The sequence below is a fragment of the Pseudoxanthomonas sp. CCNWLY206-1 genome (assembly GCF_039710385.1).
Taxonomy (GTDB): Bacteria; Pseudomonadota; Gammaproteobacteria; order Xanthomonadales; family Xanthomonadaceae; genus Pseudoxanthomonas_A.
In genome coordinates this window covers 57,672-115,342 of record NZ_JBDKXI010000004.1, presented here as the reverse complement: position 1 = coordinate 115,342, position 57,671 = coordinate 57,672, and the positions used below count along the sequence as shown (strand labels likewise).

The following is a 57,671-nucleotide window of genomic DNA, read 5'->3' as shown; positions in this document are numbered from 1 at the left end:
TTCGATCTCAGGCAACGCCACGGGCTTGACGAGATAATCGTCGAGGCCGGATTCGAAACCGTCCAGCTTGTCCACCAGCTGGTCGCGCGCGGTCAGCATGATGATCGGCACCTTCTTCCTGGCCTCTTGCCGCAACCTGCGCAGCACGGTCAGGCCGTTGAGCCGGGGGAGATTCCAGTCCAGGAGAATCGCGTCGTAATCCTTGGACGATGCAAGATGCAGCCCCGAGAGGCCGTCGGGCGCGGCATCAAGACTGTGGCCGCAGCCGGCCAGGTAGTCATACAGATTCGCGGCCAACTGGGCATTGTCTTCGATGATCAGAATAGACAGGGGCTCTTTGTTCATGATGGTGCTGCCTCTGATGGCAAGCCTCTATTGGAAAACATCGCTCACCGTGGATATTGACCGCAGCCGGTAACGAGCGCCATCGCGAAGCGTGCTCATGCCAATTCCCCGGCCACACCGGTCGTCGCCGGTTCAGTGCGTCCCTTCAAGTGGAATTTGACGACGTCGATGGCGTCGTCCATGCAGCTGTAGACGACGGGTATCACCAACAGGCACAGGATGGTCGAGGTGATGAGTCCACCGATCACCACAATGGCCATGGGCGATCGGAAACTGGGATCGGCACCCAGGCCGGCCGCGATGGGCAGCATTCCGGCACCCATGGCGATGGTGGTCATGACGATGGGGCGGGCCCGCTTGCGACATGCGTCGACGATGGCGTCCCGCCGGTTCAATCCATGATCCCGACGGGCGATGATGATGTAGTCCACCAACAGGATGGAGTTCTTGGTGGTTATGCCCATCAGCATGATCAGACCGATCATGGACGGCATGGACAATGCGGATCCCGTGGTGAGTAGAGCGAGGAAGGCCCCAGGCACGGAGAGCACCAGCGCGACCAGCACGGTCAGCGGCTGCGCGAAATCCTTCAGCAGAAGCACCAGCACCATGTAGATGCAGAGCACGCCCGCAAGCATCGCCACGGCAAAACCGGCCGCCAGCTCACCCATGGCTTCGGCGTCCCCGGTGGGAGCCACCGTTACGCCCTTCGGCAGGTTCCGCAGGCTGGGAAGCGCAGCCGCCGCGCGCTCGACTTCACCCAATGGCTGACCGTTGAGCTCGACTTTCAGATTGATGTTGCGCGCCCGATCGTATCGAGTGATCTCGGACGGACCACTCATGATCTGAAGGTCTGCAACGCTCCCCAACGGAACCGGTCCGCGCGCGCCCGGAACCGGAAGCCGGCGAAGAGTTTCCAGGTCATTCCGGCCGCTGTCGGCAAGTCTTACCACGATCGGCACCTGCCGCTCGCTCAAGTTCAGCTTTGCCAGGTCCTGGCGGTAGTCGCCCAACGTCGCGACCCGCAGTGTTTCCGCGATGGCCGCGGAGGTCACGCCCAGATCCGCCGCCCGCGCGAAGTCGGGACGCACGACCAGTTCCGGTCGCACCAGGCTGGCCGAGGACGTCACCGCGCCGATCCCGGGAATACCTCGCAGTGCTCGCTCAACGACGCTGGCATGCTGCGCGAGCAACGACCCATCTTCCGACGCCAGCACCAGTTCATAGCCCTCGCTGTCGCCACCGCTTCCGACACTGATTCGAGCCCCGGGCAAGGTCGCGAGCTGCTTCCTGATCTGTTGCTCGATGCTCTGGCGGGTTAAGCCATCGCGTTCGCCGCGTGGCACCAGGTTCGCCGTGAGCGTGGCGGTTGCAATGCCGGAAGGCGCCGCTCCCTCGTCAGGCTCGGCCACCGTCGTACCGCTGCCGATGGCGGTATATACGGACACCACATGGGGATTCCTGCTTATCAGTTGCCGCGCGCGCTCAGCCAATGCCCGGGTATCCGGCAATCTGCTGCCGGGCGGCAGCGAGATCGTCACCTGTGTCTGGTCGCCGTCGTCGGCAGGAATGAATTCGCCCGGAAGGCCGAGGGCAATCGCAAAGCCGCCCACGATGAGCAGAGCGGTAGCGCTCAGCGTGACGACCCGGTGCTGCATGCACAAGCGCACGCAACGAAGATACAACTCAATCCACCTGGGTTTGCTCGGCGGCTTCCTGGGCGCCTTCAACAGATACGCGGCCATCGTTGGCGTCAGCATGCGGGCAACGACAAGGGAGAAGAACACCGCAACGGCCGCGGTCCAGCCGAACTGCACAAAGTACTTGCCTACCATGCCACCCATGAGGGAGGTGGGAAGGAACACTGCGATCAGCGTGAAAGTGGTAGCCACCACGGCGAGTCCAATTTCGTTGGCGGCTTCGATCGCGGCATGAAACGGCGGCTTGCCCATCAGCAGATGCCGTTCGATGTTCTCGATCTCCACGATCGCATCGTCGACCAATACGCCGATCACCAGCGACAAGGACAGGAGCGAGATCGTGTTGAGGGTGAACCCCATCAGATGCATCACGGCAAACGTCGGAATGGCCGACAAGGGAAGCGCGACCGCGGCGATGACCGTAGCCCGCCAATCGCGCAGGAAGAAGAAGACAACCAGCACTGCCAATGCGGCTCCTTCCAATAGCAGCGTCATCGATCCGTGGTAGTTCTCGACGATAGGATCAACCGAATTCACCGCTTCGTTGAACTCGACTTCGGGGTGCAACCCTTCCAGCTCTTTCATCACGGCACGGGCAGCCTCCGCGACCTCGATCTCGCCCGCGCCTCGCGCACGAAGGACGTCGAATCCCACCGCGGCCTTGCCATCGAACATCGCAAGCGACCTCGGCTCCGCCGACGTATCCGAAACCGTGGCAACCTGGTCCAGGCGAATCCTGCGACCATCGCTCAGCGATATGTCGAGCACTGCGATGTCCTGGGCGGACGCGACGGTCGCGATGGCGCGAACCGATTGCTCCGCGCCACCCACCTCCACCCGTCCACCGGACGCCTCCTGCTGGAGTTGGCGAATCTGCCGGGAGATATCGGCCGCCGTCGCGTTCCGTGCCAGGAGCTGATCGGGATCCAATTCGACGCGCACCTCCCTGTCCACGCCTCCCACGCGCGATACGGCACCTATTCCGGGCACCGCCAACAGGCGCTTACGGACCAGGTTGTCCACGAACCAGGACAGCGCTTCATCATCGAGCCTGGAAGAGGAAACCGTGTAGGTCATCACCGGCGTGCTCGCCAATTCCATTTTCGTGATGACGGGGTCTCGCAGGTCCGGCGGTAGATCGGCGCGCGTGCTGGATACCGCGTCGCGGACATCGTCCATGGCTTCCTGGACCGGCTTGTCGAGATGAAACTCAGCGGTAACGGTGGCTACCCCGTCGGTAAGAGAGCTATTGATGTGCTTGATTCGCGGAACGTTCGCCAGCGCATCTTCTATCTTCCGCGCGACGTCGCTTTCAAGCTGCGGGGGCGATGCCCCAGGTAGCTCCGCGGTCACGGTGATGATCGGGAAATCGATGTCCGGGAAGTTCTGCACCTTCATCGCCAGGAAGCCGCCGACGCCGGCTATCGTCAGCAGGATGAAAAGCAGAGTCGTCGCGACCGGATTGTGGATCGACCAAGTCGACACATTGAGGTTCATGGGGAAGCCCCGGGCGGCGCCTCGGATTTCGACTTGGTGGTGTGTGCTGTCGCGATCCTCCCCAGCTCGCCGACCGCTGGTTCGCTCACGACCCGGACCGTGTCGCCCTCACTCAGGAAACTGAGCCCGGAAGCGATGATGGTGTCGGACTGGGAGAGTCCTGCGGTTATCTCGATACGGTCGCCGACGCGTCTTCCTACCGAAACCTTTGTCATCATGACGCTCGATTTCGGGCCCAGACGCATGACATAGTGGAAGCCATCTCTCAGCAGGACTGCTGCCTGAGGCACGGTCAGCGCCTGGCCCTGTCCGACTTCGACAAAGCCACGCGCGAACGCGCCTGCATGCATCGCGCTACCGGACGGCAGATCCACATAGACCAGCCCTTCGTGCGTCTGCGTATCGATGGCGGGCGCCACCATTCGAAGCCTGCCCTGGATCGGCGGCTGGCCATGAACGGTGATCTCCACTCTCTGGCCCGGCGTCAATTTGTCCATGTCAGACACGGCGACCGCGGCGCGCCACTCCAGGCGGCCCTCCTTGATCAAGCGGAATAGTTCCTGCCCGGCGGGCATCACGGCTCCGACGGTCGCGGTGCGCGAGGTGATGATTCCATCGCTCGGCGCAAGCACCTGCGTCTGCGCCAACCGCAACCGGTGCCTGGCCTCGACTGCGCGCGCGGCATCCAGCCTGGCCCGGGCCGTCCTTGCCGCGACGACATACTGATTGACCTGCTGGGCGGACATCACGCCCGAGGCATCCAGGCTTCTGGCACGTTCGGCATTGGCATCGGCTTCCATCGCTTCCGCTTCGGCTTGCGCGACCGACGCCCGGGCTTCGGCCAGTTCGGCAGCCAGCATGTCCGGCTTGAACCGCGCCAGGACCTGGCCGCGGCGAACGGTATCGCCAACGTTGACCTTCACCTCAGTGAGCCGAAGACCCTCGACTTCTGTTCCGACGCTGGCTTCCTGCCATGCGGTGATGTTGCCCGTGGCCGGGACGCGAATCGGGAGCATTGATAATTGAGCGCGAGTCATGGCAACGGACAAGACCGCGGCCGGCACCGCATCAGCCTTCCGTGTCTCTCCTCCATCCGTGACGACTCGGGTAATCACGATTGCAACAACAACGATCACCGCACCTGTTAGAGCGATTCGGCCCAGCTTCATTCAGTATTTTCCCTTGGCGTGTGTCACCGCGCGCTCGGTCCGCGTTACACGGCATCCGGTTTTCGCCGATGATCTGCCTCGCATGTCGTGAAAATGTCGCGCGCGACGAAGACAGGCGATCCAGGAGCCGCAGGGCCATGCAAACGCAGGCGGAACGATATCGACAAACCCTGGCAGCCACCGGCTCACTCAGGTCGCTTGCAAGCCCAGGCGCGGCGTCATGCCAACTTGTCGCCAGCTTGTTAGCGGGAATCCGGCCGCCTATGATCGAGCGGAATCACGGGGATTCTTGTCCCAGGGCCATTGCGGACACGTCGCATGGCGGGACCTGGGTCCTTCCTGTTGGCAGAGCCAGCCTGGGATTCGATCAATGAGCAACGATTTCTATTGTGACGAAGCGCTGAGTGGCCGAACGCCGGTCGATGTCGTGCGCGATACGAAGAACGTGCTGGCGTTTCACCATACGCGGCCTCACTGGCAGATTCATATCGTCGTGGTACCAAAGCTCCACGTCCCGTCACTGACCGATCTCGGCGGCCACGATGTGGCGCTGGTATATGAGCTGCTGGACGTCGTCCGGGAGGTCGCCGCGGAAGTCGAAGCTCAGTATGGCGCCTGTCGCGTGGTTACCAACCTGGGCAAATACCAGGACTCAAAACATCTGCACTTTCACGTCGGTTTCGGTGAACAAAGAAAATAGAACCGTTTTCGAGAGCATGACGTCTGCGCCCGCGCTAACCGGCCGTGCACTTTGCTCGCGTTTGGCCTAACGCCGTGTGCCGGTGGCAAGCGGGTCGGCCGGCAACATGATCGTGGCGCTCAGTCCGCCGCCGTCGCGATTACTCAATCGCAGCATGCCGCCCAGCGATTGCGTCAGCTGCTGTGCGATCGCCAGGCCCAGCCCGGTGCCACCGCTGCTGCGGCCGCGCGAAGACTCCAGCCGATGGAACGGTTGCAGCACCGCGTCCAACTGATCCTCGGGGATGCCCGGACCCCGATCCAGCACGTCAATGCACACGCGGCCATCGGGATCGACGCGCAGCGTGATTTCCGCATTGCCACCGTAAGCCAATGCATTGTCGATCAAGTTCTGCACGACGCGGCGCAGGACCTGGGGATGCGTTTGCAGCGAGGCATGGTCGCCTTCGGTGCGCTGCACGTTCTTGCCGGTGTCCTGGTAGTCGCCGATCACGCTGTCGAGGAAGGACGGCAAATCCAACCGCACCGACGGGCCCAGCGCAACGTTGGCACTACGGGCATAGTTGACGCCTTCGCGTACCAGATGGCTGATCTGGTCGACGTCGTCCAGCAAGCGTGCCTGCGCCGGGCTTTCATCGATGGATTCCAGCCGCAGGCGCATGCGCGTGATCGGTGTCTGCAGATCGTGCGAAATCGCCGCCAGTATCTGCATGCGTTCGGAGACGTGCGCGGACACCCGCGACTGCAAGGCGTTGAGCGCGCGTGCGGCCTTCGCCACCTCGGCTGGGCCTTCCTGCGACAGCGGTGGTCCCGCTTTCGCGGGATCCAGTCGCTCGGCGGCATCCGCCAACCGCGCCAGTGGCCGCGTAACCAGCCGCACCGCCAGCCACGCGCACGCCAGCAGCAGGGCCACTTGCGCGGCCAGCATCCATGGCAACCAGCGTGCGATGGGCATTGGCGATGGCGTGACCTCGATGGTCAGCGGGTGCCCGTCGGCCAGCGTCAGTTCCACTTCGTAGCGCTCCGGCGATGCGGAAACAGCGCGCGGGCGCAGCGGGTAACGATGCCGAAGCGAGTCGTCGATCAGTGCTGTCACCTGGCGCGCGCGATCACTGGCCAACGCCGTGCCCGGTTGCGCCGGACGCAACAGGTAGCGATAGGTGCGGCGTTCCAGTTGTGGAAGCCATCGCGTTCTTTCCGCGGGCGGCAGGTGTTCGAGCAAGGCGACGCTGACCGGAATGTCCTCTTCCAGATTGGTGAGCATCATCGAGCGCGTGGCCATCGCGCGTTCGTAGAACAACAAGGCGAACGACAGCGCGTGCGCCAACAGCAAGCCGGTCGCCAGGATCAGAAGCACCCGCGCGGCCAGCGTGCGCGGCAGCAGGCCTGAACCCGCCGCGGGTTGCTGATGGCTCATGCTTCGTCCCCGATCAACGTGACCGGCTGGGAGAAAACATAACCTTCGCTGCGCACCGTCTTGATATAGGTCTGCTCGCGCGGGCCATCGCCCAGGCGCTGCCGCAATCGGCTGACCAACAGATCGATGGAGCGATCGAACACTTCAGCATCGCGGCCCTGCGTCAGGTTGAGCAGCTGGTCGCGGTTGAGCACGCGTTGCGGATGATCGATGAATACCCGCAGCAGCCGGAACTCAGCGCCGCTGAGCGGATAGGCCGTGCCGTCTTGGTCCAGCAGATGGCGCGCGGTGGTGTCCAGTTTCCATTGACCGAAACCGATCAGACGCGATGCCTCGCTCACCTGCAGGTTCGGCGGCAGCATGCGTGCGCGGCGAATGACCGCGCTGATGCGGGCCAGCAGTTCGCGCGAGGAAAAAGGCTTGACCACATAATCGTCCGCGCCCATTTCCAAACCGATGATGCGGTCGGTCTCGTCGTCACGGGCGGTCAGCATCACCACCGGAACCGCACGGTGCTTGCCCGCGCGCAGGTTGCGGCACAGCGACAGGCCGTCTTCGCCGGGCATCATCACGTCCAGCACGATCAGGTCGATGTCGCTGGTGTCCAGCGCCGCGCGCATCTCGCGACCGTCCGCCGCCAGCGTGACGCGCAAGCCGTTGCGCTGCAGGTAATCGCCGACCATCTGCCGGATGTCGCGGTCGTCGTCGACGACCAGGATGTGGTCGGTATGGGACATCATCGTTCTCCAGTTGCTCGGATCATGCGGATCGTCATGGGCCGGGTGGGATATTAGGGCCTGTTAGTACTTATGGAGCACGCTCGATAGCTCAACCACCGCCAGATTCGGGCGCCAGGTCCGCCTGCTTCAGGCCGGCAGCTTCCAGAATGGCGTCGCTTACCTCGCGCGGAGCCGACAACGGCGAGACGTGTCCCGCATCGACTGATCGCAATTGCGCACCGATGCGCATCGCGGTGGCCACCTGCAGCTCAGGCGACAGCATGCGGTCCTTGCGCGAGACGACGTACCAGCTGGGCAGCGATCGCCAGGCGGCGAAGTCAACGGGGTCGGACAGTGCCGATGCCTTTAGCGGGATCTGGTGCGCGAAGATCTCCCGCACCACGCCTGGCTTCAGATCCTGAGCGAAATCGCTGGCGACCGTCTCAGCCGAAAACGATAGGACACCGGCAGTATTGACCAGTTTCTGCAGACCGGGCGCGACCGGAAAGCCCTCGCCCTGCTGTGCGGAGTTCTGGCCCACGTCCGGCGCAAACGCGGCCACATACACAAGCGCCCCGACCTTGGGATCGCGGCCGGCTTGGGTGATCACGGTGCCGCCCCAGGAATGGCCGACCAATACGACCTTGCCCGGTGCGGCCGCGATGGCGCGCTGAGTGGCAGCCACGTCATCGGCAAGCGAGGTCAGCGGATTGTCCACCGTCGTTACGGGCACGCCGTTTTTTTGCAGACGCGCGACCACCTTGTCCCAGCTGGAGGCGTCGGCAAAGGCGCCATGCACCAGGACGACGGTCGGAGCATCCGGGTTGATGGGGGGTGTTCGCGCCTGGACAGCGGCGGGAAGCACGGCAGCGGCCATCAGAAGGGCTAGCGAAGGGAAACCTTGTCGGCGAGCGGGTTGCATGGAGAAGCTCCGGTTTGGGTGGGTGTATGCCATTGCAGCACCCTGCTGTATCGGCGCCTTGTCGGTGATCGACCGGCTTCGTATCCCAACGCGTAGGCACTGGCGGGAGATACGTTTCGATACAAATCCCCGGCATTTGTAAGCGTCTGTATCTAGCGGCGCATCCACACGGTTCGCTGACAAATCTCCCCGGTTGAAGACACGTCGGCGACAAGTCCGCGGCGTGCAATGGCCCCATCGCCAACGGCACCTCCGCTGGCAGCTAGCCACTGCACGCCGTTGCGCGTGCTCGTCCCGCATCAAGAGGAGTAATCCATGTCCACTTTCGATCCCAACGAGATCATCAACTTCAAACGCCGGCGCTTGATGGGTTCGACCGCGCTGGCCGCGGCGTCCATTGGCGCGCTCAACCTGCTGCCATCCATCGCCGCGCAAGCAAAAGAGACGCATGGCGGCAGCGATATACGGCCCTTCCAGGTACACGTGGCCGAACGCGATCTGCAGGAACTGCGCCGGCGAGTGCAGGCCACGCGCTGGCCGGATCGCGAACTCGTTGCCAATGAATCGCAAGGCCTGCCATTGGCCAAGCTGCAGGCGCTGGCCAACTACTGGGGCGGCGACTACGACTGGCGTCGATTGGAAGCCAGGCTCAACCGCCTCCCGCAGTTCATCACCACCATTGACGGCGTGGACATCCATTTCATCCACGTGCGCTCGCGGCATCGCAATGCGCTGCCAGTAATCCTCACGCACGGTTGGCCCGGTTCCATCCTGGAGTTCGTCAACACCATCGAACCGTTGACTGATCCAACCGCGTTCGGCGGCCGCGCCGAGGATGCGTTCGACGTGGTGATTCCTTCGATTCCCGGTTACGGCTTCTCGGGCCGTCCGACCGAACTGGGCTGGGGACCGGATCGCGTCGGGCGTGCGTGGCACGTGCTGATGCAACGGCTTGGCTACGATCACTACGTCTCGCAGGGCGGCGACCACGGTTCGGTAATCTCCGACGTGATGGGCCGGCAAGCGCCGTCGGGCCTGAAGGGCATCCATCTGACCATGCCGGCGACGGTTCCCTCTGAGTTGGTCGGCGCGATCAATAGCGGCGCACCTGCGCCAGCGGGACTGACGCAGGTCGAGCAGACCGCCTTCGAGACCTTGAGCCGCTTTTTCGGCCGCAATGCCGCCTACGGCGCAATGATGGTCACGCGGCCGCAAACGATCGGCTATGCCTTGAACGATTCACCGGTGGGCATGGCGGCATGGATGTACGACAAGATCGTGCAATGGACCGACAGCGATGGCGTGCCGGAGAACGTGCTCGGGCGCGATGCCATCCTGGACGACATCAGTCTGTACTGGCTCACCGACACGTCGACGTCGGCGGGGCGCTTCTACTGGGAAAACAACAACAATAATTTCAGCGCTGCCGCGCAGAAGACCCACGAGATTTCCGTTCCGGTCGCGGTATCGGTGTTTCCTGGCGAGATCTATCGCGCGCCGCGCAGCTGGACCGAGCGCGCTTACCCGACGCTCTACTACTTCAACGAAGCCGAGAAGGGCGGCCACTTCGCCGCCTGGGAACAACCGCAGTTGTTCAGCGCCGAACTGCGCGCGGCGTTCCGGCCGCTACGCAACGCCAAGTGACCACACCAACGCCATTCTTACCAGGAGTACGCTCATGCAAACGATCAAGTTCCGTTCGATCAGCCGTCTACTGCCGTGGTTGCTTGCCGCACAGTTCGCGGTGGCTGCTGTCGCCGGCGCCGCGACGCCGGAAACCAACCACGCCTCCACTCCACCGGCGCTGGTGGCCAACAAGCAGATCGACGCCGGCGACCTGAGCATCGGCTATGCCGAGCTGGGTCCTTCCGATGGCAAGGTCATCATCCTGCTGCACGGATGGCCGTACGACATCAACAGCTATTCCGAAGTGGCGCCGCAGCTGGCCGCGCGAGGCTATCGCGTCATCGTGCCGCACCTGCGCGGTTACGGCAGCACCCGCTTCCGCTCCGCCGACACGCCACGCAACGGCGAGCCAGCCGCGCTGGCGTCCGACGTCATCGCTTTGATGGATGCGCTGAAGATCCAGCACGCCACCATCGCCGGCTTCGACTGGGGCGCGCGGTCGGCCGGCATCGTGGCGGCCCTATGGCCGGAACGCGTCACCGCTCTGGTGTCGGTGAGCGGCTATCTGATCGGCAGCCAGGAGGCTGGCAAGCAGCCGTTGCCGCCGGAAGCCGAGCTGAAGTGGTGGTACCAGTATTACTTCGCCACCGACCGCGGTCGCGCCGGCTATACGAAATACACGCACGACTTCGCCAAGCAGATCTGGCAACTCGCGTCGCCGCAATGGAAGTTCGACGACGCCACCTTCGATCGCAGCGCCGCGGCCCTGGACAATCCCGACCACGTTGCGATCACCGTGCACAACTATCGGTGGCGTTTGGGCCTGGCGGAAGGTGAGCCGAAGTACGCCGCGCTGGAGCAACGATTGGCGCAGGCACCGACGATCAGCGTACCGACGATCACCATCGAAGGCGATGCGAACGGCGCACCGCATCCGAAGCCCGAAGCGTACGCCAGCAAGTTCACCGGAAAGTACGAACACCGCACCTTCACCGGCGGCATCGGTCACAACCCGCCGCAGGAAGCGCCGCGCGAATTCGTGCAAGCGGTGATCGACGCCACTCGCCTGTGACAAGGACCTGCCACGCAACGTGCGTGAAGGACCTCGACTACGTTTTCACCCGCCTGACGCCGTGGGCGTCCGGTTTCCACTCCTGCAAACCCCAAGGAATATTCTCATGACTACTCTCGATAAAGTTCTCTACACCGGCAAGACCCATACCGTCGGTGGCCGCGAAGGCCACGCGCGCAGCGACGACGGCCAGCTCGACGTCGCCCTGTCGCCCCCCGGCAGCAATCGTCCCGGGACCAATCCGGAACAACTGTTCGCTGCCGGCTGGTCCGCCTGCTTCGAAGGCGCGATGGGCCTGGCGGCCCGCAAGTTCAAGATTGCGATTCCGGCGGATGCGGCCATCGATGCCGAAGTCGACCTGGGCCTGATAGGCGACGGTTACCAGTTGCAGGCACGCTTGAATGTGTCGCTGCCGGGTTTGCCGCGCGAACAGGCGCAAATGCTGGTCGACGAAGCGCATCGCACGTGTCCGTACTCCAAGGCCACGCGCGGCAACGTCGATGTGCAGATCGTTTTGGTGTGATCCGTTGCCGTAGCGCGGTGCCACCAGATTTCCACTCGATACTTCCGGTTACAAAATCCCCGCTACCGGCACACACCCCGGCGACATTCGGGCGGTGGAATGGTCATCCATCCACCGCACCGAAGGCCCTATCCCATGATCGAATACGCATTGGCCATCGCCGCCGGCATGGCCACCATTCTCTCCCCCTGCATTCTCCCCGTCCTGCCTATCGTGCTGGCCACCAGTACCGGCCGGCGCCGCGAGGATCCGCTGCTGGTGATCGCGGGCTTCGTGGCGACGTTCGCCACCGGCGGAATACTGATCGGTGTGCTCTCGGCTTCTTCCGGCGAGTTGCAAGGCGTCATTCGCAACCTGTCCATCGCCGTGCTGCTGACAGCGGGCCTGGCCTGTTTCTGGCCGGCGCCTTTCGACTGGCTTATCGACCGGATGCGCCAGTGGCGTGCATCGCGTGCAACGGTCGCGACCCATCGGCTCCCGATGGGCGGCCGAGTTGGCACGCTGTTGATCGGCGCTTCGCTGGGACTGGCGTGGACGCCTTGCGCTGGCCCCGTGCTCGCTTCGGTGTTGTCGCTGGCGGCAAGCGCACAAGAGCCAGCCCGGGCGACCGCTTTGCTGGCGCTCTATGCGCTGGGTGCCGGCATCCCGATGTTGTTCATCGCCTATGGCGGTCATTGGGTGACCTCGCGCCTGGTTTTCTTTCAACGCCACGCAGGCGCACTGCGTCGCATCTTCGGCGCGTTGGCCGTCACCGTCGCCGTTCTCCAGTTGCTGCAGTACGACGTGCTGGTGTCGGCCTGGGCAACACAGTGGCTCCCCTCCGTTTCGCAAGGACCATGACCATGAAACTGATCAAACCCGTCGTTACGCTCCTGGCCGCCTGCCTGTTTGCCGCCGCTTGCTCACCCAGCGTGGCGTCAGATCCAGTCGAACCCACCCACGCCTCGCCCGCGCCGGTCGCACCGGAATTCAAGGGCATCGGTCAATGGCTCAATAGCCCGCCGCTGACATTGAATCAACTGCGCGGGAAAGTCGTGCTGGTGGAGTTCTGGACCTACTCCTGCATCAACTGCATCCGCGTGCTGCCGCATACCAAGGCATGGCATGCGAAGTACAAGGACCAGGGCTTGGTGGTGGTCGGCGTGCACACGCCCGAATACGGCTACGAGAAAAAACTATCGAATCTCCAAGCCGCGGTGAAGCGGTTCGGCATTACGTATCCCGTCGCACAGGACAACGACTATCGCACCTGGAACGCCTACGGCAACCGGTATTGGCCAGCGCTGTACCTGATCGACCAGGATGGCCGCATCGTCTACCAGCATTTTGGTGAAGGCGAATACGCAACAACCGAAGCGAAGATCCAGCAACTGCTCTCGGCGAATCGCATCACTGGCGAATGATGGCACTGGCGCACGGCAAGGAAGGCGGGAGCAACGGCGATCACGACGCCGTTGCTCCCTGCGTCCCGATTACGGTCCCGCGGAAATGACGGCGCCCGCGTATTTGGCCGCTATGAAGGCCCGGACCTCGTCTCCCTTCAGCACTGAGGCCAACGCAAGCAGGCGCTTGTCGTCCTTGTTTTCCGCACGCGAGACCAGGTAATTGACGTACGGGCTGTCGGCCGTCTCCAGCGCCAAGGCATCCTTGGCCGGGCTCAGGCCGGCATCCAGCGCATAGTTGGTGTTGATGACTGCCAGGTCGACTTGATCGAGAACCCGTGGAAGTGTGGCCGCTTCCAGCTCACGGAACACGAAACCGCGCGGATTGCTTCCGATATCCGCCACGGTCTGCAAATGATTCTGTCCCCGCTTGAGACCGATCAGTCCCGCCTGCTGCAACAGCAGCAAGGACCGCCCCGTGTTGGAGGCGTCATTGGGCAAGGCCACGGTGGCGTTGCGCGGCAATTCGGCCAGCGAGGCGTGCCGGCGCGAATAGGCGCCCAGCGGCTCGACATGGATTCCCTGCACTGGCACCAGCGTTGTCTTCCGCGCTTGGTTGAACTCATCCAGGTAGGGCTTGGTCTGGAAGTAATTGGCATCCAACCGGCCTTCAGCCAACTGGACGTTGGGCTGCACGTAGTCGTTGAATACGATCACCTCGAGCTTGATCCCCTGCTTTTCGAGCAGAGGCTTGGCTTGCTCGAGAATCTCCGCATGCGGTACCGCCGTGGCGCCCACGCGCAGCACGTTGTCCTTGTTCTCGGCGTTGTTGCCTCCACAAGCGGCCAACAGCAAAAGCAGGCTGGAAATCAGCAGGGATCGAAACATGGTGATGTCCTTTCAGGATCAATGATGCGAAAGCCGGACGACCCATCGGTCGCCTAGCCATTGGAGAGCTTGGACGATGATCAGAAGTACGACCACCGTGACGACCATGACATCCGTTTGGAATCGCTGATAGCCGAAGCGAATGGCCAGGTCGCCAAGGCCGCCCGCGCCTACCACGCCCGCCATCGCCGTGTACCCGATCAGCGCGACGGCCGTCACCGTGGCGCCCGCCACAAGTCCAGGCAACGCCTCGGGCAACAGCACCCGGACCACGATCTGCCGTATGGAACCGCCCATTGCCTGCGCCGCCTCGATGACGCCGCGGTCGACTTCACGCAACGCCGTCTCCGCCAGACGCGCATAGAACGGCGCCGCGCCGGCCACCAGCGGCGGTATCGCGCCCGCGACACCCAGCGATGTCCCCGCCAGCACCACGGTGAGTGGCAGCATGACGATGAGCAGGATGATGAAAGGCACCGACCTGAGCAGGTTCACGCAGAACGAAACCACGACATTGACGGCCCTGTTCTCCAGGATCTGCCCACGCGATGTGGCATACAGCACCAGGCCCAACGGCAGGCCCAGCAATATGGTCAGCGCCAGCGATGCGCCCAGCATGATCAGGGTGTCGTACGTCGCTTGTGCGACGACTAGCGGATCCACGTTTCCAGTCATCATGCGATCTCCTCCACCACCACGCCCGCCCTTCTGAGTGCGTCCATGCCCGCACGTGCATGCGCTCCGAAGAAGGCGATTTCCATTTCACCGTATGCCTCGCGCCGGAGACGGCCGACGCGACCGGAAAGAATGGCGAAATCCACGCCTGTCTCCCGCGCGATACTGCTCAGAACCGGATGGAAAGCATCGTCGCCGATAAAGACCACGCGGGCGCGGACCGCGTCCGGAATCGCGGCCGCGGGCGGAACAGCTTCGCGCAGCAACGCATGCGCTTCCGGCGAACGGGGATGCAGGAATACCTCCGATACCGGCCCGGCTTCCACCACGCGGCCTTGGCTCATCACCGCCACGCGATCACAGATGCGACGCACGACATCCATCTCATGCGTGATCAACACGATCGTCAGGCCAAGCTCGCGATTCAACCGGTCAAGCAGCGCGAGGATGTCCTCGGTGGTTTCCGGATCCAGCGCGCTTGTGGCTTCATCGCATAGCAGTATCTGAGGCGCGCAGGCCAGCGCACGCGCGATCCCCACCCGTTGCTTCTGCCCGCCGGAAAGCTGTGCGGGATACTTATCGGCATGCGCGGACATCCCGAGCTGATGCAACAGCGCGTCGACGCGCGCGGCCACCTCGCCATGCCGATGGCCTTCCAGCTGCAAGGGAAGCGCGACATTGCCGCGGACGGTGCGGTTATGGAGCAGATTGAAGTGCTGGAAGATCATCCCGATACGGCGCCGTACGACGCGCAACTGCGGCTGCCCGAGCGTCGTGATGTCTTCACCGGCGATGATCACCTGACCGGCATCGGGACGTTCCAGCAGATTGATCGTGCGGACCAGGGTCGACTTGCCAGCCCCCGAGCGCCCCACCACGCCGAATATCTCCCCCCTGCTCACCGAAAGACTCACTGCATCCAGGGCGACACGGCCGCCCGTACCATCCTTGAAGCGCCTTGATACCTCGTTTAGCCGGACGATCTCGCTGGGGCTGTCATGCTCGACTTGCCTCATATTGTCCGCATCGCGATGCAGCCTGGGAGACGCAATTCCGGCGTGCGCAGACGCCTTGCGTACCAACGCTTGGGGAGTGGGGAAGTGATTCGCGGGATCATGGGACGGTCTTGCGGGGAGAAAGAGTGGCCGTCATACCGGGCCGGTCACAGGGCGGCGGCAAACAATACCGCAGCGTAGCGCAACTACAACATGTTAGCCAAGAATCCTGCCCGGCAGGGTTTGTCGGACCCGCGATGCTTAATGCTCGCCTTACTCCAACTCCGCAAAAAGGGATGTTTCGCGATGGAGAAAGTCCGACATATTGGCGTCAGCTAGATAGTTCGGCTGTCAGCCAGAAGCGGACAGGCGATCGCCAGTCATTACGTTTCCGTCGTCATTACCTTCTGGACAATCTTCCAGGTTCCATTGACTTTCAGACAGGACAACATGTCAGTGAAACGGCGCGGCGGAACCTGCAATTTCACCTGTAAAAGCGCCATTTCCCGGGTGACATCTACCGATAGGATCTGATCGTGGCGCGCTGAGCCCTGGTGCTTCGGAGCTCTGACTTGCCGAACCACTGCGAGCCAAGTCTCAAGCGGCGTCACGCTCACGTCGCCATCTTCGCCGATTTTCGTCACGGAGCCCGAAGGATGGAAAACCGACGCGAACTTTTCAGCGTCCATCTCATAGGCAGCATCGAAATAGACCTGCGCCATGGTGAGCAAATCACGAATATCGGTATCCATATAACTCCCAAATAGTTGCCCAGCCAAAGCCGATCCCGTACAGCGTGTTGCCACACTGCGCTCTTCATCGATGCTCGTTTTGACTAATCTAGATTAAGGATGTTTATGAAACTAGACCGTTTACGCAGCAGAGTCTCATGAGTAGTATTCATGATCATGAGAACCGGGCTGGATGAACTCGCTGTCTTTGCCGTCGTTGCCAATGAACGCAGCTTTACGCGGGCGGCGTTGCGGCTGGGCGTGTCCCAGTCCGCCCTGAGCCACACTATCCGCAGACTTGAGCAGCGGCTCGAGTTGCAACTCCTGGCTCGAACAACCAAGAGCGTTGCCCCCACCGCGGCAGGGGCAGCTCTTCTGCAGGAACTATCTCCCGCGCTTGACCAGATTGACCGCGCCCTGGATAAAGCCCGCAGCGTTAGGCACCGTCCCGCGGGACGCATTCGGCTGGCCATGTCACGGTCGGCCGCGGTGATGGTGTTGCTGCCAAAGCTCACCGCGTTTGCCGAGGCATACCCTGACGTGGTTCTTGACGTCGTTACGGTCACCGGTCCCGTCGACCTGGTGGCGGGCGAGTTCGATGCCGGTATCCAACTCGGCGAGTTCATTCAGAAGGACATGGTCGCGGTGCGGGTGACGCAGAAGACGCGATTGGCCGTTGTGGGATCGCCTGGCTATTTCGCATCACGAGGCATTCCCCGGCAACCAAAGGACGTGATTGATCATCGATGCATAAGCCTGCGTGTTGCCGGCGGTCCATATCGATGGGAATTCGAGCAAGGACGAAAGAAGGTCACGATCGTCGTAAACGGCCCACTCATCGTCGACGATACCCACCTGGTGATTCGGGCCGCACTCGCGGGAGCTGGCCTGGGACTGGCATACGAAGAGCAGGTTGCAGAACATGTAGCGAAGCGGCGCCTTATCCGTGTGCTGGAGGATTGGCTGCCGCCATTTCCCGGCTTCTTCATGTATTACCCCAGTCGCCTGCATCAGCCCGCCGCGCTCTCTGCGCTAGTGCAGGCGCTGCGCCTCTCTTAGCTCCCTCTCCTAGGCGAGGCATGACCCATGCCCGGTTCCAAGCTATTCATTCGCGGCGAAGCATCGCGCCATGCGCGGCAGCCGCTCAACGTTCGGTGCTGCCGATGTCAGGCGCCCCACCCTTGATTCTGGGGAATCCTGGGCCGCGCTGGTCATAGGCGCGATCGAGCAGGTTGCTGCCGCGCTGGAGCACCGGGCTGTCGGCCAGCGGCTTGTGCGTGGCCGAATACCCGCCGTTGTCGGCCAGCGGGGCGAGCCGGGGATCGATCGCCAGCGTGTCGGCAGGCACCGGAACCAGCGGGAATTCGATCAGGTTGTTCGCGCCGATCACCGAGCCCGTACGTGCGCTGATGTCATAACCGAATGGGCCGGCGACGCAACTATTGCGCGCGACGATGGTGCTTTCCAGATGGAGTACGTCGGCGCCCAGGGCGCCACGGACTTCGCAGGGTCTGATCGGGTCCTCCTCGCCCGCCCGATTTGTGATCTCGGCGTTGTAGGCGATGGTGCTGTTGTACACGTCGAGGGTGCCGGCCGAGTAGCCGGCGCTGTGGTTGTGCGCACGGTTGTTCGAGATCGTGCTGTCGATGATCGTGTGCTTGCCGCCAGTGTATGTGCCACCGAGGCCGAACCCGCCTCCGCTGCCGTAGTTGGTACCTCGCCAGAGGTCCTCGGCCACGTTGTTGGAGATCGTCGACTTATTGATCAGCAGGTTCGAAGGCAAGTGGTTGGCGCTCACGTGCAGCCCGGCGTCGTACGCGGCGCGATTGCGGTAGATGCGCGAATAGGTGACGCTCGCCCCGCGTTCGGCCATGATGCCGCCACCCAGGTAGCCCGTGTTCTGGTAGACCTGGCTGTAATGCAGCATCACGCGCCCTTTCGCGTAGATGCCGCCACCGGTACCGTCCTCCAGCGCCTCGTTGTCGAAGACGGCGCTCCAGGTCAGATGCACGTCGCCCTCCGCGCTGATGCCGCCGCCATAGGTGCGGGGGGCATCGATGAAGCCCTGCTGCAGGGCGCGGCACGAGTGCACCCACGCCTGGTGGAGCGCGACGTTCCCTTGCGAGTAGATGCACCCTCCGTACTCTGACTCGCCGAGGTCCGGGTTGAGCACTCGGCGCTGGCCGTTGGCGACCGAAACGTGATCTATCCGCAACGTTCCCGTGCCCGTGTGCAGGAGCACGCGGTCGCTGCGGTTGCCGTCGATGGTCATGCCGTAGCGCGTCCGACCCAGAATCGTCAGGCTGGCCTGCGGTACGGCGATGGAGCCGCTGGTGAGCAGGATCCTGCCGCAGGTCAGCGGGCGCAGGTCGATGACGTCGCCACTCGCGGCCGCCGCGACCACGGCGCGCAGACTCCCCACACCGCTGTCGTCGCAGTTGCCGACCACGCGCGTCGCGGCGTTCGCCGGTCCGGCCATGATGCAGGTGCCTGCCAGCAGCACCAACGCGCCGACGATCGACGCGGGCGTGGAATGTGCAATGCGATACATGACGCTTCTCCCTCGGCACACGCCGGCGTGCAAGCCCGGCTGATCGGTACGCATTTACGCCCCGTGGTGTCCGCGCGCCGTGAACTTCATCTGCCAATGCCACGCGGCGGGCGCATTCAGGCGCGCGTGTCATTCAGCCGCCGGCGACCGCGCGACGAACGGTCATCGGGCACTGACTGCCCGCCCTGCGGTTCCGCTGCACCGGCTCATATCACGCCACACTTGTTACTCCCGCTATTCACCTCGCAATCCTAATCTTGCTCACGACCGCCAAGCGGCAGATCACGTCAGAACGTCGTTTTCTGCTGGAAATTAGGAATTTGCGACATGCCAGGTATTCATCACGAAGTGCTGATTGGGGCTACGGCCGAAAAAATCTACGCCGCCATTACCCGCGAGGAAGGACTGTCGGCGTGGTGGACGCCCGGCGCAAAGGCAAAGCCTGAGCGCGGTAGCGTTTCACGTTTTGCATTTGGCCCGGATTACTTCAAAGAAATGAAGGTCACGACGCTAAAGCCATCCGAGCAGGTCGAATGGACCTGTATTACAGGCGTCGACGAATGGGTGGGGACCACCGTTTCTTTCGAACTGCACGCTGGCGATAAAGAAAGCCTGCTGATGTCTCATCCGGAAGCGATCGACCAGATACAACAAGCAAGAGGCACCGATACGGAAACACTCTTGATCCTTCATCACGATGGTTGGAAGGATTACACGCCGATGTTCGCCGAATGCAACTACACGTGGGGACAGTTTCTAAGGAGTCTGAAATTACTCTGCGAAACCGGCCATGGCCGGCCATGGCCGCATCAACATGATTCACGGCCATGAGGCACGGGGCCGCACCACTGCTCCACCATTTCGGTGATGACTATTGCGGGCACGGCCTGGTGAGCAGCACCTTTTTCCGAAGTACGAAGGCAGTCACCAGCGCGCCTGACGACAACCAACTGAGGATAGTGGAATGAGAATAACGGACAGAACCGTGCTGATCACCGGAGCCAATCGCGGCCTCGGACAGGCGCTGGTCGAAGAAGCTTTGAGGCGGGGCGCGAAGCGGGTATATGCCGGTGCGCGCCAACCGTTCGTTCACCCAGACGGCCGTGTCACGCCGTTGATACTGGACATCACCGACGCTGCGCAGATTCACGCAGCGGTCGAGAAGGTCGAGGCACTCGATATCCTCGTCAACAACGCCGGGGTGTGCCATTTCGAAGACTTCAGCGATCGTGCCATGCTCGAACGGCACCTTGCGACCAACCTGTTCGGCGCCTATGACGTCACCCAGGCCGCCTTACCGTTGCTGGCGCTCTCTCGGGGCGCCATCGTCAACGTTCTATCGTTGTCGTCGCTTGCTCCGTCGCCGTTCAACCCGGCCTACTCGGTCTCAAAGGCAGCCGCATTCTCCATGTCGCAAGCGCTACGCGCGCTCCTGGCCAGCCAGGACGTAAGCGTACATATCGCCTTGCCTGGACCCATGGACACCGACATGACGCGGGATCTGGATATACCTAAGGCTTCTCCGGAGTCCGCCGCGCGAGCCATCTTCGACGGAGTGGAAAAGGAGGAGGAGGAAATCTTTCCCGATCCGATGTCGGAAGCGATGGCGGATGGCTGGCGCAACAGCGCAGTCAAAGCACTCGAACGCCAGATGGCGGCGTATGTGGATGCAACACCCGTCATGTCATAAGCAACCACGACAGGCAATGCAGCTCAGAGCCCGAACTCCGTGAGCGATGGGCTGTCGTCCGGCCGTCGACCCAGCGGCCAGAAGAACTTGCGCTCGTCCGCCGATATGGCCAGATCATTGATGCTCGCGTGGCGATGCGTCATCAGGCCGTCGGCATCGAAGCGCCAGTTCTCGTTGCCGTAGGCACGGAACCACTGCAACTTATCGTCGTGGTATTCGTACGCGAAGCGGACCGCGATGCGGTCGCCTTCGTAGGCCCACAGCTCCTTCACCAGGCGGTACTCATGCTCCTGGCTCCACTTGCGCGTCAGCAGCGCAATGATCTGGTCGCGGCCTGTCGCAAACTCAGCCCGGTTCCTCCATTTGCTGTCCACCGAGTAGGCCAGTGAAACCTTGGCCGGGTCGCGACTGTTCCAGCCGTCTTCCGCCAGCCGGACCTTCTCGATCGCGGTCGCCAGGGTGAAAGGTGGAAGGGGTGGTCTGCTCATGTTCGATTCTCCTGGAAAGAATTGGGGAATAGGGATTCATCACGGCGCTTACGCGGGTTCGGCGCGCAAGCGCTGGCTCCTGAGTACGGGTTACTCGATACCTCGGTGCGTTCCAGCGCCGCACGTGGCGCCGTGGTTCACACCTCAAGCACGATCTGGTCGCTGCCTTGCGCGGGAACTGCCTGGCAGATCAGTACGTCGGCGTCAGAGTGCGGCGCACCAGGCTCCGACCCATACGTCACCGCCCCGCCTGCCAGATGCGTCCTGCAGCTTCCGCATGTGCCGCTTCGGCAACTGAACTCAGGCGACAAGCCATGAACTTCGGCGAGCTCAAGCAGTGATTCGCCACCCGGCTGCCACGTCGCTTCCTTCGCACTCTTGGCAAAGATCACCTTCACCGGCGATGTCGACGCGGGCGGCAGCGTGACCACACTGCCTTGCATTTCGCGCTGCAGGCTTGCCGGGCCAAAGGCTTCGGCGAAGATACGATCGTCCTGGACGCGCATCTTCTTAAGTTGGTCATAGAGCTGTTGCATGAACGTGGAAGGTCCACACAGGTAGAAGTCATAGTCGTCGAAAGGAAGAACCTTCCGCAGCGCGTCGATACTCACGCGCCCTTCCACGACGTAATCGTGTCCCTGGCGCGCCGACGGTTCCGGCCGGCTCAGTGCATGTATCACCCGCAAGGCCCCGCCGGACACCCTCACCAGTTCTTCGAGCTCTTGACCGAACGCTCTTTCCTTGAGCGTGCGAGCGCCATGGACGAAGTACACCGTTCGCATGAATCGGGTCCGCAGGCCTTCGTAGACGATGTGCCGGACCATCGCCAGCATCGGCGTGATGCCAATGCCTGCGGAGAGCATGACCACGGGGCGCCGCGAGCTCTCATCCAGATGGAAGCCGCCGTCCGGCAACTTCGCTTCTATCACCGAGCCCACTTCGACCGCGGCGTGCAAGAAGTCCGAGACCGCCCCATCCCGCTTGACGGAGATCCTGTACACGCCGTCCGAAGGTGCGGAAGAAAGCGTGTAGGTGCGGATCAGTGGCTGCGCGCTGCCGGTCGGCTGCACACGGATAGGCAGGTGTTGCCCAGGATGGTACGCGAGCAGTCCGGCTTCATCCTCCGGCATCAGATGGAGGCTGCGGACGTTGGAGCTTTCCTCGACGATCCGCTGCACCTTGAACCGCCGCCACTGATTGCCAAGCGCCTTTGCCTTGAGATTGGCGTCGGCTTCTTCCCATGAACCTGTCAGCAGGCTGTTGGGTGAGAACTCACGCAGACGGTACCGCCTGCCGATCGCACCACGACGAAGCACGGCCTTGACGACGGTGACGGTCCACAGGCGCTCCGCACCCTGGAATGCCGGGATCATGTCCGAATCCAGGTCGACTTTCGCCGTGCCCGTCAGTTGCAGCACCGTGCCGTTCTCCAAGTCCATGAAGAGCAGGCCGGCTTTGCCGGTTTCCAGGATGTTTCCAAGGGTGTTGAAGAACTGGTTGCCCGAGAAGTCCGGAATCGTCAGCGTGTTGTCTTCCACATGCACGAATCCGCCGCGACCTCCACGGTGCGACGCGTCCACTTGCCGCCGACCGGAATCGCCGTCCGGATCCGCATAACTGGCCACGAACAACGTGTCCGCATTGCGGATCAGCGCCAGCGCTTCTTCGTCCAGCTCGGTCATCTCCTTGCGCTCAGCCCGTTGATTCCCGACCGGCACGTCCTGCAACTCCTCGCGTGTCTGGATGTATTGCGGGCAGTTGCCGAATGACTGTTCGACGCCGATTTCGAATCCCGCGGCACTCAGGCCGGAAATTCGCCCGTTCATGCGGTTGCGCCGCCGGGTCGAGAACTGCAGTCCGACGATGCCGATGGGCGCGCCGTCGTGTATCAGCGCACTCACCGGATCATCGGATGACGGCAATGCCTGGATCGCCAACCGCCGGTTGCCGGCCGAACGCATGAACCCGCGCTTGCCTTCCAACAGGCCGGCCCAGGGCCAGCCTTCTTCGTCCACCAGTCCTACGAAGAGCGCGGGCAGTGATTCGAACAGTTCGATGTGCTGGTCGGGCATGTAGTCGCGGATGACCCGGCGACCGACGCTGTCCATGCGCTCGTCCACGCCCAGGCGGCGTTGCATGCGCAGCTCACCCGCGTGCCACGGAGAGGGAATGTGCGTATCGCCGTTGGCCATGACATGTCCTCCAAGTGCGCTGCGATCATGCTCGATCAGGCATGCGCGATCAGGCCGCCAGCCCCGCTGCTGTCCGCTGCATGGGAATGAAGCCAGGCAATTGCTCTATCCGTGCCAGCCACGCGGTGACGTTGGCGAACGGTGAGATGTCGACGTTGCCTTCCGGCGCATGCGCCAGATAGGCGTAGTTCGCCAAGTCGGCAATGGTTGGTGTATCGCCGGCGAGATACTTGCGATCCGCGAGTTGCTTGTCCAAGACCTGCAGCAGCGCCGCGGAACGCTTCTTGAGTTCTTCCGGCTCGTACGGCGCACCGAAGACCGTCACCAGCCGCGCGGCCGCGGGCCCGAATGCGACCGGTCCCGCTGCAACCGACAGCCAGCCCTGGACGCGTGCCGCAGTCGCCGCATCACGTGGCAACCATTGTCCAGAAGCGTCGTACTTATTGGCCAGGTACACCAATATGCCGTTGGAATCGAACACGACCACGTCCCCGTCTTCGATGACAGGCACTTGGCCGAATGGATTGCGCGCGAGGAACTCGGGCTTCTTGTGAGCGCCCGCCTTCAGATCCACGTCCACCAGTTCGTATGGCACTCCCAGGATGGAGAGGAACAGCTCAACGCGGTGGGAATGCCCCGACAGTGCGTGGCGGTAAAGTTTGATCGGCTTGCTTTCGGTCGTCGCCATGGTTGTTCCTTGGTAGTGGAGGGTTGCGGGTCGCAAACTTGCTGACACCGCATAAATCCAAGACTAGCCTCGCCGCAGCGTCATCAATATCCCAAAAGCCGCAATGCGCGATTGCATGAAATGAAACCCGGTGGAGATGGGATGTATTGAGCAAGAACGACGAGCGAATGAATCCGGTCGCTCGGTCGGATTAGACAAAGTGCCGGAGGGCAGCGAGCAGGCGGACGTCCAGGCAACGTGCAAGCCGCGACTCAGGAGCCTGGCGTCCTGAAGACCATCGGGATGTGCCTTGCAGGTTCAGTCGCGGCTGGAAGAAGCCTATCGCCGAGAAGAACCAGCGCCGGTGAGATGACTTTGATTCCTCAGAATATCGATCGCCAGCTCAGTAAAAATCCTCGCCGGGTGCCATGACTCACTTTGGCGCGTGTGCAGCATCAGGGTCCTGGCGGTCTCGCGATAACGCGGCAGGATTTCTTGCAGATCGCTTCGCATGAGTTCGTACGACCAGACTCTCGCCAAACCCATGCCGGCCGCGCACGCATGCAACGTCGCTTGGTCGGAATCGGTCCAGACACGTGGTGCCGCGACGAATCGAGCGGTCTCCATGGCGGACCAATGGGAACCCGCGTTCTTTCCGCGGATATCAATCAACCGGTGAGCCGCCAGGTCCTTCAGCGATTTCGGCGTGCCGTGTTTCTCCAGGTAGCGTTTGGCAGCCGCCGTGGTACGCCACACCTTGCCGATTACCGTCCCCGGGGCGGATGCCGGCTTGTCGCCAGCGATCGCCAAGACCACATCAGCACCCGGATCGGGAGCTTCGCGTGGGGATTCATGAAAACTGCATCGGACGGTTACTCCGGGATGTGCCGCGGCGAAGGCCGTCAGCACCGGTGCCAACGCAATGGCCGCCAGTCCCATGGGCGCAGCCACTTTCACCACGCCGCGAGCCTGGGGGAGCCCGGCCAATGCCGCTGCGTCCGCTTGGTCGAGCGCTTCCGTCACGCGTCGCGCATGAGCAAGGAACGCGACGCCGGCGTCGGTCAAGCGTACCTGTGCGTTGGAGCGATCAAACAGGGGAATCCCCAAACGCTGCTCCAGCGAAGCGATGGCGCGGGTAACCGAGGCTTGCGAAATACCCAGGCGTTGCGCGGCGAGCACGAACGAACCTTCATGTGCCGCGGCCTGCATGACGGACAACTCCTGCAAGCGGTCCATTAGGGCCTGTTAACGCTATTGGGATAGGCCACGTTGCTTCCCCGCCTTGCCAGCGGCTTGCACGCGGGCTCTTGAAAAGGCGACTCCTGGCGAGGCGGGGAAGCAACCCGAAGAGCCCGCCCCGTACTTGATACGGGGGCCGCAACGCAGTGCGCACGGGGCGGCGTCATCACTCGGGCATGTATCGACATATATTTCCTCCTTCTTCCTTGCCCCGCACGCACTGGATTGCGGCGTGGCCCATCCCAATAGCGTTAACAGGCCCTAGCTCGACAGCCTTGTGTCGGCGCGCAGGCTCGCAACACACATATCCACCAGGCTGCGAACCTTGCCGGCGGCGCGAGAGCCGCCTTTGAACATGATGCACACAGGCACCGGTGCGGGCAGGTATTCCTCAAGCACCGGCTCGAGCACTTTGTTCGCCACGTCCGACGCTACCTGGTAGGACAACACTCTGACCAGGCCAACACCAGCCTGCGCCAGCGATATCGCCAGGCCGTTATGGTCCACGCGCAACCGCGGTTCGATCCGCACCGACAGCGTGCGGCCGCGATCCCGGAACCGCCATTCCGTATTCTGGGTGATGTGCGATGACACCACGATCGAATGGCTTGCCAGATTTCGCGGGTGCCTGGGTCGGCCGTTGGAATCAAGATAGGCCGGGCTTGCCACCACCCGACGCCGGACTTTGGCAACGGGAGCGGCGACGAAGCTGGAATCCTTGGACGGCGCGATACGGAAGGCGATGTCCACGCCCTCTTCCGTCAGGTTCAACAGTCGATCGCTCAAGCGCAGGTCCACCCGCACGTCGGGGCGTTCTTCCATGTACTCCCGAAGCAAGGGCAGGACGAACAACCTGCCGAACAACACCGGCGCCGACACCACGATCCGCCCCTTGGCACCGGCGTGCGCAGCCCGCGCCGCCGCGGCCGCTCCTTCAAGCGCACCATCCAGCCCGCGGGTGTATTCCACGTATCTCCTGCCGGCCGCGGTCAGAGAAACGCCGCTTCGCGATCTATCGAGCAACCTCTCGCCGACCCGGGACTCCAGCGCCGCTATCGCGCGGGTGACACGTACCGGGGACACATCCAGCCTGCGCGAAGCCTCGGACAGGCGCCCTGAATCGACCGCGGCATGCAGGATTTCGATCTCATCGAAGACGTCCACTATCCCTCCGCGGCCATGGGTGGAGTTGAGCCGCTCCCTGGCGAGTTTGTTTCATTTCACGCAAGTCGCTGATGCAACTTCTGGCGTATTCACTTTGCTCCCGCGGGAGGATGCTTGCAACACCCCTACGGAGAAACCCTCATGAATCCTTGCGATTTCTTCTTCAGTCACTTGCTGTTCGCGCCGAGCGCAGCGCCTTACGGCCGCTCCCGCGAGGACGCGAACTGGGAGCTGGATGACGCCAACTGGTCCGCGATGCACGTGGGCGACTGGCTTGCCGTCAACGAAGAGACAGTGCGCCTCAATGATCGTTGTCCATACCTCGACTGATCATCAGCCTCATTGATAGACGTCGATAGCCGAATCATCGGATGCGCTCGAAGCATCGGCTGATAGATATCAATCGATTGGTCCAATGCCAGAAGCGGAACTCGATTACGATGATTCTGCTCATGACTAGCCTTTTTTGATTGGCCGAACAGTGTGTGAGGAACGAGCCGAGCGTGGTTCAACGCCCGAATCAAGCCGATCAGCGAAGCGCTTCGGTTCGAGTGAATTGTAGGCCGCAGAACACCGCCGCGCGAAACGAAAACGCCCGCGTTTTAGCGAAATGTGTCCACGCCAGTTCCGCTACGCCAGCGGCGATCACCGATCAGAGAACGAATCAAAATCCGGCAACGCGCCCCGTTCGCGTATCTCAGCGGTGGTGCCGAGACGTTTCACGTTGGCTTTATTGCCATCGAAAGCGGGCCAGGCGACGAGGCCTTCGCCATTCGGATCGCCGGTCTTGGCGAAACTGGTCCAGTAGCCAACGATCTCGCGGGCAAGCTGCCGATCGTCGGAACTCCACACGCGCGGATCCTGGTCGAGCTGATCGAAGACGTAGCGGATTTCGGCACCGTGGCCGGCCTGGCAGCCGTAGTTGCACGGGGTCGCGGGCTCGGCGGGCGAATGGACGAAATAATAGACGTAGGGCTTGCTTGAGCGCGCCTGCGCGTGCAGGTCCGCCCAGCGCCAGATCCGCCATCCCCAATAATCGCTGGTGAAGCGAAAGACAGACTCGCGTGCTTGCGCATCAGTCGTGGCGGGATAGTCCGCCAGTACTTTGGCCGATGGCGTGTGTCCGAGCATCCGGGCGAGCAACGCGCCATGGCCGGCGGCGGTGAAATCCGAGGTACCGAGGATTTCGGGCGCAAGGTCCTTACCCTCATCCGCATTCCATCCCACCAGGATTGGTACATCGTTCTGACAATGGTTGCGGTACGTCGTCTCCATGTCCTCAACCAGCAGGTGATTGTCGACGATCGTCCGCGGCGCCCAGTTCTTGCGGATCAGCGTGTCCGCATCGATCGCGCGCAGATCAGCCAGGTGCTCGGTGCCCAGTTGGTGCGCGAACGCCACGCCTTCCGCCTCTACCTGGGTCCGGTCGAACATCCAGTTCTCACTGCGATCGAGCGGGAGTGCGGCGTTGCCGCTTTCGGCGATGGCGCGTTGGAACAGCCCTTTGGCCAACGGCGATGCGACCAGCACCGCTACCGAGTTCGCACCCGCGGATTCGCCCATGATGGTGACGCGGTCAGGATCTCCACCGAAGGCCGCGATATTGCGCTGGATCCAACGCAACGCGGCGATCTGGTCCAGTATTCCCTGATTGCCGGAAGCCTTGGCTGGCGACTCCGCGCTCAGCTCCGGATGAGCGAAGAAGCCGAATATCCCAAGGCGGTAATTGAGTGTCACGACGATCACGCCTTGCCGCGTCAGCCGGCTTCCGTCGGTGCCCGCTTGCGAACCTGACCCGCCAAAAAAACCGCCGCCGTGAATCCATACCATCACTGGCAATTTCTTCGCTCCCGCCGGTGCCCAGACGTTGAGATAGAGGCAATCCTCGCTTTGCGGCTCCGATATCCATGGGACCGTCTGCCGGCAAACCGGGGAGAAAGCGCGCGCCTCCCGGGTCCCGGTCCACGGCTGAAGCGGTTGCGGCGCCCGCCAGCGGAATTCGCCGACCGGTGGCGCGGCATAAGGCACGCCGAAGAAGCGCGTAATTCCATCTGCTTGCGTGCCGGCGATCAAACCTTCCTCTATCCGGACCACGGGCGCGTTCGGATCGGGCGCGCGCGCCGCACCCTGGGCCGACGAGACGCATAGCATCAGTGTTGCGATGGCGAGCCATGAACGTAGGCGTGGATGCATGCTTGTTCCTCAGGTGTCAGCCACGTTGACCGGGACACGACAATGATCGGTTTACGCGACCGCGCCTGTCAGCGGAAGAGCTTCTGTGCGAAGTGGTAGAGGTTGTTAGCCCAGCTGTCGCCATCATGGCCGTGGTCATCGACGTTCCAAACGTGCGGAACGTCATGCTGCTTCAGGTACTCGTGCACGCCCTGCGAAACGCTGATCAAGCCGTCGCGGTTGCCGCACGACAGGTACAGCAGTGCGACTTGTTTGCGCACCGCTTCAGGATCGGTCAGCAACTCCGCCGGCGGCCGGGTATTGGGTGCTGGAGAGAAGGCGCCTACCCAGCCGAACGTATCGAGATGGCCAAGGCCAAAGTTCAACGCCTGCCCGCCGCCCATGGAGAGTCCGGCGACCGCGCGATGTTCGCGATCGGCTTGGACCGAGTACTTCGCCTCCACTGCGGGGATCAGGAAATCCAGCAGGTCGTGCTCGAACTTGGCGAAGCCGGCTGCGTTCTCCGGAGTGAACACCTTCCCCTCCGGTGGACTGCGGTCGTCCGGCAGTGCGCGGCCGTTGGGCATCACGACGATCATCGGCACCGCCTTACCGTCGGCGATCAGGTTGTCCAGGATCGCGGGTGCGCGCACGTAGCCCCGCCATTCGTCCTGGTTGCCGCCAATGCCGTGCAGCAGATAAAGCACCGGGTACTTGCGGTCGGCCGAATAGCCTGGAGGCAGATAGATCTGCGCGCGCCGAAGCGTGCCGGTAATGCGCGAATCGTAGGCCAACTCCTCCACGCGTCCCTGCGGTACGCCGGCGCGCGCATCCCTGAAGCCGGATGGCGCATCGGCAAATGCACGCACGTCATCCGGACCGAGCACGATGGGCCGGGCGAAGTTGGCGCGCGCACGCTCGGGGGTGACCTGTTCCTGGCCGCGTGCGAATGGAACGCCGGCAATGAAGAGCAGGCAAGCCAAGGCGGCGATCACTTTGCGGGATTTCGTGTTCATGGGTTCGCAGGCTCCAGGATTACCGCAGCGCCACCGGCGATCGACAGTCGCAGCGCAAGCGTGTCGCGCGCGGTCACGATGCGTTCGCTGCGCTTGACTTGCTCGGGTGCGTCGCCGTCTTCCCACACCGTCGCGCGGTAATTACCCTCTGGCAGAAAGGACAACGGGACGCGTGCGGTGCGCGCCTCGTCGGCCGTCATCGCACCCACGTACCAGGCCGCGCCTGAGCGCCGCGCCAGCACGATGTCGCGTCCCGGTTCGCCGGAGAGAAAACGCGTTTCGTCCCAGGCGGTGGGCACGCGCCGGATGAACTCGAAGCCCGCCGCATCCCGATATGCCTCGGGAGCGTCGGACACCATCTGCAAGGGGCTGTCGTAGACCACGTACATCGCCAGCGCCTGCCCGCGCGTGGTCTGCGTCAGCGGCATCTGGTCGCGCACTTCGAACTTGGCCGGCGCGACGTGGCGGAAGCCGCCCGGCGTGTAGTCCATCGGCCCAGCCAGCATGCGTGTGTACGGCAGCATCAGGTTGTGCCGCGGCGTGATGCGCTTGTCCATCTTGTTCCATTCGGCGCCCAGCACGCCTTCCTGGGTGATGTAGTTGGGATAACTGCGTTGCAACCCGGCCGGCACGTAGGCGCCGTGCATATCCAGCAGCAACCGGCGTTGTGCGGTGCCGGCGGCGAGGCGTTGATAGAACGCGACCATCTCCTGGTCGTCGCGATTCATGAAATCCACCTTGACGCCCTTGATGCCCCAGCGCGCGTAGGTATCCAGCACTTCGTCCATGCGCGGCGCCAGGTGCTCCCAGTGCGCCCATACCAGCAGCCCCACGCCTTTGTCCGCGGCGTAACGCACCAGCGCCGGCATGTCGATGCCGTCCGCCGCCCTCGCTATATCGGTCGTGGGCAGCGCCTCGCAGCAAGGGCCGGCGCCCCAGGACCAGCCCGCATCGATCAGGTAATACGGAAAACCCGACTCCGCCGCGAAGTCGATGAAGCGCTTATAGGCGGCCATGCCGGGCTTCATGCCCACCAACGGTCCCGACCACCAATCCCACGCGGCCTTGCCTGGCTTGACCCAGCTGAAATCGCCTTGTGGTGACGGATTGAGATTGCCGATCAGATGCGAGGCGATCATGTCGCCAGGCCGGTCGCCCAGCATCACCACGCGCCACGCGGAACGCAGGCCTTTCTCGGAGACATAGGCCGGCCCTTTCTTATCGGGGACCGCTGACAGCTGCAAGCGCAACGCGTCGCCTTCGCGCTGCAGCGATGCGCCGGCGTAGCCTTCCAGATGCGCCTGCGCGATCGCCAGCGACGCGCGGCCCGAGCGGCTGGTGCAGACCAGCGGCACGTCGTAACGCACGTCTTCGGCAAGCTGCGAGACCTTGAGGCGTTCGAACGGCATTTCGTGCGCCGCTTCGAATTTCGTCGCCAGGCATTCGGGGTCGCCGGACAGGACGAACGCGGTGCGCTCTCCTTTCAAGCGTATCGGTGCCGCATCGTCGATGCGATAGCGGAACGCAACGCCATCGTCATAGGCGCGCACGTCGATGACAACTCTGCGTGCGGCGGTGCCACTTTCGCGAAACGTCAGCGTCGCACCGCGGTAGTGATCGCGCGCCACCGAAGCCTTGGTCGCGACCAGCGGAATGCTGCGGTCGATCTCGGTGTCTTCGCGACGTTCGAGCGTCAACGTGCCGAACGCGGGAGCGCCGTCGAGTTCCAGCCCCAGTGGTGAAGCAGCAACGACGGTTTCACCACGCCAAAGCACCAAGAACTTGCTGGCATCGTCCTCGATGCGGATCTCCGCCTGGCCGGCTGGCGACGGAATCGCCAGCTGTCCCGCGAACGCCGAACCTGCTGCCACCGCGCAGGCCGTAGCCACCATCACCGCGAATACTTTCATTTGCGCTCCGTCTTGTAGGGGTAAGACCGGTCACGCGGCCGCAGCCGCTGCGACGTGCCATCAGGTGCTATCTGCGGACCCACAGCGGTGCGCTCTTTCGACACCTGCGACAGAGACACCTGCGACAGTGATACTTGTGAAAGCCCCGACGCCTGCGGCGCGGTCACGTATCGCGCCAGCAACCGGATGTAGGAGGTCTGGTAGCCGTTGGAATTCTCGGTGACCGACCACGAATTCAGCGGCCAGCTGTCGTTGAAATCCTTGTACGCCTTCTGCCCGGGTTGGCCATACGGCGGCGAGGGTCGGGCGGTGCCGCAATTCGGCGATATCCCGGGGCAGCGTTCGTCCCAGTCGTACTGCGTGCTGTTGGCGCCGCCCACCAGGAAGCCAGGCGCGGGCCCGTACTGCGAGTCCCGCACGCTGTCCCACGCGGAGCCATCGGCGAACCACGAATGGAAGAACTGATCCACCGAGTTTTCAGCGCCGTAGGCACCCATGTTCGATAGATACGCCTTGCCCAGCGGATTGACGCCGTGCAGGTAGTGCAAATAGGCAGCGCCGGCGTCGGCGATTTCGGCGGAACTGTGCTGACTCAAGCCGTACAGCGCCTGGTCGGCGAACATGCCGCCCGTGAGCGCCTTTATCCCGTTGCTGCCCCAATGGTAGGAGTCGAGGTGGGCGCGATACGGATCTCGCTGACCCGCGATGGCGCCCCAGCCGGCATAGTCCGGGCGCTCCCACAGTTCCGTGTAACGGGTGCGGATATTTTGCGCCACGCTGGCCGTCGCACCGGGTAGCGACGCGTAGTACAACAGCGGTCGATTCACGCCGGCATCGTAAGGCGCCAGCCACCACGAACTCATCATCGGCGTTTCGGTGTAATGACTGTCGACGTAGCTGCGATACGTCGTGTTGCCCGTCAATGCGTACAGATAGATCGCCGCGGTCAGACGCAAATTGGCACGGCCGGTGTCGTCGGTTTCCTGCTGCCCGGCACCCAGGCCCTGCGTGCCGCGGGAAGCGTCGTTGTTGTAGAACAGCACGTTGGGATTGGCATTGGCCCAACCCCACGCGCGCTCCGCACGCAGCTTCAGATCAGCGGCGTAAGCATCGTAAGCCGGTGTGTTCAATGAGGCATACACCTGCGCGCCATAGGCGTAGGCCGCCGCGGACGCCAACGTCGCCGAGGTGTTCGCATCGCCGTAGCGGCTTTGCCCGGTAGCGGCGGAAGGCCGGCCGCCGCCGTCGGCCGATGCCAGCCCAACAATGGACAGCACCGAACCGTCGCTGTTCTGCATCCGCACCAGCCAGTCCAGGCCCCACTTCACCTCATCCAGGATGTCGGGTACGCCGTTGCCGGACTCCGGCAGGTTGAAGTCGTCTGTCCACACCGATTCGTTCTCGGTATAGGCGTGCAGCAAATCGACGACGTAAGCGGCCCCCCAACTGGTGTACTTGTTGAAGTCGCCAGCGTCGTACCAGCCGCCACGCAGGTCGCGCTGGGTCGATGCATCGCCGGTCGCGTTGTAGCGACGCGCCTGACTGTCCTGCAGCGCGCCGAGGTGGCTCGCGGTATCGGCCCAGTTGGCGCCCGCGTATTGCGCCGCCTTGGCGTGTCCGGCGCGTTGGTAGAAGAACGTGCGCACCGCCTGCACCAGCACCGGCCGGTACACGTTGGCGCCGATCTCGAACCGCGCCGATCGTACGTTGCGCGCTGCGTCCACTACCTCATAAGTACCGGCTGCGGTGACGGCGCTGAAGTCGAAATGCCAGGCGCGATCGCCGGAAGAAGCGTCGACCTGTCCACTCTTCCATGGCGTGGGCGAGCCGCGGAACACCACCGTGTTCGTCGCCGTATTGACCACTTGCAGCGTCGCGCTTGGCCGGTACTGATTCGCACTGTCGAAGCCTTCCGCCGGGTCGCGCAGCACGGCCACTTTTTTCAGGCCGGGCAGATAGCCGAACTGATCGACCACGATGAACGGGCCGTTGCCCACGACTTCTTTCAGCCGGGCCGGAAGTGGGCCTGCCATTACTTGCGCGGAAGCGGCTACTGCGATGGGAGCCGCTGCGGTCACGCGGGCGGGCGGCGGTGACGCAGTTTCGCCACGACCTCCGCAGGCCGACAGGCCGGCCACCATGCCGAACAGAACCGACATGGTCGGCATGCCCCGCGGATATCGTTGTGTCATCGCTTACTCCACTCCGGTGCAGGAACGGCATGCGCCCATTGGCGCTTTGCGCGTGCGAAGTCAGTGAGCTCAGCACGGCAAGCGCAGGTCATAAGGGTTGCCTGAGCGTCATGAAGTTCCTGGGTTCGTTGGTTGATGAGGGTGGAGGCCTGCCGACAGGGCGGCAGGCTGCTCCGTCATCGCTATGGCCGCGAATGAACTAGGGTTTGGTTGCGTACAACAGGCCGCGGCCGGTGCCGCTGAAGTAGATCCGTCCATGGATGCGCTGATCCGCCGCCATCACACCGATGCCGCCGTACTGGTGAGCATCGTCGTTGAAGCGCGTCCAGGTGGCACCGCCGTCGTTGGAGCGGTACACGCCCCACACGTCATTCATCGCGCCCACCACGTAGACCGCGGCCGGGTAGGTCGCGCCTGTCTCCGCCTTGCCCAACGCCACTATGCTTGCGCCCTGCACTTCGGGATAGGACCACGTTTCGTTGTCGCCCCAGATCGACGCAAAGGCGTTGAGCTTGGTCCAGGTCGCGCCCGAATCCGTCGAGTGGTACACGGCGTTGCCGTCGGCCAGCCAGATGTCGCCCTCGACGTTGGGGTTGACCGCCAGCGAGGTGTTCCCGAAATAGTTGGGGGCCAGCGCCGCGGCCAGCGAACCCTGGCTCAACGTGAAGGTGTGGCCGCCATCCGTCGACACGTAGACCTTGCCCGGCGTGCCCCACCAGTGGCCTCCGGAATCGTAGGCGTAGACCTTGTTGGGGTTCTTGCGATCTGCGACCAGTCGGTAGGCGCGGGGGAAGATGGTGTTGATCGCGGGCAGATTGGTCGGCACCCAGGTGGCGCCGTTGTCCGTGGTGTAGGACGGCACCGAGTTGCCGGGCGCCCAGACCGCCCGGTTGCGCGCGGTGATGGCGATGCTCGCTTCCCCACCCTTGTTTTCCGCGACGCCCGTCGGGTAGGTGGCGAACTGGGCCCAGGTGTTGCCGCCGTCACCGGACCACACGCCGTAGCCGGTGCTGGTGCCCAGGATGACGCCGATGGTGGCCATGTACTGCGGATCGGACCACGCCATGTCGGCGGCGAAGCCGTTGCTCCAGCCGGTGGCCGGCGTCAAGGTCGGCTTGGTCGCGAGGTTGGTGTGCACCCAAGTGCCGACGTCGCCCATGGCGTTGATCACGGTGTACGTGGCGCTGGCCGGCGGCGTGGCCACACCCAGGACAGCAGTCTCCTCGATGCCGTCGTTCAGCTCGACCCAGCTCGGCGTGGCCGAGGATGCGTTGCGCGTTTCCCAGATGCCGCCACCATGGCCGTACACGATGTGATCGCGGTTGGCGGGATTGATCTCGACGTCGTCGGGCCAGCCCCAGAAGGACGCGTCGGCCGGCGTATGCGGCATGGTGGCCGCGATCTCGCGCCAGGTCAGGCCGCCGTTGTCGGACAGCCGGATGATCTGCTGGCCGTCGAAGCTCCCCCAGGTGTTGGTTACACCCAGCGCAATGCGCGTGGTCGCGCCGGTGCCGGAAACGGACACGCCGCCGTAGCCGGCGGAGTCGATGCTGTTGAGCAAGGTCCAGTTGCTGCCGTCGAACTTGTAGAGACGGGCGGGACCACCGGCGCCCGGGCCGGTCTCCTTGGTGAACACGACATAGAACATGCCGTCTGCGGCGCGCACCATGTGTGGGATGTGATAGCCGGAGATCGGCACCGAAACCGGGGTCCACGAGGCGCCGCCGTTGCTGGACTTGTATAGGTTCGAGGCCAGCCCTGCTGTTTGGACGTAGTCCGGCGCGATGGGCGCGTAGATCGTCTGCGTGGCCGTGCCGCTGCCCTTGGTACCGGTGTCGTAGACGACCGTCTCGACGCCCATGGCACTGCCGATGCCCAAGGCATTGACCTGGTCCTGGGTCAACTTGGCGCTCGACAGCGACGTGACCTGGGCCCACGTGAGACCGGAGTCGACGCTCTTCCACAGACCCGCCGTGCGCGTGGCGTAGAACAGCGTCGACGGTCTGTTGGGGTCCACCATCAGGCGTTCACCGATGGCCCGGCCGGGATTGTTGCCGCCGAGCGGGAAAGGCAGGGCGACGTAGGTCCACTGGTCACCGCGGTTGCTGGAGCGGTACAGGCGGCCGTTGCCTTCGGTCGTGTACATGCCGGCGCCCATGTAGACGAGCTGGTCGTTGTTTGGATCGACGGCCATGCTCTCGATGCCGTGGAAACGGCTGTCGGCCGCACCAAAACCCAGACCATCGGTGATGGCCACCCAGGATGACGTCGCCTGGTTCCAGCGGTAGGCGCCACCGATGTCAGTGCGCGCATACAGCAGGTTGGCGGTGGTCGGGTGGAAGACCAAGCCACTGACGTAGCCGCCACCACCGAACTTCACGCTGTTCCAGGTCTTCCTCGCCGGGAGTGGGCCTGCCATTACTCGCAGCGGCGTCGCAGCGGCTGTAGCTGTGGCTGCGGCTGCGACTCTGGGCGCGGGCGCGGAAGGTGACGACGTTTTGCCGCCGCCGCAGGCCACCAGGCCGAACAGAACGGACAGGGCCATGCCCCGCAGATATTGTTGTGTCATCGCTTACTCCACTTCGGTGCGGGGTTTGATAATCGTCTTGAAGTAATGCTCTTGAAGAGCGGGCATTGCAGACGGTTCCCTCCGCAGCGGCAATCAAGGCCCGTGTTTTCATCTGCATTCTTCATGTCAGGCCGTTGCCGCGAATCTTCAGCGCGACGGCGACGGAGCAAGCGCCACTGCTTTCGCTCCCCACAAAGGAAGGGGTGCGGCCGCGGCGGTGGATTGCAGAAATGTTCGACGAGACAGTTTCATGGGTCATACCGGACGGCGGCAGAGAGTGGCCGCGTTTCCCGGTGGAAATGCATCCGCCGAAAACCGCAACGCGCTCGATTCTGCGGGCCGCAGGCATATGTCACAAATACTTGAAACATCGCTCTCGATATACGAATCGGTATAGAGAGCCGTGCTTATGTGACGCGCCCCTCATGACAGCGGTAGACAGTGCCGTAGGAGCGGCGTCCTCGCCGCGAGCTCTTCCCACCGCGCCGCGAACAAATCAAAAGCTCGCGCCGAGACGGCGCTCCTACAAGAGCAAAGGCCGCTGCAGCCTCCCCGCCTTTGTAGGAGCGGCGTCCCGCCGCGAGCTCTTCCATCAGGTCGCGATAGAAGCAAAAGCTCGCGCCGAGACGGCGCTCCTACAACGAACACATGCGTGGCAGTTGAGATTCGACGCTGATGAGGTACCAGTCCATATCCGAACAGATATCGAACCCACCAATATTGTGATTTTTGAAGCATCAGTATGTCTTGTAGCATCGCGCCATAAAGCGTCGCGGCGCGATCAGACATTCCGGTCGCCGCTTCCTTTTCCGAGGGATCGCTTCCCCATGGATGCACCCGAAAAAGCCGCTCCGACGTAGCCGGACTCGATTCACAGGCAAGCAGGATTTCCGCCTCAAGCCCTGGGTTGCTCCGCATGGCGTGTTCGACAATCGCCCGTCCACCGGCATTCGCAACACAAGAGGGAGGAGACCTATTTTGAGAACGATCCCGGCCACGAAACGATGCCTCGCCGCGGCACTGCTCATGGCGATCAGCGCATCGCCCGCCTGGGCGGAAGTCCGCAGCCTCTCGCAGGACTGGCGCTTCCACGCCGGCGAAGCCGCAGGTGCGGAGCGGTCCGCGTTCGATGATCGCTCCTGGCATCAGGTCGCCGTTCCCCATGACTTTTCGATCATGGACAAAGCGAACGGGCAGTCCCCGTTCGACCGGGCGACCCCCAGCGGACAGGATTCGGGCTATCTGCCCGGCGGCACCGGCTGGTATCGCCGCGATCTGGTCCTCACGCCGGACGACGCTTCGCGCATTGTCCGGCTGAACTTCGAAGCCGTGTACATGGACGCCGATATCTGGGTCAACGGCGAACATCTGAAGAAACACCGCTACGGCTACACCGCTTTCACCGTTGATCTGACTGGCAAGGTCCGCGCCGGCAGCAATGTCATCGTCGTACGCGTTGATCATGCCGACCCGTCTTCGCGCTGGTATGCCGGCTCAGGACTGATCCGGCCGGTCGCGTTGGAGCTGCTCGATCCGATCCACATCGAACCGGAGAGCGTATTCGTTTCAACGCCAGTCGCGGCCGAAGACCGCGGCGTGGTCGCGGTGAACACGACCATTGCCAACCGATCGAACAAGGCGCAGTCGGCCGAATGGGCGACCAAAGTGGTTGCGGCCAACGGCGAGACGGTCGCCGAAGCCAGACAGACGCATGCGGTGCCGGCCGGCGCGCGCGCGGAACGGTCGCAGGAACTCGTCGTCGCCCATCCGCGCTTGTGGTCTCCGGAATCTCCCGAGCTCTACACGCTGGTGCAGGAGATCCGCATCGATGGCGCGACCGTCGATGAGCGGCGCACTCGCTTCGGAATTCGTTCGGTTTCCCTGGATGCCACGAATGGCCTGCGCATCAACGGCAAGCGAGTGCTGCTTCGCGGCGGCAACATCCATCACGACAACTACATGATCGGTGCGGCGGGCGCGCCCGACGCCGAGGCGCGCAAGGTCGCCCTGATGAAGGCGGCCGGCTACAACGCCATCCGCAGCGCACACAACCCGGCCAGCCAGGCCACGCTGGACGCGGCGGATGAACTGGGCATGCTGGTCGTCAACGAAGCCTTCGACAGTTGGAACAAGAGCAAGAAGCCGCAGGACTATTCGCGTTTCTTCGCCGAAGACTGGCCGCAGGATATCGACAGCATGGTGGTCAGCGGCCGGAACCATCCCAGCGTGCTGTTCTGGAGCATCGGCAACGAGATCCCGGAAGATGGCACGCCCCAGGGCATCGAAACCGCTCGCAAGCTGGCAGAGCGCGTGCGCAAGCTCGACCCGACCCGGCCGGTCACCCAGGCCATCAACGCCGATCCGCCCAAAAGCACCCAGCAAGCCGCGGAATTGGATGTCGTTGGCTACAACTATCACGCCCATATCTTCGGCAAGGAGCATGAGCAGCTTCCCAAGCTGACCATGTACACCTCCGAGTCCCTGTCGAAGGAACTCCTTCCTTACTGGCGCGCGGTCGAAACCATGCCGTGGGTGATCGGCGATTTCGTCTGGACCGCCGTGGATTACCTGGGCGAAGCCGGTATCGGCTGGATGGGCTACAGCCAGGACTGGCAGAAGCTGGGCCCCTACCCTTGGCATCTGGCGTACTGCGGCGAGATCGACGCGACCGGGCGCATGCGTCCGGCGGCCTACTACCGCCAGGTGGTCTGGAAAACCGGCATCACCCCGATATCCGCGTTCGTCCGGCAGCCCAAGGGCACCGAGGACCTCCCCGACCGCCACCTGTATCCGATCACGCCGCCGCACCTCGATTGGTCGCTGGAAGATGTCCACCCCAGTTGGACGTGGCCGGGCCAGGAAGGCAAGCGCCAGGAGGTGCTGGTCTATTCCGAATTGCCCGAAGTGGAACTGTTCCTCAACGGCAAGAGCCTCGGCCGCAAACCGGTCAGCGTGAAAAGCGAGTACAAGGTCGCTTACGACGTGCCTTACGCGCCGGGTCGACTGCTCGCGGTGGGTTATCGCGACGGACGCGAGGCCGCGCGCTGGGAATTGCGCACCGCAAGCCAGCCGGCCGCCGCTAGCGTGTCGGTGGATCGATCGCAGCTCGCAGCGAACGGCGAGGATCTGGCCTATGTCGCCGTGGAATTGCATGACGCAGATGGCACGCCAGTCTATGCACGCAAGGACGACAGAAAGGTACGCGTGCGCGTGAGCGGAGCAGGAACATTGGCGGGCATCGGCAACGGCAATCCGGTGGATATTTCCAGCTTCCAATCGGGCGAACGGACGACCTTCCACGGCCGTGTGGTCGCGGTCGTCCGCGCCGGCGCCCAAGCCGGCCCGATCGTCATCGATATCGAAACCGAAGGCCTACCCTCCCGCCGGATACAGGTGCAGGCGATCACACCACAGCCCCTCCTGTAGGAGCGCCGTCTCGGCGCGAGCTTTTGCTTCTATCGCGACCTGATGGAAGAACTCGCGGCGGGACGCCGCTCCGCGCCTCGATAGCCGCTCGGTCAACACGATCAAGAACGCGCCGCAGCGCGTCCGAATGGCGAACAAGCAGTTACCACATGCCATGCGTGCGTCGGCGCTGCAGCGATATCCAACCATCGCCCAGGTTGCCCGACGTAATCTGTGCAACGCTATGGCAACCGTGCAGCGCGCGGCACGCGCAAGGACAAAGAGGCCATGAACCGAAGTTCCTTCACGATGCGGCCATGCGCATTCCGGGATGTGCAAGCCGTTGAGGCTCGCTCATCGCATGTGTTCCCCCGCCATACACACGACGGGTACGGCATCGGCCTGGTCGTCAACGGCGCGCACCGATCCTGGAGTGGGCGCGGGATGGTGGAAGCCGGCCCCGGAAGCCTCATTACCTGCAATCCCGGCGAAGTGCACGACGGCATGCCGATCGGCGATAGCCGCGCCTGGAAAATGCTCTACCTGGCACCCGGGTTTGTGGAAGCGGTCGTCGCCGATATTCGCGAAGGAGCCACGGCGAGTTTCGAATTCACCCATCCGGTCATCGAACAGCAGACTCACGCTCGAGCATTCGAACTCGTCTACGAAACGGTAACCGGCCGCTGTGCCGATGCAGAACGCGCACAAGAGCGATTGATCCTTCTGTTGGCTGGGATGCTTCACAAGAAACCGCCGTCCCTTCCATCTGCATCCGCATTGGCAAGAGCCAAGGCGCGTATCGACGATGATCCGTCCGCCTCGATTACCCTCGCCGCACTGGCGCGCGAAGCCGGTCTGAGTCGTTTTCAAGTCGTTCGCGGGTTTTCCAAACTCACAGGGCTCACGCCGCATGCGTATATCGTGCAGCGACGCCTGGATGCCGCTCGCGCGATGATTGCGAACGGCGACGCGCTGGCCGATGCGGCTGTCGCCTGTGGCTTTGCCGATCAGAGCCACTTCAACCGGATGTTCGTTCAGCGCTACGGCGTGACGCCCGGCACCTATGCCGAAGCGATGCGCTGACGGCTGCAATTTCGTTCAATACCCGCTCACGTCCGCGTGCTTTCATGGTTTCGAGCCCACCGTGCGGGCTGCCCGCGTGAAAGGACCACGAGCAATGAATCCGACCGAGCCATCCAAAAACGTTTCATCCACCGCTCGACCTCAATCGATAGTCCGGCAATGTCGCGAGGATGAAGCCGGAGCGATATTGGCGATCATCAACTCAGCGGCCGGGATTTACCGCGACGCGATTCCGCCGGACTGCTGGCACGAGCCCTACATGTCCGCGACTGAGCTCCAATCCGAGATCGCGGCGGGCGTGGTCTTTGCCGGCTGCGAAATCGATGGCGCGTTGGCCGGCGTCATGGGCTTCCAGCGTGTCCTCGACGTTGACCTGATCCGCCACGCGTATGTATTGCCTGCGTATCAAGGGCATGGCGTCGGCAGCGCGTTGATCGCCTACCTGCGCGCGCAAACAGACCGCACCGTGCTGGTCGGTACGTGGAGTGCCGCGACGTGGGCGATCCGTTTCTATGAGCGGCATGGCTTCCAACCCGCCCCTGAAACGGCCAAAGCGCTGCTTCTACGCAAGTACTGGACGATTTCCCAACGGCAGGTCGAAACATCGGTGGTGCTGTGGGCACTGAATGGCGATCATCGCTGAACGCGTCCTGGTAGGAGCGCGCCCGCTGCGAGCTTTTGCTTCTGCCGTGATCTGGGGGAAGAGCTCGCGGCGGGACGCCGCTCCTACAAAAGAAAATTTCCGCGATCTGTAGGAGCGCCGTCCCGGCGCGAGCTTTTGCTTCTATCGCGATCCGACGGGAAGCTCGCGCCGGGACGGCGCTCCTACAAGGATGCGATCAACAACGATTCGTCCAACCCAAGCTCGTCATTTAGCCGACGAAGCCTCTTCGCGCCGGCGATCGGTCACCAGTCTTCCACCGTGGCCCCAGTCGTCGGTTTCGACTTCTGCGATGACGATATGCGTGAGTTCGGGCTGCTTGCCCAGGACGCGTTCCAGGGTGTCGGTGATCTCGCTCACCAGTTGACGTTTCTGTGCTTGCGACGTGCCGTCGCGGGTGATGCTGACATGGACGAATGGCATGGGGATTCTCCTGATTGATGAGAGCCGGGGCCACGAACGCGGCCCCGCATGGATTACCAGTGGCCGGCGGCCATGCCGCCGTCGACCGGCAGTACGACACCGGTGGTGAAGGTCGCATCGCCGAGGTACAGCACGGCTTCGGCGATCTCCTCGACCGTGCCGATGCGTCCTGCCGGCTGCAGTCCTTTCAGGAAATCGTGCATCTCGGCCGTGTACAGCGGCGTATCCACGATGCCCGGCGCTACCGCATTCACCTGGATGTTGTGCGGTGCCAGCTCCACCGCCAGCGCCTTGGTGGCGTGGTTGATGCCGCCCTTGATCAGTACCGACAATGCCGCCGGCACGGCCTGCGACGGCTGGTCGGCAAGACTGGCGGTGATGTTGACGATGTGGCCGGTACGGCGCTCGCGCATGTGCGCGGCGGCGGCCTGCGAGGCGAAGAAGAATCCTTTCAGGTTGGTGTCGACCAGCGCCTGCACGTCCTCGGGCGTGTAGTCGGTGAACGGCTTGGCGCTGAAGATGCCGGCGTTATTGACCAGCACATCAACCTGCCCAAAACGTTCGACGGCCGCGGCGACCAAGCGTTGTGCGGTGGCCGGCTCGGCGACGTCGCCCGGGACGAGCAGCAGATTGGCGGGTTGGCCCAGTTGTCCGGCGGCGGTTTGCAGGCGCTCCAGCGTGCGGGCGTTGGCGACGACGTTGTCGCCGCGCTGCAGGTAGGCGCGGGTGATGGCGAAACCGATGCCACTGGAGGCGCCGGTGACGATGACGGTCTTGGTGCTCATGGGAATTCCTTTGCTTGCGGCGAGGCCTTTCGGCGGTGGGAGAACTCTATTCCCCGCCCATGGGTAGATAAATCAGTCAGAATTCATTTCACCTGTTACATGGTGTAACTAGAGCCTGTTAACGCTATTGAGATAGGCCACGCCGCGATCCAGTGCGTACGGGGCAAGGAAGAAGGAGGAAATGTATGCCGATACATGCCCGAGTGATGACGCAGTCCTGTGCGCACTGGATTGCGGCCCTTCGGGTTGCTTCTCCGCCGTGCCAGGAACTCGCGCGCGGCTTGAACAGGCGGCCAGCCTGTCGCTACGCCGCGCATCAGCCCCTGGCGAGGCGGGGAAGCAACGTGACCTGTCCCAGTAGCGTTAACAGGCCCTAATGAAACGACAATTCGATGATGTGCTGGTCGGCAGCCTGGAACTGTTCTGCCTGGCGGCCGAGACCGGTGGCTTCACCAGCGCAGCGACCGCGGCCGGCGTCACCCCCGCCGCGGTCAGCCGATCGGTGGCGCGGCTGGAGGAACGGTTGGGCGTGCGCCTGTTCGTCCGCACTACGCGTCATATCCATTTGACCGACGCCGGCCGCGCCTACTGGACCCATTGCCGCCAAGTCCTGGATCAACTAGCCGAGGCCGACCGCGAAGTTTCGGGCGAACAGTCCGAACCCAGCGGCCGCATTCGCGTCAGCGTGCCGACCACGTACGGGCACTACCGGCTATTGCCTGTGCTGGCCGAATTCCATCGGCTCCACCCACGGATCCAGGCCGATATCCACATCGGCAACCGCAACATCGACTTTGGCTCCGAGGGTTTCGATCTGGCGGTGCGCGTGCGCAAGCCACCGGAATCCGGCCTGGTGGCACGTCACCTGGAGGACGCCGAACTGGTCCTGGTCGCCTCGCCCGATTATCTGCGGCGGCGCGGTGTACCCGAGTCGCTTGGCGCGCTCGCCGAACACGACTGCATCCAGTTCGAACTGCCCAGTACCGGCCGGCGCATCCCTTGGTTATTCAAGGACGGCGCCACCGACATCGAGTTGGAGACCGATGGTCCGTTCCTGCTGTCGGAAGACGTGCTGGGTGGCGTCTCGCTGGCATGCAGCGGTGCGGGCGTGTTCCAGGCCTATCGCTTCACGGTGGAACGCGAGATCGCCCTGCAGCGGCTGGTGGAAATCCTGCCCCAGCACGGCGGCCGCAGCCGGCCTTTCAACCTGCTCTATCCGCACGGGCGCCACATGCCGCTGCGGGTGCGTGCCTTCATCGACTTCCTGTTGGAGTCGCTGCGCAAAAGCGCGTGGTCCCGACCAGGCGCATAGCGACCGCCTGAATTCTCCAGGCGGCATGGACGCCGATCTGGTCCCGGCCTGTATCCGCGACCGCACCGGATACACGCGCTTACACAGTGAGTGTCGCCTCGACACATGCCAGGTACATGCAAGGCGTCTCATGGCGTCTCCAGACACGGGAGACGAAAAATGAAGAAGACGCACATCCTCTTGGCTGCATCCCTGGCCGCACTGGCAGGCACCGGCCTGCTGACGGCAAACGCCCAGCAGTCCGGCATCGGACGCCATGAAGCCTTGCGGCATGATTTCGACGTGGCGGGGCGCGAAGCGGTCCAGGTGCGGGTGGATTTCGCACCGGGTGCCGCTTTCGGCATGCATACCCACCCGGGAGTCGAGATGGCTTACGTGCTGGAAGGCACGGTGGAGTACTCGTTCGAGGACAGGCCGCCCGTCACCCTGAAAGCCGGCGAATCGCTATACATCCCGGCCGGCACAGCGCATGCGGCGCACAACCCCGGCCAAGCTCCGGCAGCGGAACTGGCCACCTACCTGGTCGAGAAAGGCAAACCGATCGTGGTGCTGCGTCCGGCGGCGCATTGAGCGATCCGTCGCGGGCGTAAGCGACGCGTAGCCACTATCTCCTCACCCGCAAAGCGGTCGTTGATGTTGCACCCGCCGCTTCAAACATCCCACCAGAAATCCATGAACACACCACTGAAACGAAAAGTCGTCTTCGCGCTTGCCATGGGCGTCGTGACGACCGGAATCATTTCGTTCGCCCTTCTCGCTCTCAACCTGGGCTTCTCGAAAGGATTTGCGGTGATGTGGCTGCGCTCCTGGGGAATCGGCTATGTGATCGTCGTTCCCGCCATCCTGCTGATCGGTCCGCGACTGCAAGCGCGGATCGACCACCTGATTCATTGAGCGCCAGGCATAGGCCACTCGACCTTCCTTACGGAAGGTCGCACTTCATCTTTGCGTCGATGTAGTAGGGCTTGGGAACATCCGGATTCGCACTTGTTTTCTCGAAGACTACTTCGAACGATTCGGGATCAGGCGTGCCGCCCCGTTCCTTACAGGCGGCAGTCAACTTTTCCTTTACCACGGCGATTCCATTTTCCTTGTCCGTGCCGTCCGCACTGTTGGTCAAGTTGACCACTTCCGCAAACGCGTGCTGGCTCATCGCGAAAGCGAAACCCATAAGTGCGATCACATACGACTTCTTCATGCCTTCTTCTCCTTGGTGGCTGATATTCGGCGTGGGATGGTACCGCACGTTTGTTTGGGCTCCGTGCAGAAGGATGGACACCGGGTGCCTGTGACGGACAGCCGCGCCGCAATCCAGTTCGAGGCACAGCGCATCAGCCGCACCGTCACCGTATCGTCATGGAGTCCCCGTACCTTGCCGCGCACTTCAGGGGCAAGGCAGTACTTTGGCCGGACACGCAAAACGGGGATTGGCGCGCATGTTCGCGGAACAGGCGCCGGTGCTGCGCGGATTCTTCGTGCGGCGCGGCGCGAATGACGACGCCGAGGACTTGGTGCAGGAAACCTACCTGCGGCTGCTGCGGGCCCACCAATGCCAGGGTGAAGCGATCGCCAATCCGGAGGCGTACCTGTTTACGGTCGCGCTGAATCTGGCTCGCGAACAGGTGGTACGCCGCCAACGGTCACCGCTACCGATCGACGAGCTGGAGAATATTGCGACACTGTTCGCTTCCGAGGAAAGCGTCGAGGACGCTGCCGAGCGCGCGCAGCGGCGGCAACGGCTGCAGGTGCTGTTGAGCAGCCTGCCCGGCCGCACCCGCGCGGTGCTGGTGATGCAGTACCGGGATGGCCTGAGCTACAAGCAGATCGCCGAACGCATGGGCGTATCGCCGCACATGGTCAAGAAACACGTGGTGCGTGGATTGTCCTTTTGCCGGCAGGCACTGGGCGATGTGGCGGAGGCGTGATGAGCGAACTCGGACACTTGCCTGCGCACATCACCCATGAAGCTGCGCATTGGCATGCGCTACAACGCGAGGGGCCATTGAGCACCACCCAACAGGCGCAGTTCATGGATTGGCTGGTGGCTTCGCCGGAGCATCTGCGCGAGTACCTGGCCATTGGCCGGGTAGCGGGCGAACTGGGCGAAGCGATGCGCGCGATGCCGATCGACCTGCAGGCGCTGATCGACGATGAGTCCACGCCGTCGGCTCCCGACAACGTGGTCGCACTGCCGGTCAGAAATTCGCCACGTCCCTCGAAGGCCGTGCCCGAGCATCGCTCGCGCCTGCCAAAAGCACGCCTGCCACGATTCGCGACAGCGGCGGTCCTGCTCCTTTGCCTGGGAATCGGAGTGCGGGCTTCGTGGCCGCAATCCGGACACTACGTCGCCGCACATGGCGCACCCCGCAGTTTCGCGCTGCCCGACGGCACCGTCGTGCATTTGAATGCCGAAAGCGCATTGTCCACGCGCTTCAGTCTGTTCTCCCGCCGTGTCGAGCTCTCGCTTGGGCAGGCGAGTTTCACCGTGGCGCAGGATCGCCGCCCGTTCGCGGTACATGCGGCAGGCCTGCAAATACAGGACATCGGCACGACCTTCGACGTCTCGCTACACCGCGAACAAGCGAGGATCGGCGTGACCGAAGGCCGCGTGCACATCATCAGCGATGCGGATGAAGACCGGCTGCTGGCGGATTTACGCGCCGGCCAGAGCGCCCGTGTCGACTATCGCGATCATGCCGTCAGCGTAAGTCACGAGGATGTCGACACGATGACGGCGTGGTGGGAACGACGCATTGTCTTCCGCGACGAGCCGCTGCGAGAAGTGGCTGAGCAGTTCAATCGCTTGAACGCGGTTCGCCTGCGCATCGACGACGCGGCGGCAGGGGAACTGCGCCTGACCGGCAACCTGAGCGCGGACGACCTCGATTCGCTACGCGTTTTCCTGGACCAACAACCCACGCTGACGACCACCGCCACGGCAAACGAGATCAGGGTCAGATCGCGCACCGCGGAAGCCGCCGGCGAAAGGGAACCGATAGCGCGATAGCGCTGCACAACGCCCCGTCTTACCGAGTCGTCAATGTCGACGGCCGCGCTGTCAAAAAAAATTCATCGAAAAACGGTGCCCGATTTTCCTCCGACGCCGTCGTAGTCCAGGCAAGCGCGAACGATCACGTCTCGCGACGACCGTCACCACCCCACTGGACCTTACGATGCGCCGAACTTTGTTTCTCTCGATCGCCCTTGCCCTGCAGGCCGCTACCGTCACCTCTACCGCTGCCGCGCAGGAGGCCAGCGTCGCCACCGAGGCGATTCCCTCGCAACCGCTGGATCGGGCACTCAACGCATTGTCGCGCCAGACCGGGCTGCAGTTCGTCTACAGCGCACAGGCCGCCGGCAACCCACGCACGCGTTCCATTCCCGCGGGTCTCCCCGCCGAGGAAGTCCTCAAGCAACTACTCGCCGGCACCGGGCTGCGCTACCGCTACCTCAACACCACCACGGTGACCATCGAGGCGGAAGCGGCGCCGGGTGCACCGGCCGCGGTGGCGCCTGCTGCCCAGTCGCCGGCAGCCACCGCCGAATCTCCGCGTGCCGAAGTGGCCCCGCAGGAGCTGGAGAGTGTCGAGGTGGTGGGCAGCTACAGCCGCAGCCTGGAACAGGCCGTGGATATAAAACGGTCGACGGTTGGGTTTTCCGATTCCATAGTCGCCACCGATGTGGCCGATTTCCCGGAACAGAATCTGGCCGAGGCGCTGCAGCGCATGCCCGGTGTCACCATCGAACGCAACAAGGGCCTGGGCAGCAAGGTCAACGTTCGCGGATTGCCTTCCGAATACACCCACGTCTCCATCAACGATCTGGCCACGGCCTCCGGCAGTGGCGGCCGCGATGTGGAGTTCGATATCTTCGCGTCGGAAATCATCCAGCAGGTGACGGTGCAGAAGTCGCCCACCGCCGCGGATGAGGAAGGTGGCATCGCCGGCTCGGTAGAGATTTCGACCGCACGCCCTTTCGACTACAGCGGCCGCAAGCTGGTGGTGTCCGCGGAAGGCGCGCACAACTCGATTTCCGAAGAGATCGACCCCAAGCTGTCGTTCCTGGCCAGCAACACCTGGGGCGACTGGGGCGCGCTGGTGTCGTTCTCGCATGCCGAACGGACCAACCGCACCGACTCGACCTCCGGCATCAATTTCCGCCCGATGTCGCGCTTCCTGAGCGCATCGGGCACACGCGGCGCGCAGGCGGAAGCCGTGTTGGAGCGGGACACCAGCGTGGTCATCGCCAACCGCGCCAACGCCAATGAAACCAACCTGATCGTATTCCAGGACAAGGTCGGCGACCGCGTCTATCTCAACGATCAGGAGAAGTGGGGCGCCACTGCATCGCTGCAATACAAACCCAGCAACAACTTCAGCCTGACCTTCGATGCGATGGTCGGCAGTTACGACACCACCGAGGACGAGTACGATGCTGCCGCCTATTCCGCCTCCAGCCGCAGCACACTGGAAACTATTCACGAGTACGACGCCACCACGCTGTCCCAGTACGGCATGGTCGTGTTGCGCGACGTCTCCTACACCGCCACCCAGCATGAGTTCCTGAGCAAGGAACGCGTCAACGAGACCGACTTCAATCAGTACAGCCTGGCGCTGGATTGGAAGGGCGATACCTGGGACGTCGACGGGATGATCGGCTACTCCGGTGCGGAAAAGACCCTGGACTATGCCAACTTGAAACACGTCGCCTACGCGCCGTCGCGCACACGGTGGACGGGCAATAGCGGTGAGACCATTCGCAGTGCCAATCCAGCCAGCTTCGATATGTACAACGCCCCGAATAGATATCTGTTCGAGGCCTACGAGACCACGCTGGAAAAGATCACCGACGACAAATACGCCGCGCAACTGAATTTCAACAAGGCACTCGACCTGGCTTTCCTGCCAGCGCTGCGTAGCGTGCAGTTCGGTGCGCGCTATACCGACAAATCGAAGGAACGCGACTACGGCGAACTCAAGATAACCGGACCGACGGCGGGCAACACCTCGTGGGTCAACACCCGCACGCTGGCCGACAGTCCGCTGCAGTGGATCAGCGACATCGTTCCTGGTGGCGCCTACAGCATGAAAGGCCTGGACTGGCAGCAGGTCTCCAACGATTACGCCCGCGGCTTCTTCCGGTATCCCGGGTTCGTTACTCCGTTCGACGACGGCCAGTACTACCGCGTGGATGAAGAAGTGGCCAGCCTGTATGCGATGGTTGACCTGGCCTTCGATCTGGGCAGTGTGCCGGTGTCGGTGAATGCGGGGGCGCGCTACGTCGATACGTCGGTGCTGTCGTTTGGATACCATCCAATCCAGAACGCGGACGGCACGACAGGCTATACCGATACACCGGTATCCAAGAAAGGCGACTACAAGGATGTACTGCCAAGCCTCAACGTGACCGCCGAGCTGGCTGACGGCCTGCTGCTGCGCGCCGCCGCATCGGAAACCTTGATCCGCCCGGCGCTGACCGACATTGCCTACAAGCGTACGGCCAGCTGGAGCTCGTTCCGCTTCACCGACGGCAATCCGGATCTGCAGCCCACCTACGCCAAGCAGTGGGAAATCGGCCTGGAGAAATACCTCGAGAATGGTGGCTTGCTGGCCGCGTCGTACTTCTACAAGAAGATCGACGGCGTCGTCGTCAACTCGCTGACCGGCGTGGTCCAGGACGTGGCGGTTTACAACGCCAACGGCACGCTCAACGGCATCTACGACTTCGACGTCTACCAGCCGGTGAACGCCGATGGCTCCTACGAGGTCGATGGCATCGAACTGAACGCACAATTGCCGCTGAGCGCGCTGCACACTGCGCTGGAAGGCTTCGGCATCAACGCCAACTACACGATGCTGGACAGTTCGCTCGCGGGCGAATCCGCGCTGGGCATCACCACGCCCATGCCCGGCTTGTCCGAGAAGACCTACAACTTCACCGTGTACTACGAAAACGACCGCTTCGACGCCCGCGTGTCGTATAACCACAAAGATGAGTACGTCGAGTCCATCGGCTACAACATGTATCCGATCTGGCGCGATGCCTATGGCCAGCTGGACGTCTCCATCGGCTATCGATTGACCGACAACATCAAGATCAGCCTGAAGGGCATCAACCTGACCGACGAGGAAACCAGCGGCTACACCATGGACCCATCGTTCCCGACCATGTACGAGCGTTCGGGCCGTCGCATCAGTCTGGGCATCCGGGCTGATTTCTAAGCCTGACCGCTCATTGCCTCGCCGTGGTGGCCTGCCGCCACCACGGCTATTCCTTGCGGTCATTTCTGCGGGTGCTGAAGTGCACCTATCGTAGAGCCGAGCTTGCTCGGCTGCTTTTCGCATTGCCTCAAAAGCAGCGGATCAAGCTCCGCTCTACGAGAAGCACCTTTTAGCGGCTATTCCCTATCGTCTGCCGTTGCGACGGCTTCGTTACTACTGACTCGGTGCTATCGCGAGGCGCAGCTCCGCTCTACGTCTCATGGCAGGACATCGTGAACAGGTTCTTAGAAAAGAAGGAAGAATCCGATGCTTATCTTGCGGCTCCTGCCGATCATGGCACTGATAGCTTGGCCATGCGTGGTCCAGGCTTCCGACCAGGACGATGGCCGGCGCTGGCAGGCCGGCGACCACCATGTGCACAGCGAGTGGAGCGTGGACTGGGATCGATCGACCTCGCCGCCTACGCCGATCCGCGGCGGAGATTCGCCCTACACACGTACTCGCAATGCGCGGCAAGCCCTGGCGCATGGCCTGGCCTGGATGGTGCATACCGACCATGGCGGTCCCGGCCATTCCCGGGTGACGCTCGACCACGCTTGGCCTGCGTTGCTGGACGCGCGGCGCGAGGTGCCGGCGTTGGTCCAGTTCAACGGCATGGAGTTCGACGTTCCCGCCGCCGAACATGCTTCGCTGATCATCGCGCCGGGGCCGGACGAACGTGACCAACTGGTCACGATCGAACGCGAGTACAGCCGTGGTGAGCCGTTGGAACCCGACAGCCGTGACGATGGGCAATGGATGCTCGCCGCCTTGGCTCATATGCGTGCACTTCCGGCGCCGCCGTTGATGTTCATCAATCATCCGTCCCGCACCGCCACCGGCATCGGCCAATGGGGCGAGGTGGAACCGGCGGAGCTGCGTGGCTGGCACGATGCCGCACCGCGAGTGTTGATCGGTATGGAAGGTGCGCCGGGGCACCAGGCCGCACCGGCGCACCGCGGACTTTATCGGAACGCCGCCGCACCCACCTTCGGCGGCTTCGACCAGATGACGGCGCAGGTGGGTGGCGTGTGGGACACGATGTTGGCGCAAGGACGGCGGTTCTGGATTACCGCGACCTCGGACTCGCATGTGAATGTGCGCGATAGCGGCCGCGACTTCGATCCCGGGCAGTACAGCAAGACCTACGTCTGGGCGCGCCACGAAGCCGAAGACATTCTCGATGGGATGCGCGAGGGAAGAATGTTCGCGGTGACCGGCGACCTGATCGATGCGATGGAGCTCACCGTGCGCGCTGCTCGCGATCCGGATCAGCGCGCCAGCATGGGCGGTACGCTGGTCCTGCCCGCGAAGGAAACGATGCGGGTGGAACTGAGGGTCCGCCAGCCGGCGAAGCCGAACTTCAATGGCCAGCGGCCCGCACTGGACCATATCGAACTTATCGTAGGCAGCGGCGGTGGCGATGGCGCGCCACGGATGGAAGTGAAGCGCTTCGGCCCTGACGAATGGAAGAGCGACGGCCAGTGGCGATCGTTGTCCTGGGAATTGCCTGCGCCACGGAGCGGCGGCTTCGTGCGTGCGCGTGGCAGCAATACTTCGGAGCTTGTGCCGTCGGCGGATGTTCCTGGGGAAGACCCTTGGCAAGACCTTTGGTTCTACTCCAATCCGGTGTTCGTTGAGATCAAGCGCTGACGGACGGCGGGGATCCGGTTGGCGTGAGGCGCGCTTTCGTCGTTGGATCGAACGGAGTGCGGCGTGAGCTATAGTTGCGCCGCACTCGCAGGCGCCGCACCAATGACCAAAACCAAGCACGCACCGATTGGAACCTTGCTGCGCGAGTGGCGCGCGTTGCGGCGCATGAGCCAGATGGATCTTGCGCTTGAAGCAGGCGTATCCACGCGCTATCTCAGTTGCATAGAAACGGGAAAAGCGCAGGCGAGCCGGGAAATGGTATCCACCCTGGCGGACGCCCTTGGCATGCCGTTGCGCGAACGCAATGCGCTGATGCTCGCCGCCGGTTTCGCGCCGCACTATTCCGAGACGCCGTTGGTGAAGCCGGAACTCGACCGGATGCGCGACGCGATCGAGCTGATCCTCAAGCACCAGGAACCCTACCCGGCCTTCGTCATCAATCGCCGTTGGGAAGTGGTCCTGGCCAACGACGCGGCAGTCCGGATGAACCGTTTCCTGATGAAGGGCCGCGAGCTGCGGCATTCGAACATGCTGCACCAGGTGTTTGACCCGGAGGATTTTCGGCCGGTGATCGTGAACTGGCCGGAAGTGGCGGGCCGGTTCATCAGTCTGCTGCATGAGGAAATCGTCGCCGCCCCTTCCGATCCGCAAGTACGGCAGCTACTGAGCGATATCCTGGCTTACCCCGGCGTTCCATCGCATTGGCGGTATCGCGACCTGGAGAGCGAGCCGTCGCCCATCCTCAACCTGGTTTTCCGCAGCGACGAGGGCGAGGTGCGTTTCTTCGAGACCATCACCACCTTCGCTGGCTCGAAAGACATCACGTTGGACGAACTACGGATCGAATGTTCTTTTCCGGCCGACGACAAGACGGCCGAGCTTTGCCACCGCCTCAGACAAGAGGAAGCGCGCGAAGCCGCCGCATGAATCCGGCCGCGACGCAGGTCAGCCCCGCCAGAGGCTCCGCGCTTCTTCGATGATGATTTCGGGATATTCCTCTGGGAAGAACAGTCTTGCCTGATCGACCAAGCGGACGCCGCGTGAGCCGGGAAGCGTGCGATCGAGCCAATGCGCCCATTGCACCGGGAAGAGATCGTCATCGCGTCCCCACACCATCCGCGCCGGCTTCTTGAACGCGCGCAATTGCGGCTCTATCGCCGTCAAGGGATTGGGAAACATCGCGATCCCGAACTGTTCTCCCTGCCGGCGACGCTTGCCGGGCGTGACCAAGGGACGGAAGTAGGTTTCGATGAGGTCGTGGGTAAGTACACGCTCCGGATCGTGATAGGCGTTGCCGATTCCGTCGCGCGAACGCGCGAACGCGTTGTCCTCCACGTGTTTGTCGAACCACAGCACGGCTTCGCCGCGGCGCGCCTTCTCGAGGAACGGCAGCAGCTTCTCCGGCGGGCTGTTCGCATCGACGTCGCCATTGGTGAGCAGAAGCGACCGGACGCGCTGCGGGTGGTGCGCGGCCATCAGCTGGGCGATGCCGGTCGCGTTGTCGTTGGCGACAATGTCGACGTCGGCTATCTCAAGACGATCGAGCAAGTCGATCACCATGGCGGTCTGCGCCATTGGGGAGAGGTCCGTGTCCGCAGCGACATCGGTGTAGCCCAGCCCCATCAGGTCGGGAGCGAGGCATCGCCGCTCGGCGGCCAGCGCGGCCATCGGTCCGCGCCATTGATAGCCGTTCAATGGATAGCCATGCAGGAACAGCGCGACCGGTCCGCTGCCGCGTTCCACGAATGCGATTCTTCCTTGCGGCAGGTCGGCGAAGCGCCGGGCCGCATGAAACCGAGCAGGGCTCCAGACGTCCGCGTTTTTCTGATTCGCCGCCACCGCGCGGAGGGGGAACGCCAAACGAGATGCCATCGAAGCGACGGCCGCTGCGGTTAATGCTTGAAGGAATTCGCGCCGGATCATCCGATCAACCTTACGAAAGGGATGGGCCGGGAGTTAACCGGGCCTCCTCATCCGACTCAATGACCTAACAGGTCATATTTTCGGGCACACCGTTCGTGGCAAAGTTCCTCCAAGGCCCGGGATATACAAAGGCGCTGGGATGCATGCAGCCTGCGTCCGAAACTTGCGCGCGGGAAGTTAGTGTCGGGTGCGTGTGGCGCGGACGTCAGCAGGTAGTAGGCTATGGCGCGAATCAAAGGTGAGTGGCCGTCAGCAGCCAAGGAAGGTCTGAACAGTTCGATTCTGATCGTCACTCCCGCGAAGGCGGGCACTCAGCGTCTTTGTTTTTCAACGCGCTGAAGTCGCTGGATGACCCGCTATGTGGCGGTTAGGAAGCGCTCCCGGCGCGGAAATGAAAGGGGATTTGGAGTGTCGAGATACGTGCCTGGCTGCCTCGATTACTCCGGCTTGGATTTTTCGCAGACCATGAAGCCTTGATAGGAAGTAGTCCGCCATGCAACGACAAACGGCTTTAACCTGGCTTTGGGTGAGTGCCTGGTGGGTGCTCACGGGAATCGTGTGGACAGGGCAGATGTATGAAGCTTTTTCCGGCCAGGTCGCCTCGTCCTACCTGCTGCGCACGGAGATGGCCAAAGCGGTGCTGTGGATTCCATTCACCATGTTCCTTCTCTGGTGGGTGGGCCGTCATCCCATGGAGCGCGGAACCATACTCCGGTCGATTGGCTGGCTGACGTTGGCGGTTTTTGGAATCATCGTAATGCGCGCGCTGTGCTTTGCGGCGTTCAATCCCTGGGTAGGCTGGTATGAACAATTGCCAAGCTGGTCCGCGCTGCTGCGCACGAGTTTCCTCAGTCACTTGCTTACTGCCTGGATGATCATTGGCGTGGCACATGCACTCACGTTCGCGCGACGTGACCGGCTACGCCAGCAACAGCACGCCGAACTGCATTCACAGCTATCCCAAGCGCGCTTTGAAGCGCTCTCTGCACGGCTTGACCCGCACTTCCTGTTCAATGCGCTCCACTCCATCAGCGAGGTGATACATCGCGACGTGACGGCCGCCGATCGCATGGTGGTGGGGCTTGGAGGCCTGTTGCGACAAAGCATCGACGGCGGAGCGACGCAGCAGACTACCTTGGGCGACCAGATCGAACTGATGGAAGATTACGTGGGGATTGAACAGGTCCGGCTGGGCCCGCGGCTCCGCTTCCACCTGGACGTGGATGAATCGCTACGTTCGGTCGCGGTACCACGGCTCTTGTTGCAGCCTCTTGTCGAGAACGCGATCCGCTATGCGGTCGCTCCACGCATGGCGCCTGGCAGTATCCAGGTGACCGCCCGGACCCATGAGAATCGGTTGCTTCTGGAAGTTCGCGACGATGGAAACGGCGAAGCTGCCGCGGTCCCTGGACATGGCGTGGGGCTGGCGAGCGCGCGCGCACGACTGCAATGCCTCTACGGCGACGACTTCCGCCTTGACGTAGTGACCTCACCCGGAAGTGGAACCCGCGTCCACATCGACCTGCCGTTGCAACGCCTTCCGGAGGCTGCATGAGCGGGCTTATTCGCGCCATCGTGGTGGACGATGAGCCAATGGCGCTAGCACGTCTATCGCGTCTGTTGCGCGAGGAGGACGGCGTCGAGGTCGTCGCGGAATGTGGAGATGGTGCTTCCGCCATAGCGGCGCTCCGCTCGCACAGTCCGGACGTCGCCTTTCTCGATATCCACATGCCCGTAATAGATGGGCTGCATGTTTCAGCGAACGTGGTCGCAACCGAGACCTGCGTGGTGTACGTGACCGCGCACTCCGAACACGCGGTTCGCGCGTTTGAGACCGACGCTGTCGACTATCTGCTTAAACCATTCACGGTGAGGCGTTTGCAAGCCACGCTTTCGCGCCTGCGGGCGCGAGTGACTGCGCGCAAGCCTGTTTTTCCCGAGCGGTTTTTATTGCAGGCGGGCGCGCGCACGCGCTTGGTGCCGGTACAGACCATCGACTCGCTGATCGCAAGCGCAAACTATGTCGAGGTGCATTGCGGGCAAGAGAGATTCCTGACGCGGGAGACACTTGCTGCCGTCGAGGCCAAACTTGACCCCGCACAGTTCGTGCGTATACATCGCTCCCGCGTGATCCGTATCGGATCGGTGCGTGACATGGAATTGTTGCCGTCGGGACAGTACCTGTTTCGCCTGCACAACGGTCAGAAACTATCCGGAGGGCGCAGCTATCGGGACAGGTTGAGAAAGGCGCTTGGCATCTGATCCTGGCTTGCTCAGGTAGAGCCGAGCTTGCTCGGCTGCTCTTCCGCCAGTGCACAGAACCAAAAGCAGCGGAGCAAGCTCCGCTCTGCGCGGCCATGTAGAGCCGAGCTTGCTCGGCTGCTCTTCCGCCTGCGTGCATGGAACTAAAAAGCAGCGGAGCAAGCTCCGCTCTACGAGAAGCGCCCTTGTAGAGCCGAGCTTGCTCGGCTGCTCCAGAAGCAACTTGACGGCTATTCACCATCGCCCGCCGTTGCGACGGCCTTGTCGCCAATGATTCGGGACCATCGCGGGGCGCAGCTCCGCTCTACGCGACCTGGGCGTTCGTCTGATCAACCGAGCGTCTGTCGCTCGCACCCGAATTCCAGTCGTTCGTCCCAGATGCGTTGCTTGATCCAGGAATCGCTGCATCAATACCGCCACGCCTGACGGTTGCCAGGGCTTCAGTTCGAATCATTGCGCATGACCTGTTGCTGGAATGGGAGCCGAGATGAACCGACGAAATTTCCTGGGGGCATGTGCTTCGATCGCGAGCGTAGCCGCCCTTTCCGCTTGCAGCGTAACTCCGAGCAAAGGAAGGATCGCGCTGGATGCAGCGGCATTCACCCGACTTCGCCGCTTTGCCGAAACGCCTTTCGGGCGCATCGCCTATGTGGAACGCGGAACCGGCCCGGCCGCGTTGTTCCTCCACGGCTTGCCGTTGAACGGATACCACTGGCGCGGGTCGCTGGAGCGCCTTTCTTCCCATCGTCGATGCATCGCACCGGATTTCATGGGGCTGGGTTATACGGAAGTATCCGAACAGCAGGACCTTTCCCCTCAAGCGCAAGCCGACATGCTGGTGGCATTTCTCGACAGTCTGGCGATTCCCGCTGTCGATCTGGTCGCCAATGACAGCGGCGGAACCATCGCACAGCTGTTCGCGGTACAGAATCCGGAACGCGTTCGCACGATGCTGCTGACCAACTGCGATGTGCATGAGAACTGCCCACCGCCGCAAATGCGCAATTCAATCAACGCCGCCAAGGCTGGCACGTATGACCAGAAGATGCAGCGGCACGCGGATGATCGCGTCTACGCTCGTTCGGACAAGGGCATCATCGGCTCCGCCTACATGAACCCGGCGAACGTCACCGATGAGGCGATTGAGTACTATTTCAGGCCGCTGGTTGCATCACCGCTGCGTAGGGCGCAACTGAATCGGTATCTGGCGGCGCTCGACCCTAACCCCCTGCTCGCGATCGAGCCGGCGCTGCGCCGGTTGAATACGCCGACACGCATGGTGTGGGGCACGGCAGACCCGCTTTTCCCGGTCTTGTGGGCGACATGGCTTGATAAGACTCTGCCGGGATCCCGCGGCGTTCGCCCGGTCGAGGGGGGAAAACTGTTCTGGCCAGAAGAGATGCCGGAAGTGGTCGCGGAAGAGGCACGCACGCTTTGGAGTGTCTAGGTGGGCTTAGGGCGTCAAACAAACTGGACCCGCTGAATGAAGCTTGCGAGGGTGTGGTAGACAGACCGGACCGGACGCCGGAAGACGTAAGATTGCTGTAGATGCTGTTTAGTTCACCTAAGTCGCCGCCTTTGCCTCCGCGTTCGGCTTTCCGGCGTTCTACGGCCGCAACATGAATGCATGGATAGATTGTCTCACCGACCTGGATCGTCCCGATGCGGGCATGACCGCCGTGCATGTACGGCCA

General features: G+C 62.9%; 49 protein-coding genes and 1 pseudogene (2 of these 50 cut by a window edge). 25 read left to right on the top strand and 25 right to left on the bottom strand.

Features of this window, described 5'->3' with window-relative positions; genetic code table 11:
- The 3 genes from AADW18_RS10910 to AADW18_RS10900 form a co-directional block, all read right to left on the bottom strand.
- Positions 1 to 330: the 5' end (the start) of a response regulator transcription factor gene (locus AADW18_RS10910; protein ID WP_337343662.1), read on the bottom strand. Its footprint begins 351 nt before the window's first position; the window shows 330 of its 681 coding nt (coding positions 1-330); its start codon is at positions 328 to 330; its stop codon lies off the left edge, out of view.
- A gap of 110 nt (positions 331 to 440) precedes the next feature.
- Entirely contained in the window at positions 441 to 3,542 is a 3,102-nt protein-coding gene (locus AADW18_RS10905) for an efflux RND transporter permease subunit (protein WP_337343411.1), read from the bottom strand.
- Positions 3,539 to 4,711, bottom strand: a complete 1,173-nt coding sequence (locus tag AADW18_RS10900; RefSeq protein WP_337343410.1) for an efflux RND transporter periplasmic adaptor subunit — start codon at positions 4,709 to 4,711, stop codon at positions 3,539 to 3,541. The genes AADW18_RS10905 and AADW18_RS10900 overlap by 4 nt, the downstream gene beginning before the upstream one ends.
- A gap of 370 nt (positions 4,712 to 5,081) precedes the next feature.
- Here AADW18_RS10900 and AADW18_RS10895 point away from each other — a divergent pair, with 370 nt between their 5' ends.
- Positions 5,082 to 5,411 (top strand): HIT domain-containing protein, encoded by a 330-nt coding sequence (locus AADW18_RS10895; RefSeq protein ID WP_337343409.1) that lies wholly within the window; start codon positions 5,082 to 5,084, stop codon positions 5,409 to 5,411.
- Positions 5,412 to 5,477: 66 nt separating this feature from the next.
- On the opposite strand, the gene AADW18_RS10890 is transcribed toward AADW18_RS10895, so the two are convergent.
- The 3 genes from AADW18_RS10890 to AADW18_RS10880 form a co-directional block, all read right to left on the bottom strand.
- Positions 5,478 to 6,827, bottom strand: a complete 1,350-nt coding sequence (locus AADW18_RS10890) for a HAMP domain-containing sensor histidine kinase (RefSeq protein ID WP_337343408.1) — start codon at positions 6,825 to 6,827, stop codon at positions 5,478 to 5,480.
- Entirely contained in the window at positions 6,824 to 7,564 is a 741-nt protein-coding gene (locus AADW18_RS10885; protein ID WP_337343407.1) for a response regulator, read from the bottom strand. Before AADW18_RS10885 ends, AADW18_RS10890 begins: the two co-directional genes overlap by 4 nt.
- A gap of 91 nt (positions 7,565 to 7,655) precedes the next feature.
- The gene (locus AADW18_RS10880) at positions 7,656 to 8,468 is read right to left on the bottom strand and encodes an alpha/beta hydrolase (protein ID WP_337343406.1); all 813 of its coding nucleotides are present in this window, start codon (positions 8,466 to 8,468) and stop codon (positions 7,656 to 7,658) included.
- 315 nt (positions 8,469 to 8,783) lie between these two features.
- On the opposite strand from AADW18_RS10880, the gene AADW18_RS10875 reads away from it, so the two are divergent.
- The 5 genes from AADW18_RS10875 to AADW18_RS10855 all read left to right on the top strand — a co-directional run bounded on the left by AADW18_RS10875 (position 8,784) and on the right by AADW18_RS10855 (position 13,092).
- Positions 8,784 to 10,112, top strand: a complete 1,329-nt coding sequence (locus AADW18_RS10875) for an epoxide hydrolase family protein (protein WP_337343405.1) — start codon at positions 8,784 to 8,786, stop codon at positions 10,110 to 10,112.
- 34 nt (positions 10,113 to 10,146) lie between these two features.
- Positions 10,147 to 11,166: an alpha/beta hydrolase gene (locus AADW18_RS10870; RefSeq protein WP_337343404.1), complete on the top strand. Its 1,020-nt coding sequence runs from the start codon at positions 10,147 to 10,149 to the stop codon at positions 11,164 to 11,166.
- A gap of 106 nt (positions 11,167 to 11,272) precedes the next feature.
- A complete protein-coding gene (locus AADW18_RS10865; protein ID WP_337343403.1) occupies positions 11,273 to 11,689 on the top strand; it encodes an organic hydroperoxide resistance protein in 417 nt (138 codons plus the stop codon).
- Positions 11,690 to 11,824: 135 nt separating this feature from the next.
- Positions 11,825 to 12,529, top strand: coding sequence for a cytochrome c biogenesis CcdA family protein (locus AADW18_RS10860; RefSeq protein ID WP_337343402.1), 705 nt, complete (start codon positions 11,825 to 11,827; stop codon positions 12,527 to 12,529).
- Positions 12,530 to 12,531: 2 nt separating this feature from the next.
- A complete protein-coding gene (locus tag AADW18_RS10855; RefSeq protein ID WP_337343401.1) occupies positions 12,532 to 13,092 on the top strand; it encodes a thioredoxin family protein in 561 nt (186 codons plus the stop codon).
- Positions 13,093 to 13,161: 69 nt separating this feature from the next.
- On the opposite strand, the gene AADW18_RS10850 is transcribed toward AADW18_RS10855, so the two are convergent.
- The 4 genes from AADW18_RS10850 to AADW18_RS10835 form a co-directional block, all read right to left on the bottom strand.
- On the bottom strand, positions 13,162 to 13,959 hold the full coding sequence (locus AADW18_RS10850; RefSeq protein WP_337343400.1) for a MetQ/NlpA family ABC transporter substrate-binding protein: 798 nt from the start codon (positions 13,957 to 13,959) through the stop codon (positions 13,162 to 13,164).
- A gap of 18 nt (positions 13,960 to 13,977) precedes the next feature.
- A complete protein-coding gene (locus AADW18_RS10845) occupies positions 13,978 to 14,637 on the bottom strand; it encodes a methionine ABC transporter permease (RefSeq protein ID WP_337343399.1) in 660 nt (219 codons plus the stop codon).
- A complete protein-coding gene (locus tag AADW18_RS10840; protein ID WP_337343398.1) occupies positions 14,634 to 15,650 on the bottom strand; it encodes an ATP-binding cassette domain-containing protein in 1,017 nt (338 codons plus the stop codon). Before AADW18_RS10840 ends, AADW18_RS10845 begins: the two co-directional genes overlap by 4 nt.
- A 362-nt stretch (positions 15,651 to 16,012) precedes the next feature.
- Positions 16,013 to 16,381 (bottom strand): nuclear transport factor 2 family protein, encoded by a 369-nt coding sequence (locus AADW18_RS10835; protein ID WP_337343397.1) that lies wholly within the window; start codon positions 16,379 to 16,381, stop codon positions 16,013 to 16,015.
- Positions 16,382 to 16,531: 150 nt separating this feature from the next.
- Between AADW18_RS10835 and AADW18_RS10830 the strand changes: the two genes are divergently transcribed.
- The gene (locus AADW18_RS10830) at positions 16,532 to 17,419 is read left to right on the top strand and encodes a LysR substrate-binding domain-containing protein (RefSeq protein ID WP_337343396.1); all 888 of its coding nucleotides are present in this window, start codon (positions 16,532 to 16,534) and stop codon (positions 17,417 to 17,419) included.
- Between the two features lie 85 nt (positions 17,420 to 17,504).
- Here AADW18_RS10830 and AADW18_RS10825 read toward each other — a convergent pair whose 3' ends face one another.
- Positions 17,505 to 18,911 (bottom strand): choice-of-anchor Q domain-containing protein, encoded by a 1,407-nt coding sequence (locus tag AADW18_RS10825; RefSeq protein ID WP_337343395.1) that lies wholly within the window; start codon positions 18,909 to 18,911, stop codon positions 17,505 to 17,507.
- A 327-nt stretch (positions 18,912 to 19,238) separates the two neighbouring features.
- Between AADW18_RS10825 and AADW18_RS10820 the strand changes: the two genes are divergently transcribed.
- Together AADW18_RS10820 and AADW18_RS10815 are read left to right on the top strand one after the other, a co-directional pair.
- Entirely contained in the window at positions 19,239 to 19,742 is a 504-nt protein-coding gene (locus AADW18_RS10820; RefSeq protein WP_337343394.1) for an SRPBCC domain-containing protein, read from the top strand.
- Between the two features lie 154 nt (positions 19,743 to 19,896).
- Positions 19,897 to 20,601: an SDR family NAD(P)-dependent oxidoreductase gene (locus AADW18_RS10815; protein ID WP_337343393.1), complete on the top strand. Its 705-nt coding sequence runs from the start codon at positions 19,897 to 19,899 to the stop codon at positions 20,599 to 20,601.
- Positions 20,602 to 20,624: 23 nt separating this feature from the next.
- Here AADW18_RS10815 and AADW18_RS10810 read toward each other — a convergent pair whose 3' ends face one another.
- From AADW18_RS10810 to AADW18_RS10790, 5 genes are all read right to left on the bottom strand, one after another.
- Positions 20,625 to 21,089 (bottom strand): DUF1348 family protein, encoded by a 465-nt coding sequence (locus AADW18_RS10810; RefSeq protein WP_337343392.1) that lies wholly within the window; start codon positions 21,087 to 21,089, stop codon positions 20,625 to 20,627.
- A gap of 137 nt (positions 21,090 to 21,226) precedes the next feature.
- On the bottom strand, positions 21,227 to 23,281 hold the full coding sequence (locus AADW18_RS10805; RefSeq protein WP_337343391.1) for a pyridoxamine 5'-phosphate oxidase family protein: 2,055 nt from the start codon (positions 23,279 to 23,281) through the stop codon (positions 21,227 to 21,229).
- 49 nt (positions 23,282 to 23,330) lie between these two features.
- On the bottom strand, positions 23,331 to 23,969 hold the full coding sequence (locus AADW18_RS10800) for a glutathione S-transferase (RefSeq protein ID WP_337343390.1): 639 nt from the start codon (positions 23,967 to 23,969) through the stop codon (positions 23,331 to 23,333).
- 318 nt (positions 23,970 to 24,287) lie between these two features.
- The gene (locus AADW18_RS10795; protein ID WP_337343389.1) at positions 24,288 to 25,184 is read right to left on the bottom strand and encodes a LysR family transcriptional regulator; all 897 of its coding nucleotides are present in this window, start codon (positions 25,182 to 25,184) and stop codon (positions 24,288 to 24,290) included.
- A 264-nt stretch (positions 25,185 to 25,448) separates the two neighbouring features.
- Positions 25,449 to 26,351: a LysR family transcriptional regulator gene (locus AADW18_RS10790; protein WP_337343388.1), complete on the bottom strand. Its 903-nt coding sequence runs from the start codon at positions 26,349 to 26,351 to the stop codon at positions 25,449 to 25,451.
- 141 nt (positions 26,352 to 26,492) lie between these two features.
- Here AADW18_RS10790 and AADW18_RS10785 point away from each other — a divergent pair, with 141 nt between their 5' ends.
- The gene (locus AADW18_RS10785) at positions 26,493 to 26,681 is read left to right on the top strand and encodes a hypothetical protein (RefSeq protein WP_337343387.1); all 189 of its coding nucleotides are present in this window, start codon (positions 26,493 to 26,495) and stop codon (positions 26,679 to 26,681) included.
- A 315-nt stretch (positions 26,682 to 26,996) separates the two neighbouring features.
- Here AADW18_RS10785 and AADW18_RS10780 read toward each other — a convergent pair whose 3' ends face one another.
- The 5 genes from AADW18_RS10780 to AADW18_RS10760 form a co-directional block, all read right to left on the bottom strand.
- A complete protein-coding gene (locus AADW18_RS10780; RefSeq protein WP_337343386.1) occupies positions 26,997 to 28,544 on the bottom strand; it encodes a carboxylesterase family protein in 1,548 nt (515 codons plus the stop codon).
- A gap of 68 nt (positions 28,545 to 28,612) precedes the next feature.
- Positions 28,613 to 29,539, bottom strand: coding sequence for an alpha/beta hydrolase-fold protein (locus tag AADW18_RS10775; RefSeq protein ID WP_337343385.1), 927 nt, complete (start codon positions 29,537 to 29,539; stop codon positions 28,613 to 28,615).
- Positions 29,536 to 31,449 carry a glycoside hydrolase family 97 protein gene (locus tag AADW18_RS10770; protein ID WP_337343384.1) on the bottom strand — a complete coding sequence of 638 codons (1,914 nt, stop codon included), beginning with the start codon at positions 31,447 to 31,449 and terminating at the stop codon, positions 29,536 to 29,538. The genes AADW18_RS10775 and AADW18_RS10770 overlap by 4 nt, the downstream gene beginning before the upstream one ends.
- Complete coding sequence (locus tag AADW18_RS10765) at positions 31,446 to 33,641, bottom strand: glycoside hydrolase family 9 protein (protein ID WP_337343383.1); 2,196 nt, start codon at positions 33,639 to 33,641, stop codon at positions 31,446 to 31,448. The genes AADW18_RS10770 and AADW18_RS10765 overlap by 4 nt, the downstream gene beginning before the upstream one ends.
- A 199-nt stretch (positions 33,642 to 33,840) precedes the next feature.
- Positions 33,841 to 36,210, bottom strand: a complete 2,370-nt coding sequence (locus tag AADW18_RS10760; RefSeq protein WP_337343382.1) for a hypothetical protein — start codon at positions 36,208 to 36,210, stop codon at positions 33,841 to 33,843.
- A 1,026-nt stretch (positions 36,211 to 37,236) separates the two neighbouring features.
- On the opposite strand from AADW18_RS10760, the gene AADW18_RS10755 reads away from it, so the two are divergent.
- The 3 genes from AADW18_RS10755 (at position 37,237) to AADW18_RS10745 (ending at position 41,341) form a co-directional block, all read left to right on the top strand.
- Complete coding sequence (locus AADW18_RS10755) at positions 37,237 to 39,636, top strand: glycoside hydrolase family 2 TIM barrel-domain containing protein (RefSeq protein WP_337343381.1); 2,400 nt, start codon at positions 37,237 to 37,239, stop codon at positions 39,634 to 39,636.
- 267 nt (positions 39,637 to 39,903) lie between these two features.
- A complete protein-coding gene (locus tag AADW18_RS10750) occupies positions 39,904 to 40,698 on the top strand; it encodes an AraC family transcriptional regulator (protein WP_337343380.1) in 795 nt (264 codons plus the stop codon).
- Positions 40,679 to 41,341: a GNAT family N-acetyltransferase gene (locus tag AADW18_RS10745; protein ID WP_337343379.1), complete on the top strand. Its 663-nt coding sequence runs from the start codon at positions 40,679 to 40,681 to the stop codon at positions 41,339 to 41,341. Before AADW18_RS10750 ends, AADW18_RS10745 begins: the two co-directional genes overlap by 20 nt.
- A gap of 225 nt (positions 41,342 to 41,566) precedes the next feature.
- Here the strand turns inward: AADW18_RS10745 and AADW18_RS10740 are convergent, their stop codons facing one another.
- Positions 41,567 to 41,782, bottom strand: coding sequence for a 4-oxalocrotonate tautomerase family protein (locus AADW18_RS10740; RefSeq protein ID WP_337343378.1), 216 nt, complete (start codon positions 41,780 to 41,782; stop codon positions 41,567 to 41,569).
- A gap of 53 nt (positions 41,783 to 41,835) precedes the next feature.
- Positions 41,836 to 42,567 carry an SDR family oxidoreductase gene (locus AADW18_RS10735; protein WP_337343377.1) on the bottom strand — a complete coding sequence of 244 codons (732 nt, stop codon included), beginning with the start codon at positions 42,565 to 42,567 and terminating at the stop codon, positions 41,836 to 41,838.
- Positions 42,568 to 42,943: 376 nt separating this feature from the next.
- Here AADW18_RS10735 and AADW18_RS10730 point away from each other — a divergent pair, with 376 nt between their 5' ends.
- The 3 genes from AADW18_RS10730 (at position 42,944) to AADW18_RS10720 (ending at position 44,773) form a co-directional block, all read left to right on the top strand.
- A complete protein-coding gene (locus tag AADW18_RS10730; RefSeq protein WP_337343376.1) occupies positions 42,944 to 43,879 on the top strand; it encodes a LysR family transcriptional regulator in 936 nt (311 codons plus the stop codon).
- Between the two features lie 159 nt (positions 43,880 to 44,038).
- Positions 44,039 to 44,449 (top strand): cupin domain-containing protein, encoded by a 411-nt coding sequence (locus AADW18_RS10725; RefSeq protein ID WP_337343375.1) that lies wholly within the window; start codon positions 44,039 to 44,041, stop codon positions 44,447 to 44,449.
- Between the two features lie 102 nt (positions 44,450 to 44,551).
- Positions 44,552 to 44,773 carry a DUF2798 domain-containing protein gene (locus tag AADW18_RS10720; RefSeq protein ID WP_337343374.1) on the top strand — a complete coding sequence of 74 codons (222 nt, stop codon included), beginning with the start codon at positions 44,552 to 44,554 and terminating at the stop codon, positions 44,771 to 44,773.
- Between the two features lie 28 nt (positions 44,774 to 44,801).
- Here the strand turns inward: AADW18_RS10720 and AADW18_RS10715 are convergent, their stop codons facing one another.
- Complete coding sequence (locus tag AADW18_RS10715) at positions 44,802 to 45,077, bottom strand: hypothetical protein (protein ID WP_337343373.1); 276 nt, start codon at positions 45,075 to 45,077, stop codon at positions 44,802 to 44,804.
- A gap of 205 nt (positions 45,078 to 45,282) precedes the next feature.
- On the opposite strand from AADW18_RS10715, the gene AADW18_RS10710 reads away from it, so the two are divergent.
- From AADW18_RS10710 to AADW18_RS10690, 5 genes are all read left to right on the top strand, one after another.
- Positions 45,283 to 45,804, top strand: a complete 522-nt coding sequence (locus tag AADW18_RS10710) for an RNA polymerase sigma factor (RefSeq protein WP_337343372.1) — start codon at positions 45,283 to 45,285, stop codon at positions 45,802 to 45,804.
- The gene (locus AADW18_RS10705; RefSeq protein ID WP_337343371.1) at positions 45,804 to 46,886 is read left to right on the top strand and encodes a FecR domain-containing protein; all 1,083 of its coding nucleotides are present in this window, start codon (positions 45,804 to 45,806) and stop codon (positions 46,884 to 46,886) included. Before AADW18_RS10710 ends, AADW18_RS10705 begins: the two co-directional genes overlap by 1 nt.
- A gap of 166 nt (positions 46,887 to 47,052) precedes the next feature.
- Positions 47,053 to 50,100, top strand: coding sequence for a TonB-dependent receptor (locus tag AADW18_RS10700; RefSeq protein ID WP_337343370.1), 3,048 nt, complete (start codon positions 47,053 to 47,055; stop codon positions 50,098 to 50,100).
- 306 nt (positions 50,101 to 50,406) lie between these two features.
- A complete protein-coding gene (locus AADW18_RS10695; RefSeq protein ID WP_337343369.1) occupies positions 50,407 to 51,792 on the top strand; it encodes a hypothetical protein in 1,386 nt (461 codons plus the stop codon).
- Positions 51,793 to 51,894: 102 nt separating this feature from the next.
- On the top strand, positions 51,895 to 52,719 hold the full coding sequence (locus AADW18_RS10690) for a helix-turn-helix transcriptional regulator (RefSeq protein ID WP_337343368.1): 825 nt from the start codon (positions 51,895 to 51,897) through the stop codon (positions 52,717 to 52,719).
- A gap of 18 nt (positions 52,720 to 52,737) precedes the next feature.
- Here AADW18_RS10690 and AADW18_RS10685 read toward each other — a convergent pair whose 3' ends face one another.
- Positions 52,738 to 53,664 (bottom strand): alpha/beta fold hydrolase, encoded by a 927-nt coding sequence (locus AADW18_RS10685; protein ID WP_337343367.1) that lies wholly within the window; start codon positions 53,662 to 53,664, stop codon positions 52,738 to 52,740.
- 544 nt (positions 53,665 to 54,208) lie between these two features.
- Between AADW18_RS10685 and AADW18_RS10680 the strand changes: the two genes are divergently transcribed.
- The 4 genes and pseudogenes from AADW18_RS10680 to AADW18_RS10665 form a co-directional block, all read left to right on the top strand.
- Entirely contained in the window at positions 54,209 to 55,270 is a 1,062-nt protein-coding gene (locus tag AADW18_RS10680; RefSeq protein ID WP_337343366.1) for a histidine kinase, read from the top strand.
- Entirely contained in the window at positions 55,267 to 55,977 is a 711-nt protein-coding gene (locus AADW18_RS10675) for a LytTR family DNA-binding domain-containing protein (RefSeq protein WP_337343365.1), read from the top strand. Before AADW18_RS10680 ends, AADW18_RS10675 begins: the two co-directional genes overlap by 4 nt.
- Before the next feature lie 475 nt (positions 55,978 to 56,452).
- Positions 56,453 to 57,424 (top strand): alpha/beta hydrolase, encoded by a 972-nt coding sequence (locus AADW18_RS10670; RefSeq protein ID WP_337343364.1) that lies wholly within the window; start codon positions 56,453 to 56,455, stop codon positions 57,422 to 57,424.
- A 139-nt stretch (positions 57,425 to 57,563) separates the two neighbouring features.
- Positions 57,564 to 57,671: pseudogene (locus AADW18_RS10665) on the top strand (barstar family protein) (its annotated part continues 156 nt past the right edge of the window); the annotation flags it as partial.

Coding starts and splice junctions, on each gene's coding strand:
- AADW18_RS10715 (WP_337343373.1), bottom strand. CDS start 45,077: ATGAAGAAGTCGTATGTGATCGCACTTATGGGTTTCGCTTTCGCGATG.
- AADW18_RS10835 (WP_337343397.1), bottom strand. CDS start 16,381: ATGGATACCGATATTCGTGATTTGCTCACCATGGCGCAGGTCTATTTC.
- AADW18_RS10765 (WP_337343383.1), bottom strand. CDS start 33,641: ATGACACAACGATATCCGCGGGGCATGCCGACCATGTCGGTTCTGTTC.
- AADW18_RS10670 (WP_337343364.1), top strand. CDS start 56,453: ATGGGAGCCGAGATGAACCGACGAAATTTCCTGGGGGCATGTGCTTCG.
- AADW18_RS10675 (WP_337343365.1), top strand. CDS start 55,267: ATGAGCGGGCTTATTCGCGCCATCGTGGTGGACGATGAGCCAATGGCG.
- AADW18_RS10800 (WP_337343390.1), bottom strand. CDS start 23,969: ATGGCGACGACCGAAAGCAAGCCGATCAAACTTTACCGCCACGCACTG.
- AADW18_RS10680 (WP_337343366.1), top strand. CDS start 54,209: ATGCAACGACAAACGGCTTTAACCTGGCTTTGGGTGAGTGCCTGGTGG.
- AADW18_RS10875 (WP_337343405.1), top strand. CDS start 8,784: ATGTCCACTTTCGATCCCAACGAGATCATCAACTTCAAACGCCGGCGC.
- AADW18_RS10735 (WP_337343377.1), bottom strand. CDS start 42,567: ATGAGCACCAAGACCGTCATCGTCACCGGCGCCTCCAGTGGCATCGGT.
- AADW18_RS10850 (WP_337343400.1), bottom strand. CDS start 13,959: ATGTTTCGATCCCTGCTGATTTCCAGCCTGCTTTTGCTGTTGGCCGCT.
- AADW18_RS10865 (WP_337343403.1), top strand. CDS start 11,273: ATGACTACTCTCGATAAAGTTCTCTACACCGGCAAGACCCATACCGTC.
- AADW18_RS10855 (WP_337343401.1), top strand. CDS start 12,532: ATGAAACTGATCAAACCCGTCGTTACGCTCCTGGCCGCCTGCCTGTTT.
- AADW18_RS10880 (WP_337343406.1), bottom strand. CDS start 8,468: ATGCAACCCGCTCGCCGACAAGGTTTCCCTTCGCTAGCCCTTCTGATG.
- AADW18_RS10695 (WP_337343369.1), top strand. CDS start 50,407: ATGCTTATCTTGCGGCTCCTGCCGATCATGGCACTGATAGCTTGGCCA.
- AADW18_RS10845 (WP_337343399.1), bottom strand. CDS start 14,637: ATGATGACTGGAAACGTGGATCCGCTAGTCGTCGCACAAGCGACGTAC.
- AADW18_RS10890 (WP_337343408.1), bottom strand. CDS start 6,827: ATGAGCCATCAGCAACCCGCGGCGGGTTCAGGCCTGCTGCCGCGCACG.
- AADW18_RS10885 (WP_337343407.1), bottom strand. CDS start 7,564: ATGTCCCATACCGACCACATCCTGGTCGTCGACGACGACCGCGACATC.
- AADW18_RS10770 (WP_337343384.1), bottom strand. CDS start 31,449: ATGAAAGTATTCGCGGTGATGGTGGCTACGGCCTGCGCGGTGGCAGCA.
- AADW18_RS10805 (WP_337343391.1), bottom strand. CDS start 23,281: ATGGCCAACGGCGATACGCACATTCCCTCTCCGTGGCACGCGGGTGAG.
- AADW18_RS10785 (WP_337343387.1), top strand. CDS start 26,493: ATGAATCCTTGCGATTTCTTCTTCAGTCACTTGCTGTTCGCGCCGAGC.
- AADW18_RS10745 (WP_337343379.1), top strand. CDS start 40,679: ATGCCGAAGCGATGCGCTGACGGCTGCAATTTCGTTCAATACCCGCTC.
- AADW18_RS10820 (WP_337343394.1), top strand. CDS start 19,239: ATGCCAGGTATTCATCACGAAGTGCTGATTGGGGCTACGGCCGAAAAA.
- AADW18_RS10720 (WP_337343374.1), top strand. CDS start 44,552: ATGAACACACCACTGAAACGAAAAGTCGTCTTCGCGCTTGCCATGGGC.
- AADW18_RS10750 (WP_337343380.1), top strand. CDS start 39,904: ATGAACCGAAGTTCCTTCACGATGCGGCCATGCGCATTCCGGGATGTG.
- AADW18_RS10825 (WP_337343395.1), bottom strand. CDS start 18,911: ATGTATCGCATTGCACATTCCACGCCCGCGTCGATCGTCGGCGCGTTG.
- AADW18_RS10870 (WP_337343404.1), top strand. CDS start 10,147: ATGCAAACGATCAAGTTCCGTTCGATCAGCCGTCTACTGCCGTGGTTG.
- AADW18_RS10690 (WP_337343368.1), top strand. CDS start 51,895: ATGACCAAAACCAAGCACGCACCGATTGGAACCTTGCTGCGCGAGTGG.
- AADW18_RS10740 (WP_337343378.1), bottom strand. CDS start 41,782: ATGCCATTCGTCCATGTCAGCATCACCCGCGACGGCACGTCGCAAGCA.
- AADW18_RS10830 (WP_337343396.1), top strand. CDS start 16,532: ATGATCATGAGAACCGGGCTGGATGAACTCGCTGTCTTTGCCGTCGTT.
- AADW18_RS10730 (WP_337343376.1), top strand. CDS start 42,944: ATGAAACGACAATTCGATGATGTGCTGGTCGGCAGCCTGGAACTGTTC.
- AADW18_RS10725 (WP_337343375.1), top strand. CDS start 44,039: ATGAAGAAGACGCACATCCTCTTGGCTGCATCCCTGGCCGCACTGGCA.
- AADW18_RS10685 (WP_337343367.1), bottom strand. CDS start 53,664: ATGGCATCTCGTTTGGCGTTCCCCCTCCGCGCGGTGGCGGCGAATCAG.
- AADW18_RS10760 (WP_337343382.1), bottom strand. CDS start 36,210: ATGACACAACAATATCTGCGGGGCATGGCCCTGTCCGTTCTGTTCGGC.
- AADW18_RS10895 (WP_337343409.1), top strand. CDS start 5,082: ATGAGCAACGATTTCTATTGTGACGAAGCGCTGAGTGGCCGAACGCCG.
- AADW18_RS10705 (WP_337343371.1), top strand. CDS start 45,804: ATGAGCGAACTCGGACACTTGCCTGCGCACATCACCCATGAAGCTGCG.
- AADW18_RS10840 (WP_337343398.1), bottom strand. CDS start 15,650: ATGAGGCAAGTCGAGCATGACAGCCCCAGCGAGATCGTCCGGCTAAAC.
- AADW18_RS10860 (WP_337343402.1), top strand. CDS start 11,825: ATGATCGAATACGCATTGGCCATCGCCGCCGGCATGGCCACCATTCTC.
- AADW18_RS10775 (WP_337343385.1), bottom strand. CDS start 29,539: ATGAACACGAAATCCCGCAAAGTGATCGCCGCCTTGGCTTGCCTGCTC.
- AADW18_RS10780 (WP_337343386.1), bottom strand. CDS start 28,544: ATGCATCCACGCCTACGTTCATGGCTCGCCATCGCAACACTGATGCTA.
- AADW18_RS10905 (WP_337343411.1), bottom strand. CDS start 3,542: ATGAACCTCAATGTGTCGACTTGGTCGATCCACAATCCGGTCGCGACG.
- AADW18_RS10755 (WP_337343381.1), top strand. CDS start 37,237: ATGGCGATCAGCGCATCGCCCGCCTGGGCGGAAGTCCGCAGCCTCTCG.
- AADW18_RS10700 (WP_337343370.1), top strand. CDS start 47,053: ATGCGCCGAACTTTGTTTCTCTCGATCGCCCTTGCCCTGCAGGCCGCT.
- AADW18_RS10810 (WP_337343392.1), bottom strand. CDS start 21,089: ATGAGCAGACCACCCCTTCCACCTTTCACCCTGGCGACCGCGATCGAG.
- AADW18_RS10900 (WP_337343410.1), bottom strand. CDS start 4,711: ATGAAGCTGGGCCGAATCGCTCTAACAGGTGCGGTGATCGTTGTTGTT.
- AADW18_RS10795 (WP_337343389.1), bottom strand. CDS start 25,184: ATGGACCGCTTGCAGGAGTTGTCCGTCATGCAGGCCGCGGCACATGAA.